Genomic DNA, 50,636 nt, shown 5'->3' on the forward strand with positions numbered 1-50,636 from the left:
TGGATTGCATTACTTGGACCAGCATATTTCATTGGACAATGTATGTATATATATGCTCGGTACGTAAGTGGTGATATTGATACAGTTGAACAGTTTCTCATTCAGCTAGGTATTCATGCTGTAGCAAGTTGTTTTATGACTTTAATAGCCATCCATCTTATTAAAAGTGTACAAATATATGAAAAAGGTGTAGTAGACGGATTAAACTTTTATTCATATGAAGAATTGAAAGGCTATAAAACATCAACATGGGAAAATCCAAAAGAAAATATATTTTTATATCGCGGGCGAGAAAAAATGAATGACAATGTGAATTTACTTATTAGACAGGAAGATATGAATGAATTAGAAAGCATTCTTCAAAGATATATTCCGAAATTAATGATGAAATAAAAAAACTCCGGTTTTAACAACCGGAGTTTTTTTATTAAAATGCACGATTCACAACATCTTTAACCTCTTCAAGATATTGTTTACGCACATTATCATCCACAGAAGGGACACTTGTATAGAATGTATGCTCAATTGTTTCAATTCCTGTAAATTCAAAAATACCAACATCAGCTGTTTTCTTCATTGCGTCAAACATACCGCCTGCTGTGTATGCTTCTTTTGTATTTCCCATTGTAGATAATAATAAGCCTTTTTTATCGCTTAATAACTTCTCGATACCATTTTCACCGTAAGCATAAGCGAAGCCGTGGCTAAATACACGGTCAACGTATCCTTTTAAAATAGCAGGAAGTCCCGCCCACCAAACTGGGTAAATGAATGTAATGCTATCAGCCCAAGAGATATGCTCTTGCTCTTCTTTAATATCTTCTGGTGTGTTTCCTTGAGAAAATGAAATGAAATCGGAAGCGCCTAATACTGGATTGAAGTTTAATTCGTATAGATCGCGAACGCGTACTTCATGACCTTTTTCTTCTAATTCACTTTTTACTGTTTCTAAAATTGCATGGTTGAAGCTTTCTGTATTTGGGTGTGCATAAACGATTACATGTTTCATTGTTCTTCCTCCTATTTGTGGATATGTGAATAGTTTTTTTGTTTATGTAACTATTATGGTTACTTCTTTTGTGGAAGTCAAATAATACATATGTATGTATAAAAAGACGGCTAAAATCGTCTTTCTATACCCCGCTCATACAAAGAACAAAGAAAACAAATAAAATAATAACAATACCAATACCAAAGTTAAATACGAGAGTACTATCCATATATGTAACCTCCTTATTTGAATGTAAAAAGCACTCTAATCAAGAGTGCTTTTTATTTTGAATCTACTTCACAACTTTTAGAAAGGGGTTCATGTGTGTAAAGAGTTACATTATTTTATGTGTTTATATTTTGAAATGAGTAAGTCCTTGTGAGATATAAAAAAAAGACACTCTTTTGAGTGTCTTTCATGATGACAAAATGTGCCAATTGCTTGAGTTTGATAAGGCGCTAATATCCGTTTTAACGCCTTTTCTTTGATCAAGAAGTGTAGCAACAGCGATTCAATTAAATTGTACCATTTGTTTCATAGGCGCGCGTATGTAATTATGCATAATTCGATTGAAGGGAAATGAGGCACGAAAAATGAATGAGTATATATAGAATACTTGATTAGGAGAGAGAAGGATGGATATACATAAGTTAACGGTAGAAGAAGCAAATGAGATAAATACATGGACGTATGAAGAACCTTATAAATTGTATAGTTTTTCAGGTGAGGAAGAAGTAATAGAAGAATTATTAGATGGGACGTATTACGGCTGTTGTGACGATAAGGGAGAGTTTATCGGCTATTTTTGTTTTGGGGAAAATGCACAAGTGCCGGGGGGAAGAGATGCTCATTTATATGGTGGAGAAGATGTAATTGATATCGGACTTGGCATGAAGCCAGCGTTAACAGGGAAAGGGCTTGGAAAAATGTTTTTTCAAGCTGGGATAGCGTTTGCTGTTAAAGAATGTAAGCCGAAAACATTTCGACTTAGTGTAGCGACATTTAATACAAGGGCGATTACGCTATATAAAAAAATAGGTTTTCAACAAGGTCCTATTTTTTTGAGCCGCGGAAGAGAATTTATGCTCATGGAATACAAAAGACCGTCAGTATGAAACTGACGGTCTTTCATATTTCATTCCGAATGCTCAGCTCTATGCGCTAAACGGCTTGAAGCAGCGGCAGCAATTCCGCCAACGATATCATCAAGGAATGTATGCACCTTTCCAGATGATTTATCATTTAAGAATTCTAAAATACCAGGTTTTAATTTATCGATATATCCAAAGTTCGTGAAACCGATAGAGCCGTACACATTAACGATAGAAAGTGCGATCACTTCATCAATTCCGTATAAGCCTTCATCACGTTTTACGATATCTTGTAACGGCTCACTTAACATTCCTTTTTCAGCAAGAACATCGAGTTCGATACCAGTAATCAGTGCGTTTTGTACTTCACGTTTTGATAATACACGCTCAACGTTATAACGGCATTCTGACATCTCTAAATTTGGATGATATTTTTTTTGGAGAAAATGAACAAGCTCAGCAATATCGTCAATTGTTACACCGCGCTCTTGTAATAGTTGTAATGCTCTTTCTTGTAGTTGATTTGATTCTTTCATGTTTATCACCTTTTTTTCTTTTTAGTATTTGTATACGTTTCGTTGCTTTATCATGTGCATAGGAATGAAAGGCGAGCACAAGCTCATATATATAAAGAAAAACCATAGGTGGCGACTGCGATGATTCATCATATTTATGAGCATTATCATATGCATGTTAAAGAATTAATCCCCCTTGGCCCCTATAAAAGCTTTTGGATTCGCAACAAGATTTATGTACTTATTCCAATTGGAGAAATGGCGGAAGAAGTACTTGTAGAGATGAAAAAGCTCAGTGATTACATGAACCAGCAAGGGGATCTAACTGTAGCGACTTTCGTTCCGACTATACACGGCTACTATGTAAGTGAGATAGAAGAACAAAATTACTGCTTATTAAAAGGTATGCGTGCGTTAGAACGACATGCTACATCATTAGGAAGTGAGCTTTCTATATTCCATAAACGAGGTGCATTCTTTCCAGAAGAAATCGAGCAATTAAGCCGCATTGGTGAATGGAAAGCATTATGGGAAAAAAGGCTCGATCAATTAGAAAAGTTTTGGCAATCACAAGTGATGAACCACCCTACAGACGTATTCGATCAATTGTTTATTGAATCCTTCCCGTATTACTTAGGAGTTGCAGAAAATGCAATTCAGTATGTTGTCGATACAGAGATGGATGATACGCCGCAAATGACTGATGCAGCAACAATTTGCCAAGAACGATTTACACCCTTATTATGGCATCAAACGAAGCGTCTCAAACTTCCTTTTGATTGGGTGTATGATCACCCAACTCGAGATATGGCAGAATTAATCCGTTATATGATGATAGAAAAAAAGAAAGACTGGGAGAAAACAATCGTTCAATTTGTTACAGATTACGAACGAAATTATTCGCTATCCTCATTTGGTTGGCGCCTATTATTTGCAAGGCTCCTGTTCCCGCTTCACTATTTTGAAACAGTCGAACGATATTATCAAACTGGAAACGAAGAACAAAAAAGCATATATAGAGATCGCTTAGAAGCCATTTTACACGATGTGAACCGTTCTGAGCAATTTATGAAGCATTTTTATGGCTCACTTCGTTTACCGGTCGATAAGTTAGGAATTAGGAAATTAGATTGGCTGTCTTAAAATAAAAAAAGAGACCGATTGAGGTCTCTTTTTTTATACTACAATTGTATGTAATACATTATGCCCCTACCTGTTGATCTGCACATATATTTAAAACGAATTGATGCTTTTCGAGTTTTTCATTTACTTTACTCAATAATTCTTGCTGGATTTCTTTAAATAAAAATTGATAGCTCACATTCCATGTCGGTATAACGGATGAAAGGTCTAATAAATACTCTTTTTTCTTTTCTAGTTCTTGAATTGTTAAAAAAGTGTTCCCCATTTTTGGCATGTGTCGTCCCCCTATGTTTTTTACTTTATATGTGTGAACGATTCACTATATAGTATCAATTATCGCATTTTTTGAGAAGGATTTCCAATTTTGTTTTATGATGTTAACGCATAAGTGATACTTGAATAAAAAAAGAGACCCAAATGGGTCTCTTTCTAGCAAGCGATTCTGAACGAGCCGCTTCTGCTTTTAGATTAAAATACTTGTTCTACTTCGATAACGCCTGGTACTTCTTCAAGTAACGCGCGTTCGATACCAGCTTTTAGTGTGATTGTAGAACTTGGGCAGCTTCCGCATGCACCCATAAGGCGTAATTTTACGATACCTTCTTCAATGTCTACTAATTCAACGTCTCCGCCATCGCGAAGTAAGAATGGACGTAATTTATCTAATACTTCTAGTACTTGTTCTTGCATATGTGGGTTTTCCATTTTTATCGACTCCTTTCATCAGTTTTATTATAATCAAGATAGAGGGGAAAATCTATTTTTTCTCTTCTTGTTTTATTGTCGAAATATTTTTTCGTGTTTTTTCAGTATAGGGGTATGGAATAAGTTTGTAAAATGATGTGCTTATGTAATAAGACATCTGAATATGCTGTTGAAACAAGAAGTGGGGGAGAAGAAATGGTTAATGTGCAAGTGTATGGGACGAAAGTAATTTGTGCGAGCTGCGTTGGAATGCCATCTTCAACAGAAACGTTTGAGTGGATACAAGCGGCGATTGGTCGTAAATATGAAGGACAAGAAAATAAATTTAATTTCGAGTATATTGATTTTCAAGAAGAACAAGAAGATGAAGATAAAAAAGCATTTGCAGAACGTGTAGTGGAGGAAGATTTATTTTATCCGGTCGTTCTTGTAAATGGAGAAATTGTTGGAGAAGGAAATCCTCGTTTGAAGGATGTTTACGAAGAAATCGAGAAATATTTATAAAGTAGGAAGTCTTTGCGAATTTGCAAAGGCTTTTTTCATTGGAGGGATAGATGTGGAGAATGTAGTAAAGCATGTGTTACCAAAAGAAGTAGAGCAGTTGATGGAGCAGTACATAGTAGGGTTAAAAGAAATTTTCTTAGACGAAAAAATAGTCGGCGTATATATTTACGGATCTATCGCGCTCGGTGCATTTCATGTGGAAACGAGCGATGTTGATTTTGTTACGGTAATAAGTGATTCCGTGAATGAGGCTGAAAAACAACAACTTGTAGAACTACATAAGAAACTTAGTAGTAGTACGTTAGGTAAAAGAATGGATGGTATGTATATTCCGCTTGCTGATTTAGGGAAATACAATGATGAAATGAATGAGTACGTGTATTGTGCAGATGGCAAGGCGGATATAGGACATTGGGACATTAATGCGGTCACATGGTGGACATTGAAAAATCAAGGCATTACAGTTACCGGGAAAGAAGCGGGAGACCTTTCGTTTCAAATAGGGTGGGATGATGTAGTCAATACGATGAAATACAACGTAGAGCAGTACTGGAGTGGAAAGGCCAAGCAGCCATATTTATTCTTTATAGAAGAATGGGTAGAATCAGCGGTCGTTACGATGGGGCGTATTTTATATACACTAGATCATAAAACAATTGTTTCAAAAGATAGAGGGTTACAATACTTATTAGAACATTCAGCGGAAGAATGGGAGCTTTTATTAAAAGAAGTAGCGAGAATACGGAAAAACCCAAAAGAAAAGCGAATGCTCTCAAGGTGGAGAAGGGCAGATATGACGAAGAGGTATTTGCTGCACTTAATTGAGACGTGTAGAGAGAAATGGTAGATGAATGTAAAAGCATCCTTTATGCAAAGGGTGCTTTATTATTTTGAAATAATGAAAAATCACTTTACAAGAAATGAGAAATCGAAAGATAATAGACAAAATATGTGCATGGAGGAAGATGATGAGTAAATATAAATTACATATAAATAAAGAACAATTATGGAAAGGATGCATTTTAAAGTCGATTGCAGGCGCAATTTTTGCAGCGCATGCTCCTGATTTCTCACATGAAAGTTCATGGGATGGATGTAACTATAGTATGCAAGATACTCAAGGCGGACAAGGGACAATTACGTTTTATCCGAATTACACGATTGTATGTCTTCAAGACGTGAATAGTGAGCGAATTGATGAGTGGATTGATGCAGCAAATTATTTTGAAGGAGCACCTTCTGAAGTGATAGAAATTGCGAAAGAAGAAGCACTTCAATACGTATTAGAAGAAGTAGAAGGCGAAACAGTTCCTTTCATTACAACAGCTTTTTGGATTGAGGATAGCGGTGCGTATTCAATCGATTCATTTGAAGAAATGGAAGAGAACGGTGGATTTTTATTAGAAATTCCATTACTGGATAGGGGATCTGCAATAGAAAGATTGGAAGAAGCGTATGAGCTAACAGAGGAACAAATAGAGCTTTTACAACTCGTGTATGAGAGAAAAATCAAAAATCCAAATGAGGAAATTAAGTTATCTAAAGAAGAAGTAGCGATGATTGGAACGGATGATAGTGAAGGGTTAGAAGTTAGTAAAGCGTCGTTTGAAGAGATGAATATTATTTGGGAGTTGTAGGGGAGGATAAAATGTTTCCGATTGGTGATCAGCCGAAGATTACGAAAGACTTAGCAAGTATAGCTGGTGATTTAGAAGAAGTAGCGATTGAGGGGAAAACAAAAAATATAGAACGACTAGCATCTTTGCAAGTTAAAAAGTTATGGGTGTTCGCAGTAAATCAAAAGCAGTTTGATCATATTCTTACGTATGTTTGTCCCGATATATTATATGTTTACGAAATGAGGGTCGAGGATTTAAGTAGCCTTCAGAAATTGTCTAATTTACAACAGTTACATATGTGCTGGAATACAAAAGCGAAGACGTTATGGGATATTGATTATAATAAAAAACTCAAATCCTTACTAATTGATGATTTTTCTAAGTTAGAAGATTTAAGTGCTTTAAGTAAGTGCACACAACTCAATACCTTCTATATGGGTGGTGGGATAAATGCAGCGATGAAAGTACAAACTTTAAAACCACTCGCTGAATTACAGCAGTTGCAAAAGCTTACTTTGATGAATTTAAAGGTTAAAGATGATTCATTAGAACCGTTAATGCAATTGGAAACTTTAAAAGAGTTAAGCATATCTAATCAATTTAAGGTAGAAGAGTATGCAAAAATATCTGTAGCATTGCCATATACGGAATGTGAGTTTTTTAAACCTTATGTACATATGAACGATGCAATAGAGGGGAAAAATATAATGGTGACTGGGAGAAGAAGACCACTCCTTAATTCGAAGACGGATATCGTAAAGATGCAAAAATATGAAGAACAATTTAAAAAATTACAAGAGGAATATAAAGCACTAGTAGAAAGCACAATGTGAAATTACATTGCGCTTTCTACTAGTTTTTTCATATACATATCCACTTCATGAAAGAATACGGGCTCTTTTTCCTCGGTATTTATTTTTGTTAAATTTTCATAAGATGCCCACGTTTGAAACCAGTCGAAAATAGTAGAAAGGTAATTCGGAATGTCGATAGTTTCATGTGAAACATTATGCAATAACTGGTTCTGTTTCATATGTATAAGCTCTATTCTCGTTCGCAGAATGCAATCGAATATTGAAATGTTTTCTTTTATTTGTAATTGGTCCGTTATAAGCTGCGGGAGACCAATTGGATGAACTCCTATATGTATATAGAAGTTATCTCCAAACTGGCTTTTTTGTATATTGATAAGCTTATAAAATCCATTATCAGCTTTGAAAAAATGTATGTCTTTTTTTCTTAAATCCAAGCGGTTTTAAAGTAGCGTGTAAATTAATAATGAAATCTTGCACTATTGCGTACTCCTTTAGAGAGAATTACTCTTCGTCATAATCGTACGTAGTTAAGTTTTGTAAGAAGCTTTCAAAGTTAGGTGCTAATTCAATTATTTGCTCCACCTCATTATCGATAAATATAACTGGAGGATTTTCAGCTACATTTCAATAGTCTAATGCAATCCATGTATGCCCGTCCCCCGATAAAAGTACGAGATTCTCAGGCATTTCCCATTCTTGAATTAAATAACGGCTCTCTAAAATACTAGATTCATTTTCATCAAAAGAAATGCCATATAGGCCAGACACATTAACGTGATCGTCTGCCCAAGAATTTGGCTCTGAAGTAGGGTGAGCATCAAGGCGAAGTGTTCCTCCATTTTGTTCTTTTAGAAGGTTTATGTATGATTCCGGAAGCTTTACGTTTAGTACTTCTTCGGCTTTTTTTATTAGTTCTTCGTTTATGGGTGCTAGTTTTAAATAATCATTTTCTGCCCAAATGGTAGTCTTCATATTGGATCACCTCAAATAATAGTTTTAAGAATCTTATGTCATATATTATAGTTAGTTTGAATAACGAGCAATAGAAAGAGGGATAAAATATGGATGTATTCGAATACCTTGATCATGTGAATTCTAAAGAAGATTTGTTGGAGTTTCTTATATATCTCCAAAAGGATTTTAAAATGAATAAAGATGAATGGGAGCCTGAATGCATAGCGGAACGTATAGAGGATGTTATTGAAAAAGTTAAAGGTAGTTTAAAATAGTGGAAAATTAAGAGGATGTTTCAAAATGATTTTGGAACATCTTTTTTTATGCCTATGTAAAATGCTTAACTTAGTGTATTAAACGTATCATTCATAAGTATTTTAATATATTAAAAAGAAAAATGGAATAAGAAACGGGGAATTGTCGGAATATATTCGATTTCTGTTCATTTTTATGAAATATATGTCCTTTTTGTTAGATTCCTTCTTTTTCTTTCTATAAAATACATGTATGTAGAAAGAAGAAAAGGATGATGTACGTGAATGACACTGTTTTACAAGAAACAATTTCTCCGCAAGAATTACATAAAGTTGTTCAAAAGAATACAGCTTATTATGACTTTAAGTGGGGCAAAGTAGAAAATCCAGCGCAAGGGAATACGTGGAATTGGGTAGCCTTTTTCTTCCCAACGTTTTGGTTAGCTTATCGTAAAATGTATAAGTTGTTTATTATACTTACGTTATTGGCGATACCTAGTATCGTTGTAACTCCTTTTATAGATATTCCAGATGGGGTTTATTTAACATGTAGTTTAGTTCTTCAGTTAGGAACGATGATATTTACTGGATGGCAAGGAAACCGTTTATATTATAAGCATGCTGTTCGTGTTTTACATAAGGGAGAAAATATGCCAGATCATGAGAAGGCGTATTACCTACAATCAAAGGGGAGCGCTAGTTTTGCTGGTATGGTTGGTGTCCAGGTTATAGTTGGAATCGTGTTTGGTGGAGCTATGTTCGGACTCTCCCTTTTACAAACTGAGCCGAATATTAAAAATGTTGTTCGTTCAAGTAGTGAAGGTGTTACTTTAGAGATTATGACGGATAATCCAACTTGGAAGTTTGTGAAGAAAGAACAAGATTATGATGTAGTAGAATTTACTGGTTATGATTATACAGAGAAGAAAAACGTGAAAATTAAATTTGCTGTTTATTTTAGTGAAGACTATTTTGAATGGCAAGAAGTATATGAGAATAATAAGAAGTTAAGTGAAGATGAGCTAGAAGAGTATCAATTTTATATTGAGGAAAATGGATGGGGGCTCTAGTGAGAATTCGTTCATTTTGAAAATGAGAATCTTGTGAAGGTTCTTCTTTTTTATTGGAAACACCATACGAATTGAAATTTTGTAAAATACAATAAAAAATGAGAATTCCAGGTAGGCTTGTCAATAACGTGAGACTATGGCACTATAAAGAAATGCTATACAAATTTTATTTATCGAGATGTAAACATCAATTTTGATTTTTACGTATAAATAATGAACGGAGGAAATGAATTTATGGCTACTTTACCAAATTGTCCAAAATGTAATTCAGAATATACGTATGAGGATGGCGTTCTTTTCGTATGTCCAGAATGTGCTCATGAGTGGGGCCAAGAAGCAGAAGCTGAAAATAATGATGGTGCAAAAGTTGTAAAAGATGCGAACGGAAATGTTCTTCAAGACGGCGATGCTGTTACTGTCATTAAAGATTTAAAAGTAAAAGGAACTTCTTCAGTTGTGAAGATCGGTACGAAAGTAAAGAGTATCCGTCTAGTTGATGGCGATCACGATATTGATTGCAAAATCGACGGTTTCGGAGCGATGAAGTTAAAATCACAATTCGTTAAGAAGGCGTAAGTAAAAAGAGGAGGCGGGTAGCCTCCTCTTTTTTATTGTCATTTTTTTTTCGGTATAATTTCATTCAGCGCGAACAGTGCACCATTTACCGAGCAAGTAGTACGACTCACCGCGCACCATAGTCAACTTCTTTCAACTGACACCGCTTATTAAAGAAGGTCTTATATCCAAGCTGTAAGAAGATAATAACAGCGAAAGCGGTACTTCCTGAAATACCGAGTATGATGGCGATTTGATATTGAATGGCTGTAAATGGTGAAACACCAGCTAATATTTGACCGGTCATCATGCCCGGTAAGCTTATAATCCCCATTCCGACCATAGAATTGATTGTTGGCAAAATAGCAGAGTCAAAAGCGTCGCGTATGAGTGGAGCAGTTGCTTCTTTCGATGTTGCACCGAGCATAAGTGCTCCTTCAATTTGACCTCTTTGCGATTTCATGTTGTTTAAGAATGTATTTGCACCGAGAGAAACACCTGTCATTGCATTCCCAACTAACATTCCTGTAATCGGAACGATATATTGCGGCGCATACCAAGGATCATGTCCGATAATAACAAAGATAAATAGTAGTAATGGTCCAATTGATCCAGCAACCATAGAAAGGGCGGCTACTCGTTTTAATTCTTTAGACATTGGAATGTTAACTCGTTTATAAATATTAAAAATTGCAAAGGTAGTAATAGAAGTAATAAGAGCAATTGTATAAAATGGATTACTATTTTCAAATACGTATGTAAGGACATAGGCAACAAGTACGAGCTGAATCGTCATACGGAATGTTGCGAGCGCAATTTGTTTTTCACGCGGAATACCTTTTAATTTTACAAGTCCAATTAAAATAAGAATGAAAATATATGCAGCGGCAAGTTGCCAAATTTGGAGTTCAATAACGCCCTTCAACTGAGAGCACTTCCTTTCTAGTTGCACCGTTTGCTTTACTAATTTCAATAATGTCGTCTGCAATTTCTTCTGGAAGTTGTTGCGAGTGTGTGATGAAGATAACTGTTTTTTTCTTTTCTCTTGCCAGTATAGTGAATTGTTTCATAACGCGGCGTTCTGTATCACTATCTAGCGCCGAGGTTGGTTCATCTAATAAATAGACAGGTGGATCCATAAGTACGATACGTGCAAAAGCAAGTCGTTGTTTTTCCCCGCCTGATAATGAATCAGCGTTGTCTTCTAAATTTTTTTCTAAGCTAACAGTCGCTAATGCGCTTCGCAGGGCATCATCATTTGGAAATGGTTTTTCAGAAAGACGAAGTCCCATTAATAGATTGTCTTTAATGGTTCCATCGAAAATAGGTGGCGTTTGCCCAAGCATAACTACGTCACGTCGTAATTGAATAGGGGGATAATCAGAAATTAGTTTTCCGTTATATTCAATTGTGCCAGATGTTGGAGATTGTAGATCATTTAACATGCGGAGCAAGGTGCTTTTTCCACTCCCGCTCTCACCGATAATACATGTGATTTTTTCTTTTTGAATCTGTAAATAAGGAATGTGTAGTATATCTTTATAGGTAACGTCTTTTAATATAAACATAAATTGCTCCTTTCAGATTCTAGTTATCCCGCTATTTGCGGGCAGTAAGCCCCCACCTCAAAATTCAGCGAAAGCAAAGAAGTTAGGTGGGGGGCGGGCTGCCCGTAAAAGCCCGATTGGTGAGGGCTGATTAAAGTTTCACTTTATATCGTATCAAAAAAGAGAAGATAACGGTTATAAAGAGCAACGTTTTTTCTTCGTCTTGAGTTTTATTAATAAGTTAAGTAAACGATCTAATTCTTGGCTGAAAGAAATTACTTTATCATGAGTGAATCCGTACTTTTCAACGAGATAGATCAATTCTTTCTTCTTCGCTTCTATTCGATCGTTTAGTTTCGTTAAGTTCATAAGTGAAATGAAATGCCTCCTGTAAAAGTATTTACAACATAAAAAATAAGACCGAATGACTTCGGTCTTAAAGGAAATAATAAACAACTTATAAATAGCATACACTGTTTATCACTAGTTTTTAATATAAAAATGAAAAATAAATCATTATCCATGTTGAGAAAGATGTGTCTGATAATTATATTGTAACTAATAAAAGAGGCTGTCTACATAGTAGACAGCCTGTAAAGTATTAACCCTTATGATATTTGTACATCCAAAGAAGACCTGATTTTAACAATCTCGGTACACGCCCCATTAATGGTTGGTTTGCTAGTAAACCGAAGCCGTGCTTCTTACCAAGAGAACCGAGAACACCTTTTAATTTTATAACAGGTAGTTCATCAGGAAGTGGCTCATTATTCCAACGTTTTAATAATATTTGGACAATTTGTTCTCCTTGACCTTCAGCAAGTTGAGCAGATGGTGCATGTGGAAGTGCTGCACAATCTCCTACAACGTAAACGCGCTCGTTATTTGGAATATTGTGATATTTTGTTAAAACAACCCGTCCGCTACCATCTTGTTCAACTGGAAGGTTTCGAACAACTTCATTTGCTTGAATACCAGCTGTCCAGACGATTGCATCACATTCAAGTGGCTCATCGTGGTTGTACACAATATTTGGTTCTACTTTTGTAATGTTAGAGTTTCGTATAATGTTAACTTTATGCTTTACAAACCATTCTTCTACATATCTACTTAATTTCTCTGGATATGGGAATAAAATTCTATCTTTTCGATCAAATAAATAGATTTTTAAATCAGAACGGCTTTCGCGAAGTTCACTTGCTACTTCAACGCCACTTAAGCCCGCACCAACAACAGCAACTGTTGCATTCGGTTCTAGACTATTTAATTGTTCATATGTCTTACGTGTTTGTTCAATCGATTGTAGACTGTGCGTATATTCCTTTGCTCCAGGAACGTTATGATATTTATCTTCACAGCCAAGTCCGATAATTAAATCATCATATTGGATTGCTTCGCCGCCATCAAGATGAACAGCTTTTTCTTCGAGATCAATATTTGTTATTGTGCCGTATTGAATATTAAGGCGTGGGTGCTCAGGAAACGGTATGCGAATATGCGTTTCTGAAATTGTACCCGCTACTAATGCATAATATTCAGTTTTGAAACAATGGTATGGTACTTTGTCGATTAATGTCACTTGTACATCATCCGGAAGTTGGTTGTTTGGAAGTAGCCGTTGCAGAATTCTCATTCCACCGTAGCCGCCACCTAGTATTACGAGGTGTTTCATGATGGATTACCCCTTTTCTGTTGAAATATCCCCTAATCACACAATTTTATATTAATAAAATATTTCGACTTTACTCAATCAAATTATATCGAATTTGTGAACAAATAACAATGCATGAATGAATACTCTGTTGTACAATAAGAAGAAAAGTAAAGTAAACTGTTTTCATTTTTTAGTTACTATTTCATTATGAATAGCATGTTATATAAAATAAAACCATCTACTTTGAAGTGAAATAGTGAAGTAACTAAATAGTTTAGAATGTATAACGAAAACAACAAGAGAAAACTTAGTTTTATTCTTATAGATAAGGTCAGAAAGTAATTTGTTTTGTAGTACAGGGGGGAGAATTTTGATTAAACCGTTAATTGAATTTTGTGTGGGTAACCTTGCGAGTGGCTCACAAGCAGCTTTAGAGAAATTAGAAAAAGATCCGAATTTAGATGTAATGGAGTATGGTTGTTTAGGATATTGTGGTATTTGTTTTGAAGGACCATTTGCACTTGTAAATGGTGAAGTAGTACAAGGTTCTACAGTAGAAGAACTTGTCAATAATGTATATGAGTATTTGGATGAAAATCCAATGTTTTAAGGTGTTGCAATCGGCAGCACCTTTTTCTTTTTCTATTAGATAAAATCCTATTTCGCAGGGGAGGATAATATTGTATATAAATAAAAAAGGCCCTTTTAGAAGGGCTTTTTTCTTACACAATTTGCGCAAGAATGGCTCATCGCCAAATGTTGTCAAATATGAGAAACGGGGGACATTCATATTGTGTTCTAAAAGCATGCATTTTATACTTAAAATAACAAATTATTTTTGGAGTGAATACAAATGAGCCAATTTTCTTTTACAAAAATGCATGGTCTTGGCAATAGTTATATATATGTAAATATGTTTGAAGAACAAATTCCCGAAGAAGATTTAGCTCTTGTGGCGGAAAAGGTTTCAAATATTAATACTGGTATTGGAGCAGATGGAATGATTTTAATTTGTCCATCTGACGTAGCTCCGGTGAAAATGCGCATGTTTAATAATGATGGTTCAGAAGGAAAGAGCTGTGGTAACGGTTTACGCTGCGTAGCGAAATATGCGTATGAGCATAAACTAGTAGAAGATACAGTTTTCGCAATTGAAACGTTAGCTGGCATTGTAACGGCGGAAGTAACGGTAGTAGAAGGGAAAGTTACATTAGCGAAAATCGATATGGGAGCGCCTCGTTTAACACGTGCAGAAATACCGATGCTTGGTGAAGGTGAAACGCCATTTATTCGTGAAAACTTCTTATACAATAATCATCGTTATGCATTTACAGCTGTTTCAATGGGGAATCCGCATGCAGTTATTTTTGTTGATGATGTAGAACAAGCACCTCTTACAACACTTGGACCAGTTCTTGAGACACATGAAATGTTCCCAGAGCGAGTAAATGTTGAATTCATCGAGATTTTGAATGAAGAAGAGATGAACTTCCGCGTTTGGGAACGTGGATCTGGCGTAACACAGGCTTGCGGAACAGGGGCGTGTGCTGCGGTTGTAGCCTCTATTTTAAATGGAAAGATGGAACGTGGTAAGGAAATTACAGTTCATTTAGCTGGTGGCGATTTAATGATTGCATGGACAGAAGAAGGCAATGTGTTAATGAAAGGACCAGCGGAAGTAATTTGCCGCGGAGTGTATGAGTACAAGATAGAAGCGTAAAGATGTATAATAGAATGAGAACAGAAAGGATGTGTATTTCATGATTGAAGTAACAGAACAAGCAGCTTTTCAAATTAAAGATATGTTAAAAGATGCTGAAGATGGAGAGAAGTACGTGCGCCTTGCTGTACATGGCGGCGGATGTACGGGCCTTTCTTACGGCTTAGGATTTGAAGTAGAACCAAAAGAAGACGACACAGTTCTTGAGTTTTTCGGTGTTGAATTTGTTATCGATACAGAAAGTGCTCCAATTGTTAAAGGAGTAAAAATTGATTATAAACAATCTATGCTTGGCGGTGGATTCACAATCGACAATCCAAACGCAATCGCATCATGTGGATGTGGATCATCTTTCCGTACAGCGACGAATGCTGGTAAGCCAGAAGAGTGCTAAGTTTTTAGCAGAAATAGAGAAAGACCTTTTTAGCGATGAAATAAAATCGTTAAGGAGGTCTTTTCTTTTGCCATAAAAGCCTAATTGGCGAGGGCTGATTAAAATTTCACTTTATCTTTGCATAGATGCAAGTATCAGTTAGTTGTTTGCCGTCAGCTGAAAGATCTTCATTACGTAATATCCCTTCAAGCTCAAAACCTAATTTTTCAGGAATCGCACGACTTTTCGTGTTATTACGTTCACATCGTATTTCAATCCTTCTAAATTTGAATAACTGAAATCCAAGGTTTATTAACGCATTTACTACTTCTGTCATATATCCATTGCCACTAAATTGCGTGTTAATCCAATATCCAATTTCACATTTAGAAACCTTCCAATCAATGCCGTGAAGGCTAGCGGTTCCAATAAAATCATTCGTCTCTTTATGATAGATAAGATAGCGAAAGCTTTCTCTTTTCAAAAAATCTATATGCGCATTTCTCAGGAGAATGTCCGTTTCTTCAACAGTAGGAATGGACTGGAATAAAGACAACCACTGCTTTAATTCACTGATTGAATCTTTAATAGCTTCATGTACTACATTCCCTTCACCTGCTTGAAGGGGGGCTCGAAGAATGAGTCTGTCTGTTTCTATTTGTAACGGAACATCTAATAAAATAGGATTCATATTATTTCTCCTCTCGAAACCTTTAAATTAGGACAGAGTGAAACTTATGTAAAAAACTTTCGCTCAAAAGCTAGAAAATAATAAATACATATTCAATTCATCATTTAGAAATCCCTTTTTACATATTGAAAATGAAACGGTTAGTTGAATAAGGAATGATTATTTTTTTGATTTTTTTCTTTTGCATAATTAGAAGTTGGTTTATGTGTATGAAGAAGTTTAATGAAGTGGTAGCAACTCATCTAAATTTAAAATCTGTACTCATTCCAATTGGTGACGGAATGATGGTTTCTAAAGTGAAGAAATAACTATTATCTTACAAAAGTGTAATGTTCATGTCATGTTTTTGAATTTCTTCTTTAAGCTCTGAGATTTAAGATAACAATATAAGAAAAAAACATGAGGTGAAGGAAATGAAAAGATATATTGCACTGTTTAGTATTTTAGTTGTATTCGCAAGTTTGTTAGTTGGTTGTGATATTAACCGTATGGGGAAAGATGAGTATTACGTTCAAATCACAGTAGATGGAAAAGAGTATAATGGTAAGTCTGATAATGGTGAGCCGTATAAAAATTACGAATATAAGTTAACTGGTTTTGATAAAGAGGGAAAAGAAAAAGAATTAGAATTCACAGCTCAAAAAAACTTACGTAAAGATGCATTCTTACGTGTATATCATTCAGATAAAAAAGGTGTATCGGCTTGGGAAGAAGTAAAGAAAGATGAGCTTCCTGCGAAAGTGAAAGAAAAGCTAGGTGCAAAATAAGAATAAAAAAGGAATTGACGAACAAGGTCAATTCCTTTTTATATTCTCAAAATCCTCTTCTGAAATGACTTTCAATCCATGTCTTTTGAATAAAGCAGCTGTTACTCCGTAACCAGTTTGTTTATTTCCGTTAAATTCTCCAGTGTAAATCGTAGAACTACCACAAGATGGACTGCGTTCTTTTAAAATAATATATTCTGGATGTAAATTCTTAATTTGTTCTAGAGCTTTATAAGCACCACTCACGAAAGATTCTGTGACATCTTCACCATCTTTTGTCATCACTTTCGCTTTTCCATCCAAAACATCATCGCCATTCCCGCCAATAATTTCAGCTGAGGGACGAGGCGTTGGCAATCCTCCTAGTACTTCAGGACAAATGAGGACTGTATCTTCTTGTTGCAGCAGCTCCTCTATTTTTGAAACGAGATTGTCATTTCCATCATACCGACAAGCGATACCACCTAAACAAGCACTTACTACGATCATATTGTCACCTCCAAAAAAATTTGAAATATCACGCCAATTTAGCTTCCTGACTCTTACCTATAAATGAGGTGATATAAATGGGAAGCTTATATAATTTAATGAAACCATATAGTGAATTTCGAAGTAAAGAAGAGTTTAATACATATCAAAAACAAGTTTTGAAGTGCTACCGATTCCAATTAAATAAAACGGATGCTATCATTATTCATTTTTTAGGAAAGTATGCGGTGAATGAGAAACAAAAAACAGTAGGAGTTGCTTGTCCGTTAATGGAGACGATTGCAACGAATGTTGGAAAAAGTATTCGTACAGTACGCCGCTCCATTGCAAAGTTAGAGGAACTAGGAATTATAAAGCGTGTTGCAACAAAAGAAAGACATAGACGCGGCGGGTATAGTGCGAACTTATATGTATTTCTTACATCTGCGATTGACCGCATGGATGACCGTATGAAAATGTCCGCTTGTAAAAGTGAGGATAATGCAGCTAGCTGTAGTAAAAATGAGCAAAAAAGCGCAGGGGAAACAATTCTTTTTAAAAACATTCCACAAATAAAAGAGAATAGAAAAGGAACGTATGAGCTTGATGAGACGTATTGTCGTCATGATATACCGAAGCCTTTTATATACGCACTTGTGCCGATGACGAGTAATCCGAAGAAGATTAATATATTTTGGAGTAAGGTGGAACTTGCGTATAAAAAGAGCGGATTACTAGAGCAAGGTGTGTTACTGGAGCAAATATTAGCTGATGAAGAAGTGTATGGAAATTTCATTTGGCGAGTGAAGAGTGTTGTGAGAGCGTATAAATACGGGGAAATCCGTAAAAATGTTAAGGCTCTTTTATACAGTACAGTGCGGGATCTATTTTTAGAGGTTGGATTAGAATGGGGAGCAGCTGTGAGAAGAAGTAAGGGAGTACCGTTATTTGATCCGTTTAAAAAAGAGCCATGCGTATAACACATGACTCTAATTAGCTAATCGAACTTTCTTACAACTGGAACACGAATCGCTACAAATAGTACGAAGACGATAACGGCGATTGCACCGCTTTTCATAACGGTTACGATTGGAATTCCTATTGCAAGCGCGATTGATGTGAATGCATAAGAAAGCGGGATAAAGCCCATTGATGATAGCATAAGTAAACTCATTACGCGTCCCATCATTTCTTCTTTTACTGTTGATTGAATCATCGCCATAAGCGGAACGATCGCCATTGCGATTGTAATACCGTAAAACATGCCGGCTAATAATGCTTGCCAAAGTACGGTGCTAAAGTTGATGGATAAGAAGAATACACCAGACAGTAGCATCATGATAATGCAAAATAGACCGCGTCTACGATTAATATTTTTTAAACCGACAATGACAGCGCCTATTGCCATTCCGCCGCCGACAGATGCTTCTAAGTAACTGAACTGGAGCGAGTCACCGTGCAGAACATTTTTAATGAAAAGCGGGAAGCCGACTTGCATCGGACCAATTAAAAATAGGTTTAAAAAGGCGCTACAAAGAAGGAAAGTCGAAAGGAATGGTGATTCCTTTACGTATAAAATTCCTTCTTTAATAGAAGTGAACATGCCTTTGTCTGTATTTTGCTGTTCTGGCATCGTAAATTGTATTTTTTGAACGAGTATGGCTGCGACGATTAGTAATAAAATCGTGATTGAAAAGATCGTTTCATAGTTCGTAAATTTGATAAGAATGCCGCCAAGTACAGGACCTAAGATAACCGATGCTTGGTTTGTCATTTGTGTAAGTGAGTTTGCTTGTGTTAAACGGCTTTTTTCTACAAGTTCAGGTAAGATAGATCCGTCAGCTGACCAGAAAAAAGCATCAGCAAGTCCGAAGAATAAAGCGAATAAAGCAAATGTATATAGTGTTACATCACCTACGATGAACCATGTAAGGATGGTTGCGACAAGAATAGCACGAATAATATTAGAATAAAACATAATGTTTTTTTTCGGGAATTTATCAGCTACAGCACCGCCGATAATCATAAAAATAAGCCTTGGAACACTAAGAGCTACGAAAACAACACCGAGTGAAGCTTCAAGGTTTAATGTTTTTGCTATGTACCACGTTTGTGAAAAAGTAAAAAAGGCTAAAGCAAAGCTTGAAAAGAGAGTAGCTGCCCAAAGAAAAAGGAAATTCGTATTTTTTAATAACGGTTTTCCGCGTCCCTCTAAAGCAGATTTATTTTGTTGTAGTTCCTCCATATTGCTTCCTTTCTATGTGACAAATTTAAACTAAAAAACCTGTTAACAATCGTTTTGTCCCGCGTTAACGGGCAGTAAAACTCCCACCTCAAAATTCGGCTCGAGCAAAGAAGTTAGGTGGGAGACCAACTGCCCGTTAACGTCCGATTGGTGAGGGCTAATACTCAGTGGGGGATGGACAAAACCCCCACTGAGTATAGTTTCACTTTATACAGTTTCTAATATTTCTATACTGCACTTTCTCATTGTAGACAATAATAATGAATTTGCACAGTGGCTATTTAACGACAAAAAAGAAGATACCAAATGGTATCTTCTTTTTTGTCGTTCAGACTAAAGCAATATAAATATCCAGTTGTACGTTGGTTGGATCTAACGCTCTTTCATCATAAAGCTCAAAGTCTGTTGTAAAAGCACGTTTGTTTTCTTTTGACCATTGCCAAATATATTCCCAAGCCTCACAAACGACTTCAGCGACGGGTCCCTTTCTCGTTGTAAATACCGCATACGTAGCGGCAGGTATTGTTAAAGTTGTCATATTTTCAGGTACGTCTTCTAATGAAGAAACGGGCATACCGATTGTAAATTGATATGTACCAGTTTCATCTGATTCGTAATTAGAGTAGAAAGCGAATGTTTCTTTCGTTTGTTGATTTGGGATGTGATGCATGATTTGTTCTTGGAAGTAGCGGTTCCAAAGTTGTGGGATTTTTCCTTCAGTAGATGCCTCTTTTTCATTTGTCGTCGTGATCGAAACGCCGATTGCTTGGAAAGCTTCTTTTTTTACGATCTTAGGTTCTTTCATTTTAAAATATCCCCCTTATCATATAGAACGTTTGTTCTTATTTATTGTAACATATTTTGGAAGGATACGGTAGCACAATAATAAAAGAACTCCTTCACGTAAAAGGAGTTCTTTTCATTTCTATATTAAAACATACTCGAGCTATGCATCGGTTGAAGTTTTGCGTTTGGATCGAAGTAAGCTTTTGCATTGTTTACTGCTGTCGGTGCTTCACCGAAGCCGCAAGCGATGAGTTTTACTTTTCCTTCATATGTACAAATGTCACCAGCAGCGTAAATGCCAGGAATATTTGTTTCCATTTTCGAATTCACGAGAATGCTGTTTTTTTGTATATCTAAGCCCCAGTTTTTAATTGGGCCAAGGGAAGAAACGAAGCCGTAGTTTACGATTACATCATCAACATCGATGATAATTTTTTCTTCCGTTTTTACATGCTGAAGAACGACTTGTTCAATGTTGTCATCACCAATGAGTTCTACTGGAACGTACGGTGTGCTTACTTCTGCACGAGAATTCATTAAGCTTTCTACGCTATGTTCATGCGCACGGAATTTATCACGGCGATGAACGATTGTAACTTTGTCAGCGATTGGCTCTAACATCATTGTCCAATCAACCGCTGAGTCGCCGCCGCCAAATACTACGACGCGCTTACCAGCAAATTTATTCATATCATCAACGAAATAATGTAAGTTTTTCTTTTCATACTTTGCTGTACCTTCTAATTCTAAACGGCGTGGTTGGAAAGCACCATTGCCGGCAGTAATAATAACTGATTTAGAATAGTGAGTTTGCTTGTTCGTAACAAGTTTAAATATACCGTCAGCTTGTTTCTCAAGCGTATCAACAGCTTCTTCTAAACAAACCGTTGGATCAAATTTCTTCATTTGCTCTTTTAAGTTATCAACTAATTCTTGTGCGCGCACTTTTGGAAATCCAGCTACATCATAAATGTATTTTTCAGGGTAGAGTGCGGATAATTGTCCTCCAAGCTGAGGTAAGCTTTCAATGATTTTTACACTTGCTTGTCTCATACCGCCATAAAATGCTGTGAATAGTCCTGTTGGACCACCACCAATAATTGTTATGTCGTAAACTTTTTGATTTTCTGCCACTTTCATTCCCCCTATAGATGGAATTTTGATATTGATTTCATATATTGTTCATATGTACACGAAAATCCTGCAAATGATGACACTTTCAAATAAATGATAGCATATTTGAGTTCATAATACTTCTGAAAACGACTGAATTGTGTGTAAGTTTTCGCATAGATGCTTTTTAAATTGTATAAAATATGGGGAAAGGAAAATACATGAAAAAAAGGCTGAAAAACCCTTGAAAACGCTATGTTATTTTAAAATATTGATAATTCTCCAGACGCTTGAATTCTGTAATAAAACCGACTAATATAGGGAAGTATTATGTTAAATTTCTATGACAAAATTCGTACGATTTTTTGACTGCGTTTTGTTATGATATAGAATGTGATAAATTCCACATTCTTGACAAATAGAGTTTTTAGTACTTGGTATTATTTTTCATTACTATTATATAAAGAAAAGGGTTGTGATTTGGTGAAGACTCCAAAAATCGTAGTTTTAGGTGCAGGTTATGGCGGGATGATTACGACTGTTCGTCTGCAAAAAGCATTATCTGTAAATGAAGCTGAAATTACGTTAGTAAACAACAACAGCTATCACTACCAAGCGACTTGGTTACACGAGAGCGCAGCTGGTACATTACAAGATGAAAAAATCTGTCTAGATATTCAAGACGTTATTGATACAAATAAAGTGAACTTTGTACAAGATACAGTAGTAGAAATTAAAGCTGCTGAAAAACGCATTATCTTAAAAGACGGCGAGTTAGAGTATGACTACTTAGTAATCGGTCTTGGTTTCGAATCAGAAACATTCGGAATTACAGGATTAAAAGAGCATGCATTCTCAATCGCTAACATTAATGCAACTCGTCAAATTCGTGAGCATATGGAAGCTAGTTTCGCTAAATATGCAACTGAACAACGCGATGAGTTAGTAACAATCGTTGTTGGTGGTGCTGGATTTACTGGTATCGAGTACGTAGGTGAGCTTGCGAACCGTGTTCCTGAACTTTGCAAACAGTACAATGTACCACGTGAAAAAGCACGTATCATCTGTGTAGAAGCTGCTCCAACAGCACTTCCAGGTTTCGATCCTGCATTAGTAGAATACGCTGTGAAACAACTTGAGAAAAAAGGCGTAGAATTCCGCATCGGTACAGCGATTAAAGAAGCAACTGAAGAAGGTATTATCGTTGCAAATGGCGATGATACTGAATTAATTAAGTCTGAAACAGTAGTTTGGGCTGCAGGTGTTCGTGGTAACGGTATTGTGGAAGAGTCTGGCTTTGAAGCAATGCGCGGACGTGTAAAAGTTGATGAGTACATGCACGCTCCAGGATACGAAGATGTATTCATGGTTGGTGACGCAGCGTTAATCATTAACGAAGAAATTAACCGTCCATACCCACCAACAGCACAAATCGCAATTCAACAAGGTTACAACATTGCACATAACTTAACTGTGTTAGTTCGTGGCAAAGGTGAAATGAAAACATTCGCATTCGACAATAAAGGGTCTGTATGTTCTTTAGGTCATGACGATGCAATGGGCGTTGTTATGGGCAAAAAGTTAACAGGTTGGAAAGCTTCCTTCATGAAGAAAGTTATCGATAACCGTTACCTATTCTTATTAGGTGGACCTTTATTAGTTCTTAAAAAAGGTAAATTAAAGTTCTTTTAATATATAGTAGAAGAAGCAGAAACGGCTAAGAGCTGTTTCTGCTTTTTTCATGTGAAAAATATAGTATAATATATAAAAAGAAAGAATATTCTGTTCGTTCTGGTAGAGGAGGGTATTACATCATGGAGAAGCGAGGGAAAGTGTGGTTAGCTGTCAGTGGCCTAGTAGCTACAAAAGATGGCAGGTGGCTGTTCGTTAAGAAAAAATACAGTGGATTAAAGGGGAAATGGTCTTTACCGGCTGGTTTTGTAAATGAAGGTGAGACGGTTGATGAAGCTGTGAAACGTGAAGTGTTAGAAGAGACAGGTATTGTCGCTCATGTGAAGGGGATCATTGGTGTTCGATCGGGCGTGATTCGCAATGAGATTAGTGATAACATGATTATTTTCCTTTTGGAGCCTGAAGGAGAAAACATTATTGTACAGGAGAAGGAATTGTCTGAAGTAGCATTTTTACATCCAGAGACGATTGCGGACGATCCTAATACGTCGCTGCTTATTAAATATTTGCTAGAAGGAAGATCAGAGCTGCATCTTGAGATGAATAAAACATTAGATCCAGGAGAGCAATTTGGTTATACAGCCTATCACGTATTTACGGCGCAGACAAAGGAGGGGGAGAAAGAGTGAGTATACCGGTACTACTTATTTCAATGATGTTATTTTTTATTTTGTTTTTTGGAATTGGATTTTTACTCAACATGATATTGCGAGCGACATGGGTAATGGTTATTGTGTATCCGATTGTTTGTATACTTATTATTAATAAGGCGAGTGTGTGGGATTATTTTTCAAAGCCGAAAGAAACATTCTCTTCATTTGGGACAAGTGTATCGCATTTAGGACAAGCAGATGTGTTTATTCTATCTACTGGATTAGTAGGCGCTGCTTTAGCCGGAATTGTAATTAAGAAGCTTCGGAAAAGCGGATATCAAATGTTTTAATCTCCAATTCATTTGGAGATTATTTTTTTGCATATTCCTTCATCGTATAGGGAATGATTAACGATGAAGGAGTGTGGAATATAAAAATGTTAAAACGATATTGTATTCGCATTATGATGACTTGTTTACTTGCAATCGCATTATGCGTAACATGGAAGGCTTTCACAGGAGTTTCTTTATTAGAGATTGTAAAGACATATGAGGGAACGAGTGCAAAAGAAGTACATGCAGCAGAAGTTAAGAGAAACTTTGCTCCGAGTAAAGAAGTGATAAATGCTTTAGAGCAGGCAAACGACTGGTCTAAATATCGTTCAATTGAAATGACTGCAACAGGTTATACGTCGGGAATTGAGTCAACTGGTAAGAGGCCAGGACATCCAGAGTATGGTATTACATATTCAGGTGTTAAAGTGAAAAGGGATTTATATTCCACAATCGCTGCGGATTTACGCGTATTCCCGATCGGAACGATTCTATTCGTGCCAGATTACGGGTACGGGGTTGTTGCTGATAAGGGTGGTGCTATAAAAGGAAACCGTCTTGATCTATATTATGATACGGTGAAAGATGTTTATAGCCAATGGGGTAAGAAAAAAGTAAATGTATACGTAGTGAAAATAGGAAATGGTAAGTTTACAGAAGAAGAGTTAACGATGTTAAATGAAGACGAAACGATGCAAGTGTTTCGTGGTCAATATTTAAAACAAAGATAGTCTAGTGGGAATTACGCTAGACTTTTTTATTTTATAATAGAAGAAATATGGATTATATAGGATGTAATAGAAGTTAGAATTGTCGCATTTTATCGAAAATAAAGTTATAATAAAGGTAGAGTAGAGAAATTTAGGGGGTCTGAACATGTTTCAAGTACAAAAAGAATTAGCAAGCCATGAAGCGGTGATTGTTGCCTTATTTGAAGAAGAGAAAACGAGTAGTTTTGTACAAGAACTGGACAAAGCTTTTGAAGGACAATTACAAGTTTTATTAGAAGAAAAAGAACTTTCTACTAAGAAGAAAGCTATTTCAAAAGTACATAGTTTAGGAAAAACAAATGTGAAACGTTATTATTTCGTTGGTTTAGGTAAGAAAGAATCTTATACGACGGAAACATTACGTGCGGCTCTTGGTAAGACGTTTAAAACGTTACAGGCAGCAAAAGTACAAGATGCAGCAATCTTACTTGATTCTTTCGTAACAGAGAAATTAGATGCGATTGATGTAGCTCACATTGCAGCAGAAGTACAAGGTCTTGGTACATATGAGTTACAAACGTATAAATCAGATAAAAAGGATCGTGTGGAGCTAGAGAAATTCACGGCTATTACAGCGGAAGATGCACAAGAAATTGAAGCTGCATTAACAGTTGGTTACGTACATGGACGTGCAACAAATTCAGCTCGTACACTTGTAAATATGCCGCCAAACGTATTAACAGCGACGAAGCTTGCTGAGTATGCTGTTGAATTAGCGGAAAAGTATGATATGGATTATAAAGTTCTTGAGAAAGAAGAGATGGAAGATCTTGGTATGGGTGCATTACTTGCAGTAAACCAAGGTTCTACTGAGCCACCGAAAATGATTGCTCTTATTTATAAAGGAAAAGAAGAGTGGACAGATGTAATTGGATTCGTTGGAAAAGGAATTACATACGATACAGGTGGTTATTCTTTAAAACCGCGTGAAGGCATGGTTGGTATGAAGGGTGATATGGGCGGCGCAGCTTCTGTTTTAGGCGCAATGGAAATTATCGGAGAACTTCGCCCAGAGCAAAATGTGATCGCTGTTATTCCGTCAACGGATAACGTTGTAAGTGGTACAGCATTTAAGCCGGACGATGTGATTACGTCTATGAGCGGAAAAACAATTGAAGTATTAAATACAGATGCAGAAGGTCGCTTAGCATTAGCTGACGGTATTACGTATGCGAAAAAATTAGGTGCAAACTATCTGATTGATGTTGCGACATTAACAGGTGGTGTAATTGTTGCACTTGGAAATCATACGACAGGCGCAATGACAAACAATGAAGAGTTGTTTGAGCAAGTGCTAGAGGCATCTATGGAAACAGATGAATCAATTTGGCAATTACCGATTTTTGATCGTGATAAGGAACGCGTGAGAAACAGTAAATTTGCTGATTTAAATAACTCACCAGGCCGCGAAGGACATGCGGTTATGGCAGGTACATTCTTAGGTGAATTTGCTGAAGATACACCTTGGGTACACTTAGACATCGCTGGAACATCTGAATCATCAGGAGCGCATGATTTAGGGCCAGCTGGAGCAACAGGTGCAATGGTACGTACACTTGCAACACTTGTTGAACGTTTCGGAGAAGAATAAAAGAAAAAAAGCAGTTCCGAAATGGAAGACATCCATTTCGGAACTGCTTTTTTATAACCAAGATTCCCATAATTTTTTCCACATAGGATCTGGAATAACTAATCGATTCTGGTCTTCAGGTGATATTCTTAGTGCAATATTCTGTTCTTCATCACGTTCGATTTTCTTCATCCACTCTGGTTCTATAAGAAGTTCTTTCCCAAGTGCAAGGAGTGGAATGTCCGATTGTAATGCTTTCAGTGCATCATCAGCTGTTTGAATAGCACCAACGCCAATTAATGGAATACGTTCTCCAACTTTTTTCATAATCCATTCCATACGGGTATGATGTTTTTCCACACCTCTTCTCGGAAGTGACCAAAAATCACCATTTGATATGTGGAGATAACTTAATTCTGTATTTGCAAGTTGGTCCATTAATTGTAACGAATCAGCCATTGTAAATCCTTGTTCACCAGCTTCTTCGGGAGAAATTCGATATCCGACAATAAAAGATTTATTTGCATATTGTCTTGCCGTTTCTAAAACAGTTTCTACGACAGCTAATGGGAATGTAGTACGATTTGTAAAAGAACCACCGAATTGATCTTTACGGTTATTTGTTTGCTGGGAGAAAAACTGGTGGATTAAAAATCCATTGGCACCATGAATTTCAACACCATCAAACCCTGCTTTAATCGCGCGGAGAGTTGCTTGGCTGAAAGCATAAATGAGCTGCATGATCTCATTTTCGGTTAATTTTTGAATGTAATCTGAATGTGAGCTAGCATGTAAGCTTTTATGACCAGCATGAAAAATTTGTAAAATAGCTTTTGCACCTTGCTTTTTTATTGCAGTAGCAAGCTGCGTTAAATCATGAATAGTTGCATCTGAATCTGCTGCAAATCCTCTTTCCCAGGCTTGTCCATCAGCTTTAATATGGGCACAACCCGTTATGACCATACCAATACCATTAGCGCGATGGGCATAATACGAGAGTTCTTCTGCAGATACTCTTCCATCTTCTGTTGCGGATATTGTTGTCATTGGAGCCATAGAAATTCTATTTTTAATTGTTGCTCCATTTTGGAAAGTAAATGGCTGGAAAAGTAGATCGTATTTTGCGTTCATAGTTGAAAAGCTCCTTTAACGTATATGTAATTAGATTTCTATATATCTATTATTTTAGATTAACTTATGGTTAATTTAATCAGTGAAGACTATCTCCACTGATTAAATAGTGACTTTAAAGTTCATTTTGGACATATTCAGTAAATTGGCGAATGGTTTCTTCATTTCGTTGATAATATGTCCACTGTCCTACTCTCTCGGATTGTAACAATCCAGCTTTTTGCATGTTCACCAAGTAACTAGAAATTACGGATTGTGCCATGCCAGCTTTTTTTTGAATTGAACCTACACAAACACCAGTTTTAAAATCGTCATTTTCAGGTAGATGACATTGTACTTCAAAATGTTTCTTAGGATCTTTTAACCATGACAAGATTTGCCGACGAGTTTCATTGGATAATGATTTATATATTAATAAAGGTTCCATGTTTGTTATTATATCTATTTTTACAGATATGTCAAAGAGGAAGGTTTTCATAAAGAAATCGTATATAACGTCCCATTTAAAGCGAATGAAGTGCGCCCCGTTTCTTCAGAGACAACTAATATAAGTGCATCGCTTTGTTCTGATAAGCCAATTGCAGCTCTGTGACGTGTTCCTAGCTCAGAATCAACTTCGGTACTTTTCGTTAATGGAAGAATATTAGCTGCTGAGACAATATGATTATTTTTAACGAGAACGGCTCCGTCATGAAGAGGGTTACCTGGATAAAAAATGGATTCGAGCAATGGTGCGGTTAAATGGGCATTTAAAGTTGTTCCGGTTTGAATGAAAGGATGGAGTGTCTCGTTTCGTTCCACAACAATAAGAGCACCATGTTTTCGGGCGCTTAAATGCTGGATAGCTGTTGTGATGAACTGCGAGCTTTCCGTATAAGGTGATAAATACGCTTGAATATAGTATGTAGCTGCCAATGTTTGTACATTTGCTAACATATGATGAATATCTTCCATTTTGCACAAAATACATTCATCTTCTTTATCGATTGCTTGCCTCATAATTGATAATTCTTTTTCAGCAATTTCAATCATTTGCTTTGTTTGTATTTTGAGCTCTTCTGACAAGCCCCATTCTTGCATAATCCTCATTCCCTTTAGTGGAGTATTTAACCATAGTGTATACAAATATTCCTAGTAAAATCCTGTTAGATTGTAAAAAATATTGAGATACAGGTTGTTTTTTTCATATAATAAAGATATGACAAGCGAGAGGAGATAAAAGTATGAACTGGAAACAAGAATTTAGTCGCTGGCTTTCATATGCAGAGTTAGACGCAGAACTAAAAGAACAGCTAGAAAACATGAAGCAAGATGAGAAGAAAATCGAGGACAGTTTTTATAAAAATCTAGAGTTTGGCACAGGTGGTATGCGTGGTGAACTTGGTGCTGGTACGAACCGTTTAAATGTATATACAGTTCGTAAAGCAACACAAGGATTAGCAAAGTTTATTGAAAAATTAGGTGAAGAAGCGAAGAAGCGCGGTGTTGTTGTTGCGTACGATTCTCGTCATAAATCACCTGAATTTGCTATGGAAGTAGCTGCTACACTTGGTGCGCACGGCATTACAACATATGTGTTTGAAAGCTTACGTCCAACGCCAGTACTTTCTTTCGCAGTTCGTCATTTACATACAGTAAGTGGAATCGTTCTTACGGCAAGCCATAATCCGCCTGAATATAACGGTTATAAAGTATACGGTGAAGATGGTGGGCAGTTGCCTCCAAAAGAAGCTGATGAGTTAATTAGCTACGTAAACGCAGTAGAAGATGAATTAACAGTTGAGGTTGCTGATGTGGAGCAATTAAAAGCTGACGGTTTATTACATATTATTGGACAAGAAGTAGATGATGCATATGCTGCAGAATTGAACAATGTTATCATTAATAAAGAAATGGTACAAAAGGTTGGGAAAGATTTAAAAATCGTCTTTACACCACTACACGGAACATCAAATATTTCTGTACGCCGTGGTTTAGAGGAAGTTGGATTTACAGATGTAACAGTTGTAAAAGAGCAAGAGTTACCAGATCCAAACTTCTCTACAGTGAAATCACCGAACCCAGAAGAGCATGCAGCGTTTGAGTATGCAATTCGTGACGGTGAGAAGGTAGGCGCAGATGTGTTAATCGCAACAGATCCTGACGCGGACCGCCTAGGTGTAGCAGTTCGTAATCATGAGGGTGAGTTCCAAGTATTAACTGGTAACCAAACAGGTGCACTAATGCTTGATTACTTATTATCTCAAAAGAAAGAAAACGGAACGCTTCCAGAGAATGGTGTTGTATTAAAAACAATCGTAACGTCTGAAATTGGCCGTACAATCGCGAAAGCATACGGTTTAGATACAGTTGATACGTTAACTGGATTTAAATTTATTGGTGAGAAAATTAAACAGTATGAAGAAAGCGGACAATACGAATTCCAATTCGGTTATGAGGAAAGCTATGGTTATTTAATCCGTCCATTCTGCCGCGATAAAGATGCAGTACAATCTGTTCTATTTGCATGTGAAGTAGCTGCATACTACAAATCACAAGGTAAAACGTTATACGACGGTCTATTAGAAGTATTTGAGAAGTACGGGTTCTTCCGTGAAGATCTTGTATCGTTAACGCTAAAAGGAAAAGATGGAGCGGAACAAATCCAAGAGATGATGGCAACATTCCGTGAGAATCCTCCGAAAGAAGTAGCGGGCTTAACAGTTGTAGCAGTTGAAGACTATAAAGCGAGCATCGTTACATCTTTACAAGATGGACATAAAGAAGAGATTCACTTACCGAAATCAAATGTGTTAAAATATCAATTAGAAGATGGTTCTTGGTTCTGCCTACGTCCATCTGGAACTGAACCGAAGATCAAGTTCTACTTCGGTGTTCAAGATAATTCTTTACAAAATAGTGAACAAAAGTTACTTACTATTAAAGAAGATATTATGAATCGTTTATAATATAAAGTAATTTTAAGTAGTAGGGAACAAAAGGGAGCGAAACCTCCCTTTTGTTCTATGTAAGGAAATAATCGTTATTGATTCTGACAGAAGAGAGGGTATTTTGTGATGAAAAAAGTAAGAAAAGCCATAATCCCAGCAGCTGGATTAGGAACACGTTTTTTACCAGCAACAAAAGCAATGCCAAAAGAAATGTTACCGATAGTAGATAAACCAACTATCCAATACATTGTAGAAGAAGCAATAAAATCAGGAATCGAAGATATTATTATCGTTACTGGTAAAACAAAGCGCTCTATTGAAGATCATTTTGATAATGCATTTGAGTTAGAGCAAAACTTATTAGAAAAGAAAAAGTATGAGTTACTTGAAAAAGTACAGGCTTCTTCAAAAATGGTAGATATTCACTATATCCGTCAAAAAGAACCAAAAGGATTAGGGCATGCAGTTTGGTGTGCACGTAAATTCATCGGTGATGAGCCATTTGCTGTTTTATTAGGTGATGATATCGTTCAAGCTGAAAAACCATGTTTACGTCAATTAATTGAAGAATATGATAAAACGCTTTCTTCTGTTATTGGTGTACAAACGGTTCCAGAAGATGAAACACACCGCTACGGAATTATTGATCCGTTAGAGCAAGAAGGACGCCGTTACCAAGTTCGTAATTTCGTTGAGAAACCAGCAGCAGGTACAGCACCTTCAAACTTAGCAATTATGGGACGTTACGTCTTAACACCTGAAATCTTCATGTTCTTAGAACAGCAACATGTTGGTGCTGGTGGTGAAATTCAGTTAACAGATGCAATCCAAAACTTAAATGAAATTCAACGTGTATTCGCTTACGATTTCGAAGGAAAGCGCTACGACGTAGGTGAAAAGTTAGGATTCGTTCAAACGACAATCGAAATGGCCCTGCAACACCCAGAATTACGTGATGACATGGTTCCGATGATGCAGAGAATTTTAGAAGAATACACGAATCAAGATTCTTAATATAGTGATATAATCCCCTGTTGGATGAGCGATAAAGAAACGTATGTATTGCTTAATCTAAAGGGGTTTTTTTTGGGAAAAAAAGACACTCAGGAGAGAGTGTCTTTAATTTTGATCAGTAGGCTTTAGCTCATCAGCTTTGGATTTAATTTCATCAGTAATAGCGATATTAATATTTCCAGCTGCTTTTTTGTATTCCTGAATTAATGAATTAACGTTTTGGTTAAATGAAATTAAGCTGCCACTTGGAGATTGGGCTTGTTCGTTAAGAGCAGTAATAATCCCGTATATTTTTTTATATTCTTCATAGGTTTCTTTATATTTATTAGGCTGTTCTTTTGCAGCTTCAGAGACTAACTTTAAATCATTTCCCATATTGCTATAAAACGTATCAACGGTTGTAATCATTCCGTCAATTTCTGTTCTCTTAGAACTTAGTGCATGATTGAAGTCATGTCTTTTATCTATTGCATTTGACCATGTAGTTGAATACTCGGATAATACGTAAGATGCTGCATATTTAAAGGTGTTTATATTATTATAAAAAGATGCTGCGGCAATTAAGTAATTATCTTCTTTTTTCTTTTGTGCTTGAAGAGCTTGATACTCCTCTTCTATATTTGTTACTTTTGTTATCGTAAAGAGAAGAACGATGACGGATATAACTGATGTAAGAAATAGTATTATAGATGTTATTAAAGATTTTTTGGCTGGTAATTTTCGTACTTTCTTAATTAATCCAATAACAATAAAGATTAAAGCTGCGCATAAACTAACTATAGTAAGAATTAAAAAGAAAAATGCTAGGCCGTTTCCGATGGTATATGGCATTCCTAACTCGCTATTTCCATATAATTTGTAACTGATGCTCATGCCTAGTATGAAAAATAAAGATAGTACTCCGACACTTACTTTAATAAGTGTATTTTTTGATAGATTCACTGATTTTCCTCCAAAACATTGTTCTAATTAGATGTGCAAAATATAAGATTTGCTGAATTAGCATAACAAAAATCATTTTCAATATGTGTCGTATATTGTCGAAAAATAAAAAAAGAGTTATCTTAACATAGTAAGATAACTCTTTTTATTATGAAATCGTCGAATGAGAATGCTGATAAGCGGAACGACGTACAGCATAGTATATACGAGGTGCGATAATAGCACCGATAATTGTAAATACAATATCTTTTACTGCGAACCACATCATAATCATCCAAGCAGCTTTATAGCTCATATTACCACCCATGAAGAGATTGACTGCCCCGTACATATAAGTAGTACCGATAATATAAGTTAAAATAATTCCTGTGAAAGAGGCAATTGTAAAAGTAATAAATGTTGGTTTTTCCTTTTGTTCTACGAGTTTTCCTGATACGTAAGCAACGATAATAAATGCGATAATAAAACCACCAGTAGGATCTAAAAGTGCTCCAAATCCAGCTTTGAAGTTAGCGAAGATTGGCGCACCTGCTACTCCAACAAGCATATATACAGTCATTGATAATGCACCAAGTCTACTTCCAAGAAGAAGCCCTGCTAAAATTGCGAAAAATGGTTGCATAGATAATGGGATGCCCGCCACTTGTAGGAATGGGGCCCAAGATACAATATTTGCACCAATAGCCATAAGAGCAACGAACATGGCAGCTAATGCTAAATCTAAAACATGAAATCTTCTCATAATGTTAACCTCCTGTTGTTATTAGGTTAACATTATCGTAGCGAAAATGTTTACTTGTTGTCAATCAAAATATTTTGATAAGAAGGCTTCAAATAGTCTCTTAGCAACGTATACGGAATGCGAAATTGCGGAATTCCACTTGAATAAGGAGCAATCTCATATAAAGAGAAATAAATGACAAGATTGTCCGGTTCTAAAAAGAAGTGGAACTTTTTCGTGCTCATGACCTTTTCAGTTGCATCAGGAAAATAAATGCTTTCATTTTGTTTAATTTGTCTTACAATCTCAGCACGGATTACTTCTTTATATGTATCTTCTTTTTGAAATAAATCGTCTAAGTGTAGTAACTTTTTTTCGTTTAAATCAAATGTGTTTGCCTTCCACGTATAAAGACCATGTGCCCCGCCTGTATATTGATAGTAATTCACATATAGGCTAAGAAAAGGTGGTTTATTTAAGGAGACTTTATAATCAACATTCGCCACGTACGGGTGAAATGGTGTACTAGATCCTTCTGTTTCTGTATAATATTTTTTTGCGTCTTTTTCTAATTTGGTTTTAAATTTGTCAGTAGATTTTTTGTAATAGAAATTGAGCTTATTTTGAAATTTAGAATCGGAAAAATTGTGAAACGAAGGTCTGCTAATTTGATATTCTATATAAGGTTTCTTACCTTTTTGCGTTACAGTCTTCACATCGATTGTCAGGTTAGATGTTTTGGCTGCTAGTGCACAATTTGGTACAATAGTCAGCAAGGAGAACATAAGCAGTAATATACAAAATTTCTGTTTCATTTAGGTGAAACCTCCTTATATAAGTGTTATAGGTAGTTTGAAATTAAATAGGTAAAATTATACATTTTAATTAAAGTTAGAGAAGGGGGAAGCGATATGGCAAAAACTTTAATGGATTCACTTGGAATTGAGTTGTTAGAGATGACAGAAGATAAGGTGGTTGCTACGATGCCTGTTGATGGGCGTACGCATCAGCCATTTGGATTTTTACACGGTGGTGCTTCTGTTGCGTTAGCAGAAACAGTAGCAAGTGTCGGTTCATACAATTTAATTGATCAAGAGAAATGCATCTGTTTCGGTCTAGAAATTAATGCAAATCATATTCGCTCAAAGAAAGATGGAATTGTAACAGCAATCGGGACACCGATACATAGAGGACATTCAACGATGGTTTGGGATATTCGCATCATTGATGAGAATGATGAATTACTATGCATATCAAGATGTACAGTAGCAATTAAAGAAAAACGTGAAAAATAGAAAAGAGGTTGCTCTAAGGAGCAACCTCTTTTTCTTATAATTAGAACTGGATTTTCTTCTCTAAGAAACCTTTTAGTTCGCTGATTGGCATACGAACTTGTTCCATTGTGTCACGGTCACGTACTGTAACAGCTTTGTCTTCAACAGAGTCAAAGTCATAAGTGATACAGAATGGTGTACCGATTTCGTCTTGACGACGGTAACGTTTACCGATAGAACCAGTTTCGTCAAAGTCTACCATGAAGTCTTGAGCTAGTTCTGCGAATACTTCAGTAGCACCTTCAGATAGCTTTTTAGATAATGGTAAGATAGCTGCTTTGTATGGTGCTAAAGCAGGGTGGAAACGAAGAACTGTACGAGAATCGTTTTCTAATTGCTCTTCTTCATATGCATCACATAAGAATGCTAATGTTACGCGGTCAGCACCTAAAGATGGCTCGATGCAGTACGGTACGTAACGCTCATTCGTTTGTGGATCGATATAGTTAAAGTCTTCATTAGAGTGTTCCATGTGACGTTTTAAATCGAAGTCTGTACGAGATGCTACGCCCCATAGTTCGCCCCAACCGAATGGGAATCGGAATTCAATATCAGTTGTTGCGTTACTGTAGTGAGATAATTCCTCTTCACCGTGGTCACGAAGACGCATGCTTTCTTCAGTCATACCAAGTGAAAGTAACCAGTTCTTACAAGTTTCACGCCAGAATGCGAACCACTCTAAATCTTCACCAGGCTTACAGAAGAATTCAAGTTCCATTTGTTCGAATTCACGTGTACGGAATGTGAAGTTACCAGGCGTGATTTCGTTACGGAAGCTCTTACCGATTTGGCCAATACCAAATGGAAGTTTTTTACGCATAGAGCGTTGTACGTTTTTGAAGTTTACGAAAATACCTTGTGCTGTTTCAGGACGAAGGAAGATTTCGTTCGTGCTAGACTCTGTAACACCTTGGAATGTTTTGAACATTAAGTTGAACTGACGGATTTCAGTGAACTCTTCACTACCACAATCAGGACATTTTACTTCATGCTCTTTCATTAAGTCAGCCATTTGGTCGAAAGTAAGACCATCAACAACCATTTCGATGCCTTTTGCATCTAATGCATCTTCAATTAATTTGTCAGCACGGTGACGCGCTTTACATTTTTTACAGTCGATCATTGGATCGTTGAAGTTACCAACGTGACCAGAAGCGATCCAAGTTTTTGGGTTCATTAAAATAGCTGCGTCTAAACCAACGTTGTATGGAGATTCTTGAATGAATTTTTTCCACCAAGCTTTTTTAACGTTATTTTTTAATTCGATTCCAAGTGGACCGTAATCCCAAGTGTTTGCAAGACCACCGTAAATTTCAGAACCAGGGAAAACAAAACCGCGATGTTTTGCTAAGTTTACAACTTGTTCCATTGAATACATAATAAAATCCTCCTTTTGAAAGTTAACGTATTGGCGATGACGTGCTCAGATACTAGTGAAACGAGCGGTATATGCTTTGAAAACATAAAAAAACGCTCATCCCAAGGCTTAATTGCCTAGGGACGAGCGTTTGCCCGCGGTTCCACCCTAGTTGATACACAACAGGTGCATCCACTTTATCACGTATTGCTCGAGACTGCCGTTTCCTTGCGGTTTCAGGCTTTCACTATCCCTGAATCGCTTTTTGTGCAAGTACTTATAAGTCCGTCATCGCTACTTATATTAATAATAATGAACATATTCTAACACGTTCTTTTTTAAATCTCAATAGAGGAACACGTCTATCTATGATAGAGTCTCGCCTATTTTTTCGTTATTTATTCCGTAATTGTGTTTAATGTGTTTAATTGCTTCACGTTTACTAAGCGAGGCAAGTTCGTTATTTTGTACGTATTCCCAAACGACATCGGGCTTTGTTTTTGCATATTCGCGAAGGACCCAGCCAATCGCTTTTTGAATGAAAAATTCTTTTGAAGAATGTAGTTGTCCAATAATCCAGAAAAGAAGTTCTTCATCCATCTTTTGTTTATATTTTAGCTGGAATAAAATAGCGGCGCGTTGTAACCATATGTTATCTGATGCAATCCATTTTGGAATATAGGCAGAAATTAATTCTGGATGTTTTAAAAAGATACCACCTAAAAATGTAGGGACGATGCTATCAACAGAATCCCACCAAGATTTTGTTACAATCAGTTCTTCTAAAAACGGGATATGCGTTTCGTTTATATACTTTTTATATTTTTGCATAATATCGAGTGCGGCCGCTTGAAATTCACGTTCTGGTAAATCCCAAAGTTCACGTACGATAACTTGGAAATCCTTTTGATCTGGGAGAGTATGTATTTGAATAACGTCTTTTAATAACTGTCTTCTTTCAGGTGTTTGAATACCGAGAAATGGAAAATGATTTTTCATATAACGTGCCATCGGTTCTGCTTTTTCAAGGTTTTTATGAGCTATGAAATGCTCTTGTAACGCTTTTACAAATGGATGCATAAATCCGTTCTCCTCTCTAACTAACTTACTCCTATTATTATACAGAGAGTTTGGTTAAATTTTAAAACATAACTTGCAGAGTAATGAAATATGTTGAGAGTAGAGAGGAGAGGATAAGATGGAAGATCAAGGCGTACTAGCAGGTTTCTTTGCTCTTAGTTTTGCGTTTATTCTTGTTATATTGATTTGGGCAATTATTTCGTATTTGTTAACGGCTTTTGCACTGTATACGATGGCGAAAAATGATGGTGCAACGGATGGTGTTCTTGCTTTTATTCCTTTTATAAATAGTAAGACATGGGGGGATTTAGCAAAAGACAAATTGCCAGATTTCTTGAAAGAAGAAGCAGGATGGAAAGTATTCGGCATATATGTCGCGTGTTTCATCTTTAACTTCGTACCAATAATAAGTTTACTAGCAACAGCTGTATCGATTGTGCTGTCTATTTATCTTATCTACGCTATTTTAGACAGGTACGGAACGAACTCTATATTATTTACGATTATTCATACCATCACATTTTCGGTTTTCTTACCGATTCACTTGTTCATTATTCGGAATGAGCCGGTAAGGTATAACGAGTAGATATATGCGGGGAGCTGTTTCGAAGATATTTTGGAACAGCTTTTTGTCGGTAAATTGATATTTCGTGTAGAATCGTTGATATAAATTCGTTGACCAAGAAAAAAGGGCTGCCACATAGGACAGCCCTTTTCTACTACATAAGGTAGCGTAAATAAATATAAATATGAGAAATGATTAATGAAACGATCATAATTGGGAAACCGACTTTTAAGAAGTCCATGTAGCTAAACTTATGTCCTTCGCGGCTTGCAATACCTGCAACAATTACGTTAGCTGAAGCTCCGATTAATGTTCCGTTTCCGCCTAGACAAGCACCTAATGCTAATGCCCACCATAATACGTCGATTTGTGCGTCAGAAGGTGATAAACCTAGCCCAACTGCCATATCGTTAATAAGTGGAATCATTGTTGCAACGAATGGAATGTTATCAATTGTTGCAGAGGCGATACCAGATACCCATAGAATAAGGATAGATGCTTGAGAAATATCTCCGCCTGTTATTCCAATTACTTTTTGAGCTAACGTTTTGATAAGCCCGATATCAATAAGTCCTCCAACGAGTACGAATAGTCCTGCGAAGAAGAAGATTGTTACCCACTCTACACTTGCGAATACCTCTTCAATTTCATGTTCTTTCACACCAATTAGCATAAGTACAGTTGCACCAGTTAAGGCAATGATAGCTGCATCAACATGGAAGATGGAGTGAGTCATGAAACCTACGATTGTAAGTCCAAGTACTGTTAAAGATTTTTTCATTAATACAGGGTCTTTAATGTATTGCTTTTCATCTAAACTCATTAATTTCTTAACTTGTACAGGATCAGCAATTAATTGTTTGCGGTACATGAAGTAAAGTATTACTGCTGTAACACCAATAATAATAATTACGATTGGCGCTAAGTTTAGCAAGAATGCATTGAAGTCTAAATGCTTATTTGCAGAACCAATCATAATATTTGGCGGATCACCAATTAATGTAGCTGTTCCTCCGATGTTTGAAAAAATAATTTCAGAAAGTAAATAAGGAACAGGATTTACTTGCAGTATGCGCGTAATAGATAAAGTAACTGGAACAACAAGAAGTACAGTTGTAACGTTATCTAAAAATGCGGAACCAAGCGCAGTAAGTAAGGAAAGCGAAATTAAAATTTTAATTGGATTTCCTTGCGCCCCTTTTGCTGCTTTAATGGCAACGTATTGGAAGACACCCGATTTACTCGTAATGTTCACCAAAATCATCATACCGATGAGTAGCGTAATCGTCCCCCATTCAATATGTTTCGTAAAGGCGTTGTGTAAATCAACGACTCCCATAATTACCATGAGTGCTGCACCAAGAAGTGCGATGACAGCGCGATTAATTTTTTCTGAAATAATAATGGCATATGTAATTAAAAAGACTGCGATAGCAAAATAATACTGCCAGTTTGCGAGCTCTTGCGTTGTTTCGTGCAAAAATCTCATCTCCTTTCATTCACTTTTCTTAGTGTGTCAAAAAATTAACTGGATGAAACACACATAACGTCATTATAAAGTAGAAAAAAGGGGGATGTAAATGAAAGGACTTATTTTGTCATATTTTCTGCATCGGTCATTTTTTCTTATTTTTAAAAATATTTGTGGGCATTTGACATATATATAAGATACATCCAATCTGAATATTTAAAATGGAATTAGCATTCGAGCTTGTTCGTGTAGGAGTGTCAAATAGAAAGGAATGACAAAGATGATAAGGAAGGGATCGTATGGATGAACAACAATTTTTATTTTTGGATTTTGAGTTTACGATGCCCCAACACAGAAAAAAACCAAAAGGATTTTTCCCGGAAATTATTGAGGTAGGACTCGTTTCGGTTGTTGGCTGTAAGGTAGAAGACACGTATTCTGCTCATGTTAGGCCGAAAACTTTTCCTTCTTTAACGGATCGATGTAAGAAATTTTTAGGAATTAAACAAGAAGTCGTAGATAAAGGAATTTCGTTTCCAGAACTCGTTGAAAAGCTTGCAGAATATGAAAAGAGATGTAAACCGACCATTGTTACGTGGGGAAATATGGATATGAAAGTGTTGAAGCATAATTGTGAAATGGCGGGAGTAGACTTTCCATTCTTAGGACAGTGTCGTGACTTATCACTTGAGTATAAGAAGTTTTTTGGGGAGAGAAATCAAACAGGATTGTGGAAAGCAATTGAGGCGTATGGAAAAGCAGGAACAGGAAAGCATCATTGTGCGCTAGATGATGCGATGACGACGTATAATATTTTTAAATTAGTAGAAAAAGATAAAGAGTATTTAGTGAAACCAGCACCTCCAACATTAGGGGAACTCGTTGATTTTTCAAAAGTGTTAAAGAAAGTGAGTACACAGTAACGACCAAATTGCACAGTATGTAATTTGGTCGTTTTGTTTTTTTAAAGTTTGTAGTCTTTTTTTAACTGCTCTAATGTTTCTAGACTACGAACCGCAAAAGGTGAATCATCTTCAGAAAATGAATTCATTTGAGTTTCTAATGCTAATTTGAGTGACTCTGTATAATCTGGAATTTCTCCTTCATATTTCTTCACCATTTGCTCTGGAATATTCGTCTGTTCCCGGAAAGCTAAAGCACGTCTTTCATGGAAAAATGGTACGTCAGCTTGTTTTACGTTATGTAAGTCACCTTGTACCGGATGTTTTAAAACAGCTAATACTTTTACGACGTAACTGCCAGGACGGCTATTTGTAACTTCGCCGATATATTTGCCAGTTTTATAAATACCAGTAACGATTTCACCAATTTCAAATGTTTCTCTCATATTTTTCACCTCAAGTTTATAGTAAGGAAAGTGCGCGAAGGAGTCAAAGAAATCATTCGCTTTCGGAATGCCCCCTTGAGAATATGGCTAGGTTCCACTATAATTTCATATTATATAACAGAAAATTCTGATGTTTTATAAATCCTCTAATAAGGAGTGTTCTATTTATATGATGCCTTTATATTTTCCGGAAGATAAAACAGAATATATTATTCCAGGGATTGTTTGCGTTCTATTTATTATTGGTGCCGTTGCTACGTGGCGTATGTTCATTCGTGTATCCAAACGAGAAGCGGAGCGGTTACAGAAAGTTGAAGAAAAACTTTTAGCGGAAAAGAAACAGTAACTCATTTTTGTATGTTTCCCTCCATGCTCGGACAATCTAAGGGCAGAATATATTTTGGAGGGAATAGAATGAAAAAACGGCTTTTTTTCAGTTGTTGTTTATTATTTCTGATGGCAGGTTGTGACCAAGGAAAGCCGAAAGAAATTGACGTGAAATTACATAATGCTTCAGGCGATGAAGTGGGGACTGCGAAAGTAGTGCAGCAAACAAGCGGAGTGAAAATCACGATTAAAGGGGAAGGGTTCGCACCTGGCCCGCACGGCATACATGTACACGAAATTGGTGAGTGTAAAGCACCACGTTTTGAATCATCTGGTAATCATTTTAATCCTGATGATAAAAAGCATGGACTTCTTAATCCGAAGGGTGCAGAAAACGGTGATTTACCGAACGTAATTGCAGACGGTTCTGGAAAGATTAAAGCGGAAATCAATGCACCACATATAACGCTGGGAGAAGGAAAAACGACGATTCATAGAAAAGATGGAGCGTCTATTATTATTACAGAAAATGCTGATGATGGCATGACACAACCGACAGGTAAATCCGGCGATCGAATTGCTTGTGGTGTCATGGTAAAAAAAGCGTCGGATATGAAGAAAAAGTAAAAGCTACCGTGCATGGTAGCTTTTTTTGTGAAACGTAATTGAAAATATATCAGCGGTTATTGGGATATATCAATTTACCAACAAGAATTGAGAAAGGAGGCTGTCCGCGATGCAGCCTCCTTTCTTATCATGAAAACGTATGGCGCAGTCTGTTTAAAATTTCTTCTAAAACAGATCTTGGACAGCCGATGTTAATTCGAATATGATCTTCGCCGCCTAATCCGTATTTTTCACCGGGCTCAACGATGATTTTCCCTTTTTCCTCAAGTAATGTGGTGCGCTCATTTTGAGAAAGCTGTAGGTGAGAGCAATCAATCCATAATAAAAAACTACCTTCTGGCTTCGTTACGGAAAGAGTAGGTATGTGATCTTTAATATATTTACAAGCGAATTGAGCGTTATCTTCTATATATAATCGAATTTCATTTAGCCAATCGTTACATTCTGTATAGGCACTTTGCATCGCTGTATAGGCGAATATATTTAATCCGTGGAAGCCTTGTCTATATTGGATAGCTGTAAAGGCTTGACGGAGTTTTTCATTTGGAATGATAATAATCGATGCTTGTAATCCAGCGATATTAAATGTTTTACTCGGAGCCATGCAAGTAATTGTGCGCTCTGCTAATTCATCTGATAAGGAAGCGAACGGTGTATGTGTATGATCTGCATAAATAATATCGGAATGAATTTCATCTGCGACAACGATTACATTATATGTTGTACATAGCGCGCCAAGTTGTGTGAGTTCCTCTTTTGACCAAACACGTCCGATTGGATTGTGCGGACTACAAAGAAGCATGAGTTTGACACCTTGTTGAAATTGCTTTTCTAAATGCTCAAAGTCTATCGCATATGTATCATTTTGTTTCTGTAATGGACTTACGCATAATTGTCTATTGTTGGTTGTGACCATTTCGAAAAATGGGGGATAAATAGGTGGTTGTACGAGAACGGATTCGTTTTCTTTTGTGAAGGCCTGTATGCTCGTACTAAGAGCTGGAACGATCCCCGGGCTAAAGACAATCCATTCTTTTTGCATATCCCAGTTGTACTGTTTTTTTGTCCAGTTACAAATAATATCACCAATATTTTCGGGAGGAAGTGTATAGCCAAAAATAGGATGCTCGATACGTTTCTTTAAAGCAGTTTGAATTGGTTGTGGTACTTCAAAATCCATATCAGCAATCCAGGCATGGAGAAGCTCTTCGTTTTTATATGTATCCCATTTTGTACTATGAGTTCCACGTCGATTGACTGTTTTATGAAATAGTTGCATAAGTTTGCCCCCTTCTTCTGTAAAACCGTTAAGTTATGAAAGTTCTCTCTCTTCTTATAGAATAGCTGATGTGATAGGATAAAGAAAAGTATTAAAAAGTGAAAAGGCGGGAAGCGAATGGGTACATATGAAAAGATGATAGAGGTTGTGAAGAATTGGGATCCGTTTCAAATGGGACCGGAATTTTATGAAACAGAAGCGAGCGATGTTGTGAACGTCGTAAGTGTGTTTGATGATTCAAAATACATCGCAAAGAAGATTCAACATATATACTTTATGTCTTTTGAGGAAGTACCTGCGCTTGAAAAATGTGAGAAGTTGGCTGTGGAATTACTTGTAATAAAAGAAGGCGGAAGTTGTTCATTATAGGCTGTCGGAATGTCCGACAGCCTTTTTTTATATATTATTGCGCAGAAAAAGCGATAATTTCTTCATAAACATGTTCAGGCTTTTCTTCAGGTAGTAAATGTCCTGTGTTTTCGTAAGAAATAAACTTCGAATTCGGTAAATCTTTGTGTAGACGGTGACCTACATGTACAGGGACGACGCGATCTTTTTCGCCCCAAATGAGTAGCGTAGGTGTTTCGATTTTTTGTAATTCAGTTGAAGGCAAGTCACCTTCACGGTCTCGTATCATCCGAGTTAAAGCGGGGAATATACGGTTGTCATAAAAAGGAGCGGAGTAACCTTCCTTCATTTCATCGTCAATTAATGAGTGATCATGAACGACATTCATTAAGTTATGAACAATGCCGCGCCGGATAATCCAGTTCTTTACGTATAAATGAAAGAACGGTAAATAAGAAGAGTACAGTAAAGGCAAAGTTGCACGTGCTAAATAGCTAGAGCTGCATAGTAAAATCGTCTTTGAGATTAATTCAGGGCGTATACGGTTTACATAGAGAGAAATTTGTCCACCCATAGAATGCCCAACTAACACAATATTTGAGAGAGATAAATGTTCAATTAAATCGATAATAACCGTTGCTAAATTGTGATAAGAATACTTAAAAAGATGAGACTTATCACTTTTTCCGAAGGGCGGTAAATCAAGAGCAATTACTGTACCTGCTTTCGATAGTAAAGGAATGAGGCGGCGGTAACTGAATGAGGAAGATAAAAAGCCGTGAACGAGTACGAAAGTAGGACGTTCCGTTTTGTTGTCATGTTCATACAATTCATAATGAATAGTAGTGCCGCGAGTGGAAAAAGTGAAATAAGGACAAGTATATTCGTGATTCATTTTTTGTCACTCCATTGATTTTTGTTCATATCATTTCCAGGTAAGAAAAAAATATGTTAACAAAAAAAGGCAAGATGACGATGTCATCTTGCCTTTCGCTTATTAATCATTACCCGCGAACAATATTAGGCGGTGTTTTTCCTTGTAACCCTGCAACTAAATTTTCAGCAGCTGTCATAGCCATTTGCTGCCTAGTTTTTAATGTTGCAGATCCGATGTGTGGTAAAGTCACGACATTTTGTAGTGATAAGAGCGGATTATCCTTTTGAACCGGCTCTTGTGTAAACGTATCGATGCCTGCTGCAAAGATTTTCTTTTCGGTTAACGCATGGATTAACGCTTCTTCATCTACTGTTTTCCCGCGAGAAGCATTAATAAAGATTGCTGTTTCTTTCATTAATGAAAATTCCTTTTTTCCGATAAGATGATACGTTTCATCTGTTAATGGAGTAAGAAGAACAATAAAGTCAGACTGTTTGAGTAGCGTCTGTAAATCACAATATGTAGCATCGAATTTTTGTTCAGCTTCTTCTTTACGGCGACGGTTATAATACAGAACATTCATATCAAATCCGAATTTCGCTCGTTTTGCGACAGCTTCACCAATTCGTCCCATTCCGATAATACCGATTGTACTATGGTGTACATCCAGTCCGAAGTGCTCTTTTCCAATTTCGGCATTCCATTCACCATTTTTTACGTAGGAGTCGAGTTCGCAAACACGGCGACCAGCAGATAGCATAAGAGCGAAAACAAGGTCAGCTACTGTATCATCTAGTACGTATGGTGTATTCGTTCCGATTACATTTCGCTTTTCCATCACTTGTAAATCAAAATTATCGTAACCGACAGAAATGTTGCTCACTATTTTTAAGTTAGGAGCCGCCTTCAATAATTCTTCATTAATAGCAGATCCAAAATTTAATAAACCATCTTTATCTTGTATTTTTTCCAATAGAACATCACGAGGTACCTTCTCATTTTGCTCCCATTTTTCATAATCACAGTGTTCTGATAAATAGTTTTCTACAAATGTTGGAACTGGTTCAGCAATATAAACTTTTGGTTTCACGGTTCCATCCCCTTTCGCTTTATCACGCATTTTTCCACTGATTAAAGTTTCACTTTACCCCGCTTTAACGGACAGTAAGCCTCCCAGCTCAAAAAGCAGCTTAGGTGGGAAAGCAACTGTCCGTAAAAGCCCGATTGGTGCGGGCTAATAATCAGCGGGGTGAAGCATTCCGCTGATTAAAGTTTCACTTTATTTTGACATAATTCACTAAAAAAATCTTCTTTTCAAACTGGAAAGGGTATTTGTATAATTTAGACACAAACGAAAAGGAAGGATGATTTATATGGTGACAGAAAAAGAATTAGAATTATTAGCTTGTCTTGAAAAAAGTAGTCGATTATCTGTAGATACATTAGCGAAGCTGTTAAATATAGAAGTAGAAGAAGTAAAGAAAATGGTTGGAAAATTAGAAGCGGAAAAGATTATTGTGGATTATGTAACACATATCGATTGGACGAAGGTGAAAGAACATACAGGTTTAACGGCGATGATCGATGTGAAAGTTACGCCAAAGCACGGCGTTGGATTCGATGCGGTTGCTGAGCAAATTTATCGTTATTCAGAAGTGAAATCTGTGTATTTAATGTCAGGGACATATGATCTTTCTATTACATTAGAAGGAAAGACGATGGGCGAAGTAGCGATGTTTGTTTCAGAGAAATTAGCAACAATTGAATCTGTCGTTTCTACAACAACGCATTTCATTTTGAAGAAGTATAAACATGAGGGAATTATTTATGAAAAAAACGATGATGATAAGCGAATTGTGGTGACACCATGAAGCAATTTGAACTATCTAGAGCGGCAGAATCTTTACAACCATCTGGTATTCGAAAGTTTTTCGATTTAGCAGCGAATATGAAAGGTGTTATTTCTCTTGGAGTAGGAGAGCCTGACTTTGTTACACCTTGGAATGTAAGGCAAGCATGTATCCGTTCTTTAGAACAAGGATATACGTCATATACAGCAAATGCAGGATTATTGGAGCTCCGTCAAGAAATAGCAAAGTATCTAAAAAAACAATTTGCAGTATCTTATGATCCAAATGAAGAAATCATTGTTACAGTTGGAGCGAGTCAGGCGTTAGATGTAGCGATGCGCGCCATTATAAATCCTGATGATGAAGTACTCATTATTGAACCAAGTTTCGTTTCGTATGCACCACTTGTGACATTGGCTGGAGGAGTTCCAGTTCCTGTGGCAACTACTTTAGAAAACGAGTTTAAAGTACAATCAGAACAAATTGAAGCAGCTATTACAGCAAAAACAAAGGCAATTTTGCTTTGTTCACCAAATAACCCAACAGGTGCAATGTTAAATAAATCCGAACTTGAAGAGATAGCAGTGATTGTTGAGAAGTACAATTTAATTGTATTATCTGATGAAATTTACGCAGAGCTTGTATACGACGAAATATATACAAGTTTCGCGAGTATTAAAAATATGCGCGAGCATACGATTTTAATTTCAGGATTTTCAAAAGGATTTGCGATGACAGGATGGCGCCTCGGTATGATTGCAGCTCCTGTTCATTTTTCAGAATTAATGCTCAAAATCCATCAATATTCCATGATGTGTGCACCGACGATGTCTCAGTTCGCAGCACTTGAAGCGTTACGCGCGGGGAATGATGAAGTAATTCGGATGAGAGATAGCTATAAGAAACGCCGTAATTTTATGGCGACATCTTTCAATGAAATAGGATTAACATGTCATGTTCCGGGCGGAGCATTTTATGTCTTTCCTTCTATTTCTTCAACTGGACTATCTTCGGTAGAATTTGCAGAACAGTTATTGTTAGAAGAAAAAGTGGCTGTTGTACCTGGAAGTGTATTTGGCGAAAGTGGTGAAGGATTTATTCGTTGCTCGTATGCAACATCGCTTGAACAACTGATGGAAGCAATGAAGAGAATGGAACGGTTCGTAGAAAATAAAAAAAGGACAAAACACAATACGTTTTGTCCATAAAAGGGGGGGAATACTAGAAAGCCATGTGTTAGTATTCTATCCCAATATTGGAGAATTATACATACTACAGGAAATTTTTCGTTAATTTTGAATGAGTTCTGTCATAGTGGTATAATTTACTAATATAAGGTATGCGTATCCTGAGTAGCTTTACTTAGGATACGTACTAACCAATCGGATATTTAACAATAAATCATCTGCTTTGCTATCTACAATTGTAGAGAAAATGGTAAACGTATGGGAGTGTTTCATATGTCAGAACAATATACAACAGGAGTGGTTGTAACAGGGAAAGTGACTGGGATTCAAGATTACGGTGCATTTGTAGCGTTAGATGCAGAAACACAAGGACTTGTGCATATATCTGAAATTACAAATGGATATGTAAAGGATATTCATGACTTTTTAAAAGTCGGCGATACAGTAGAAGTAAAGGTACTTTCAATTGATGAAGAACACAGAAAAATGAGTTTATCGTTAAAAGCGGCGAAAAGAAAACAAGGACGGATTCTTATACCGAATCCATCTGAGAACGGATTTAATACGCTGCGAGAAAAGCTAACAGAATGGATTGAAGAGTCCGAGTTAACAAAGTAAAAGAGGAGCGCATATGAGCGTTCCTCTTTTACTTTATCTTATGATATATATTTGCAAATATGATTGCATGCAATCATATTCGTATGTCGGAGGTGAAGTAAAGACATACTGACTAGCGAATTTCGTTCGTTTCTGGGTGAGTGCCAAGATTTTCTGATGGTTTAAAGAGTAAACCGAGATTGATAAGCCCAGAAATACCAACGATGCCGTAAATAATGCGTGCAAGAGCTGAGTTTTGTCCACCGAAAATGGCTGCCACTAAGTCAAACTGGAAGAACCCGATTAGTCCCCAGTTCACAGCGCCAATTACAGTAAAGACTAATGCGATACGTTGCAGAGTACTCATGAAAAAGCCCCCCTTAATTGTGAAGCGTAAGCAAGCGATGAGTTAATTAACTCTTTTATAGAATGGTGCAGTTATGTTGTTTTTATACATAAAAAATGTTTGAAAGGAGATGTATATACATCTATACCGAAAAATGCGAATTTTTATGCAAAAAATGAACTTTTTCTAAAAAATATATTTTGGTTACGTTTACAATGGTTGAATCGCTTGATTTACAACTTCAGTTTCGCTAAAGTGAATACAGAAATACATATCCATAATTGGAGGGAAAAAGATGAGTACACATGTAACGTTCGACTATTCCAAAGCGTTATCCTTCATCAGTGAACATGAAATCACTTATTTACGTGATGCAGTGAAAGTAACACATCACGCAATCCACGAAAAAACTGGAGCTGGGAACGATTTCCTTGGGTGGGTAGACCTTCCGCTTCAATATGACAAAGAAGAATTTACTCGCATTCAAAAATGCGCAGAAAAAATTAAAAATGACTCTGACATTTTACTTGTTGTAGGTATCGGTGGTTCTTATCTAGGAGCACGTGCAGCAATCGAAATGTTAAACCATTCTTTCTACAACACGCTTTCTAAAGAACAACGTAAAACTCCACAAGTGCTATTTGTTGGACAAAACATTAGCTCCACTTACATGAAAGATTTAATGGACGTATTAGAAGGTAAAGACTTCTCTATTAACGTTATTTCCAAATCAGGTACAACAACAGAGCCGGCACTAGCATTCCGTATTTTCCGTAAGTTATTAGAAGAAAAGTATGGAAAAGAAGAAGCTCGCAAACGTATTTATGCAACTACAGATAAAGCGCGTGGTGCATTAAAAACATTAGCTGATAACGAAGGTTACGAAACATTCGTTATTCCGGATGATGTTGGAGGACGTTTCTCTGTATTAACGCCAGTTGGTTTATTACCAATCGCAGTAAGCGGCTTAAATATTGAAGAGATGATGAAAGGTGCAGCTGCTGGTCATGATGACTTCGGAACATCAGAGCTAGAAGAAAACCCAGCTTACCAATATGCAGTAGTTCGTAACGCTTTATACAATAAAGGAAAAACAATTGAAATGCTTGTTAACTATGAGCCAGCACTTCAATACTTCGCTGAGTGGTGGAAACAGTTATTTGGTGAAAGTGAAGGAAAAGATCAAAAAGGTATTTTCCCATCTTCAGCAAACTTCTCAACTGACTTACACTCATTAGGTCAATACGTTCAAGAAGGTCGTCGTGACTTATTTGAAACAGTTCTAAAAGTAGGTAAATCTACACATGAACTAAAAATCGAATTAGAAGACAACGATTTAGATGGATTAAACTACCTTGCTGGTGAAACTGTAGACTTCGTAAACACAAAAGCATACGAAGGTACATTACTTGCACATAGCGATGGTGGAGTACCAAACTTAATCGTAAATATCCCTGAATTAAATGAGTACACATTCGGTTACCTTGTATACTTCTTCGAAAAAGCATGTGCGATGAGCGGCTACTTATTAGGCGTAAATCCATTTGACCAACCAGGAGTAGAAGCATACAAGAAAAACATGTTTGCTTTACTTGGTAAACCAGGATTTGAAGAGTTAAAAGCAGAATTAGAAGAGCGTTTAAAATAATAAAAAGCGACCGGAATCCGGTCGCTTTTTATTATTTCAACGAAAAATCCATCAGTATATTCAAACTAGAGTGGGTATGCTAAAGAAAAAGTCTAGGAGGGATGGGCTTGATTCCGATTCAATCAAATTTAGAAGGACGTACCTATGCGTTATATAAGTTAGAAGAGATAATGAAGCCACTTGGATATAGTATTGGTGGCAATTGGGATTATGATAAAGGATGCTTTGATTACAAAATCGATGAAGAAGATGGCTATCAATTTTTACGAGTGCCATTTACAGCGGTGAATGGAGAACTAGATGTGTCGGGCGTAATAGTCCGTCTTGAAACGCCTTATATTCTTTCGCACGTATATCAAAACGAACTAGATGATCATGTGAATACTTTAACTGCTGGAACAAGTGGTATGGATCAATTTGCTGAACCGAAAGATCCAGATGGAGATGTGAAAAGAAAATATATCAATATTGGAAAAGTGCTCATACAGGAACTAGAAAAACATTTTCTTAATGGTGAATAACAATGAGTATGTCGCTTTCAATGAGAAGAAAGGAATGGACTGGATTAATTATATATTGTTCGTCACGCTTTATACCTAGTAAGAGGATGTTTTGCTTTAAAAGAGTATAGCTGCAATTTGCAAAAGTTTGTCCGGTGCAGGACGGAAAAAGCTCCATCAGTTGTAATTTGTTATCAGAGATTTCATCGTAAAGTGAAAATAGTACGCCTGAAATGGAAGGGAATAAAAGAGAAGCGGTAAATACATAGCTCGTTAATTTATTTCCTTCTATAATTTCTGATACACCAGCTCTCGTTGCATTTTGTATTTGTTCAGAAGTAAGAAGTTCAGCGATACAGTGAATGTTTGGATTGAGCCCTTTTGCAGTTAAAATATTTAAAATGGATTGTGTATCTGCTAAGCTTTCATTTTTTTCTTTATCAGCTGTTATTAATATAGTGTGAGCCGTTGTAATGTTAGCTTTTAATAAAGTTTGATCATGATGGGGGCAACCCTTTATAAATTCTAAATGATGAAATGGTTTTGGAAGTAAAGAAAGTGTTTCATCAATTAAAACGATATCAAGGTTCGGTTGTAAAACGTGCATTTGTTTTACAACA

62 protein-coding genes and 2 pseudogenes (2 of these 64 cut by a window edge) are annotated in these 50,636 nt (G+C 36.5%); 34 read left to right on the plus strand and 30 right to left on the minus strand.

Annotation, left to right across the window (positions count from 1 at the left end):
• Positions 1 to 393 carry the 3' portion of a hypothetical protein gene (locus ACUN28_RS04160; RefSeq protein ID WP_016085710.1) on the plus strand. It extends 138 nt beyond the left edge of the window, so the window shows 393 of its 531 coding nt (coding positions 139–531); the start codon falls outside the window, past its left edge; its stop codon occupies positions 391 to 393.
• Positions 394 to 427: 34 nt separating this feature from the next.
• Here ACUN28_RS04160 and ACUN28_RS04165 read toward each other — a convergent pair whose 3' ends face one another.
• On the minus strand, positions 428 to 1,009 hold the full coding sequence (locus tag ACUN28_RS04165; protein ID WP_000683428.1) for an NAD(P)H-dependent oxidoreductase: 582 nt from the start codon (positions 1,007 to 1,009) through the stop codon (positions 428 to 430).
• A gap of 617 nt (positions 1,010 to 1,626) precedes the next feature.
• On the opposite strand from ACUN28_RS04165, the gene ACUN28_RS04170 reads away from it, so the two are divergent.
• The gene (locus ACUN28_RS04170) at positions 1,627 to 2,106 is read left to right on the plus strand and encodes a GNAT family N-acetyltransferase (RefSeq protein ID WP_016085711.1); all 480 of its coding nucleotides are present in this window, start codon (positions 1,627 to 1,629) and stop codon (positions 2,104 to 2,106) included.
• A 20-nt stretch (positions 2,107 to 2,126) separates the two neighbouring features.
• On the opposite strand, the gene ACUN28_RS04175 is transcribed toward ACUN28_RS04170, so the two are convergent.
• Positions 2,127 to 2,618, minus strand: coding sequence for a phosphatidylglycerophosphatase A family protein (locus tag ACUN28_RS04175; RefSeq protein WP_000665100.1), 492 nt, complete (start codon positions 2,616 to 2,618; stop codon positions 2,127 to 2,129).
• 120 nt (positions 2,619 to 2,738) lie between these two features.
• Between ACUN28_RS04175 and yutH the strand changes: the two genes are divergently transcribed.
• The gene (yutH, locus tag ACUN28_RS04180) at positions 2,739 to 3,740 is read left to right on the plus strand and encodes a spore coat putative kinase YutH (RefSeq protein ID WP_016085712.1); all 1,002 of its coding nucleotides are present in this window, start codon (positions 2,739 to 2,741) and stop codon (positions 3,738 to 3,740) included.
• A gap of 58 nt (positions 3,741 to 3,798) precedes the next feature.
• On the opposite strand, the gene ACUN28_RS04185 is transcribed toward yutH, so the two are convergent.
• Entirely contained in the window at positions 3,799 to 4,014 is a 216-nt protein-coding gene (locus ACUN28_RS04185) for a hypothetical protein (protein WP_016085713.1), read from the minus strand.
• A 194-nt stretch (positions 4,015 to 4,208) separates the two neighbouring features.
• Entirely contained in the window at positions 4,209 to 4,445 is a 237-nt protein-coding gene (locus ACUN28_RS04190; protein WP_000431159.1) for a NifU family protein, read from the minus strand.
• A gap of 195 nt (positions 4,446 to 4,640) precedes the next feature.
• On the opposite strand from ACUN28_RS04190, the gene ACUN28_RS04195 reads away from it, so the two are divergent.
• From ACUN28_RS04195 to ACUN28_RS04210, 4 genes are all read left to right on the plus strand, one after another.
• Positions 4,641 to 4,949, plus strand: a complete 309-nt coding sequence (locus tag ACUN28_RS04195) for a YuzD family protein (RefSeq protein ID WP_016085714.1) — start codon at positions 4,641 to 4,643, stop codon at positions 4,947 to 4,949.
• Positions 4,950 to 5,001: 52 nt separating this feature from the next.
• Complete coding sequence (locus ACUN28_RS04200) at positions 5,002 to 5,796, plus strand: nucleotidyltransferase domain-containing protein (RefSeq protein ID WP_016085715.1); 795 nt, start codon at positions 5,002 to 5,004, stop codon at positions 5,794 to 5,796.
• 121 nt (positions 5,797 to 5,917) lie between these two features.
• Complete coding sequence (locus ACUN28_RS04205; protein ID WP_016085716.1) at positions 5,918 to 6,586, plus strand: hypothetical protein; 669 nt, start codon at positions 5,918 to 5,920, stop codon at positions 6,584 to 6,586.
• An 11-nt stretch (positions 6,587 to 6,597) separates the two neighbouring features.
• Positions 6,598 to 7,401, plus strand: coding sequence for a hypothetical protein (locus ACUN28_RS04210; RefSeq protein WP_016085717.1), 804 nt, complete (start codon positions 6,598 to 6,600; stop codon positions 7,399 to 7,401).
• Positions 7,402 to 7,403: 2 nt separating this feature from the next.
• Here the strand turns inward: ACUN28_RS04210 and ACUN28_RS04215 are convergent.
• Positions 7,404 to 7,860: pseudogene (locus tag ACUN28_RS04215) on the minus strand (DUF4304 domain-containing protein).
• Between the two features lie 24 nt (positions 7,861 to 7,884).
• Positions 7,885 to 8,355: pseudogene (locus ACUN28_RS04220) on the minus strand (SMI1/KNR4 family protein).
• An 89-nt stretch (positions 8,356 to 8,444) separates the two neighbouring features.
• On the opposite strand from ACUN28_RS04220, the gene ACUN28_RS04225 reads away from it, so the two are divergent.
• The 3 genes from ACUN28_RS04225 (at position 8,445) to phnA (ending at position 10,237) form a co-directional block, all read left to right on the plus strand.
• A complete protein-coding gene (locus ACUN28_RS04225; protein ID WP_016085720.1) occupies positions 8,445 to 8,612 on the plus strand; it encodes a hypothetical protein in 168 nt (55 codons plus the stop codon).
• A gap of 254 nt (positions 8,613 to 8,866) precedes the next feature.
• A complete protein-coding gene (locus ACUN28_RS04230; protein ID WP_048894609.1) occupies positions 8,867 to 9,661 on the plus strand; it encodes a DUF2628 domain-containing protein in 795 nt (264 codons plus the stop codon).
• A 234-nt stretch (positions 9,662 to 9,895) separates the two neighbouring features.
• Entirely contained in the window at positions 9,896 to 10,237 is a 342-nt protein-coding gene (gene phnA / locus ACUN28_RS04235) for an alkylphosphonate utilization operon protein PhnA (protein ID WP_000212737.1), read from the plus strand.
• 106 nt (positions 10,238 to 10,343) lie between these two features.
• Here the strand turns inward: phnA and ACUN28_RS04240 are convergent, their stop codons facing one another.
• From ACUN28_RS04240 to ACUN28_RS04255, 4 genes are all read right to left on the minus strand, one after another.
• Entirely contained in the window at positions 10,344 to 11,141 is a 798-nt protein-coding gene (locus ACUN28_RS04240) for an ABC transporter permease (RefSeq protein ID WP_016085722.1), read from the minus strand.
• Complete coding sequence (locus ACUN28_RS04245) at positions 11,125 to 11,784, minus strand: ABC transporter ATP-binding protein (protein WP_016085723.1); 660 nt, start codon at positions 11,782 to 11,784, stop codon at positions 11,125 to 11,127. Before ACUN28_RS04245 ends, ACUN28_RS04240 begins: the two co-directional genes overlap by 17 nt.
• A gap of 174 nt (positions 11,785 to 11,958) precedes the next feature.
• Positions 11,959 to 12,132: an aspartyl-phosphate phosphatase Spo0E family protein gene (locus tag ACUN28_RS04250; protein WP_001054621.1), complete on the minus strand. Its 174-nt coding sequence runs from the start codon at positions 12,130 to 12,132 to the stop codon at positions 11,959 to 11,961.
• 232 nt (positions 12,133 to 12,364) lie between these two features.
• Positions 12,365 to 13,435: an NAD(P)/FAD-dependent oxidoreductase gene (locus ACUN28_RS04255; RefSeq protein ID WP_016085724.1), complete on the minus strand. Its 1,071-nt coding sequence runs from the start codon at positions 13,433 to 13,435 to the stop codon at positions 12,365 to 12,367.
• A 352-nt stretch (positions 13,436 to 13,787) separates the two neighbouring features.
• On the opposite strand from ACUN28_RS04255, the gene ACUN28_RS04260 reads away from it, so the two are divergent.
• The 3 genes from ACUN28_RS04260 (at position 13,788) to ACUN28_RS04270 (ending at position 15,531) form a co-directional block, all read left to right on the plus strand.
• Positions 13,788 to 14,027: a YuzB family protein gene (locus ACUN28_RS04260; RefSeq protein WP_000595027.1), complete on the plus strand. Its 240-nt coding sequence runs from the start codon at positions 13,788 to 13,790 to the stop codon at positions 14,025 to 14,027.
• 243 nt (positions 14,028 to 14,270) lie between these two features.
• Positions 14,271 to 15,137: a diaminopimelate epimerase gene (gene dapF / locus ACUN28_RS04265; protein ID WP_016085725.1), complete on the plus strand. Its 867-nt coding sequence runs from the start codon at positions 14,271 to 14,273 to the stop codon at positions 15,135 to 15,137.
• Between the two features lie 40 nt (positions 15,138 to 15,177).
• Entirely contained in the window at positions 15,178 to 15,531 is a 354-nt protein-coding gene (locus ACUN28_RS04270) for a HesB/IscA family protein (protein WP_000573830.1), read from the plus strand.
• 106 nt (positions 15,532 to 15,637) lie between these two features.
• Here the strand turns inward: ACUN28_RS04270 and ACUN28_RS04275 are convergent, their stop codons facing one another.
• A complete protein-coding gene (locus tag ACUN28_RS04275; RefSeq protein ID WP_016085726.1) occupies positions 15,638 to 16,201 on the minus strand; it encodes a GNAT family N-acetyltransferase in 564 nt (187 codons plus the stop codon).
• Between the two features lie 167 nt (positions 16,202 to 16,368).
• On the opposite strand from ACUN28_RS04275, the gene ACUN28_RS04280 reads away from it, so the two are divergent.
• Positions 16,369 to 16,509, plus strand: a complete 141-nt coding sequence (locus ACUN28_RS04280; RefSeq protein ID WP_088084560.1) for a methyltransferase — start codon at positions 16,369 to 16,371, stop codon at positions 16,507 to 16,509.
• Positions 16,510 to 16,614: 105 nt separating this feature from the next.
• Positions 16,615 to 16,968, plus strand: a complete 354-nt coding sequence (locus ACUN28_RS04285) for a YxeA family protein (protein ID WP_016085727.1) — start codon at positions 16,615 to 16,617, stop codon at positions 16,966 to 16,968.
• 27 nt (positions 16,969 to 16,995) lie between these two features.
• Here ACUN28_RS04285 and ACUN28_RS04290 read toward each other — a convergent pair whose 3' ends face one another.
• On the minus strand, positions 16,996 to 17,457 hold the full coding sequence (locus tag ACUN28_RS04290) for a DUF523 domain-containing protein (protein WP_016085728.1): 462 nt from the start codon (positions 17,455 to 17,457) through the stop codon (positions 16,996 to 16,998).
• Between the two features lie 77 nt (positions 17,458 to 17,534).
• Here ACUN28_RS04290 and ACUN28_RS04295 point away from each other — a divergent pair, with 77 nt between their 5' ends.
• On the plus strand, positions 17,535 to 18,416 hold the full coding sequence (locus ACUN28_RS04295) for a helix-turn-helix domain-containing protein (RefSeq protein ID WP_098405048.1): 882 nt from the start codon (positions 17,535 to 17,537) through the stop codon (positions 18,414 to 18,416).
• Positions 18,417 to 18,433: 17 nt separating this feature from the next.
• On the opposite strand, the gene ACUN28_RS04300 is transcribed toward ACUN28_RS04295, so the two are convergent.
• From ACUN28_RS04300 to ACUN28_RS04310, 3 genes are all read right to left on the minus strand, one after another.
• The gene (locus tag ACUN28_RS04300) at positions 18,434 to 19,681 is read right to left on the minus strand and encodes an MFS transporter (protein WP_016085730.1); all 1,248 of its coding nucleotides are present in this window, start codon (positions 19,679 to 19,681) and stop codon (positions 18,434 to 18,436) included.
• 328 nt (positions 19,682 to 20,009) lie between these two features.
• Positions 20,010 to 20,486: a GyrI-like domain-containing protein gene (locus ACUN28_RS04305; protein ID WP_016085731.1), complete on the minus strand. Its 477-nt coding sequence runs from the start codon at positions 20,484 to 20,486 to the stop codon at positions 20,010 to 20,012.
• A gap of 125 nt (positions 20,487 to 20,611) precedes the next feature.
• Positions 20,612 to 21,601, minus strand: a complete 990-nt coding sequence (locus ACUN28_RS04310; protein WP_000829782.1) for an NAD(P)/FAD-dependent oxidoreductase — start codon at positions 21,599 to 21,601, stop codon at positions 20,612 to 20,614.
• 462 nt (positions 21,602 to 22,063) lie between these two features.
• Between ACUN28_RS04310 and ACUN28_RS04315 the strand changes: the two genes are divergently transcribed.
• The 5 genes from ACUN28_RS04315 (at position 22,064) to pepA (ending at position 26,558) form a co-directional block, all read left to right on the plus strand.
• Positions 22,064 to 23,272, plus strand: coding sequence for an NAD(P)/FAD-dependent oxidoreductase (locus tag ACUN28_RS04315; protein ID WP_016085732.1), 1,209 nt, complete (start codon positions 22,064 to 22,066; stop codon positions 23,270 to 23,272).
• A gap of 122 nt (positions 23,273 to 23,394) precedes the next feature.
• Positions 23,395 to 23,901 carry an NUDIX hydrolase gene (locus ACUN28_RS04320; protein WP_016085733.1) on the plus strand — a complete coding sequence of 169 codons (507 nt, stop codon included), beginning with the start codon at positions 23,395 to 23,397 and terminating at the stop codon, positions 23,899 to 23,901.
• Positions 23,898 to 24,215, plus strand: coding sequence for a YuiB family protein (locus tag ACUN28_RS04325; RefSeq protein ID WP_000027007.1), 318 nt, complete (start codon positions 23,898 to 23,900; stop codon positions 24,213 to 24,215). Before ACUN28_RS04320 ends, ACUN28_RS04325 begins: the two co-directional genes overlap by 4 nt.
• A gap of 86 nt (positions 24,216 to 24,301) precedes the next feature.
• Complete coding sequence (locus tag ACUN28_RS04330; protein ID WP_016085734.1) at positions 24,302 to 24,928, plus strand: 3D domain-containing protein; 627 nt, start codon at positions 24,302 to 24,304, stop codon at positions 24,926 to 24,928.
• A gap of 145 nt (positions 24,929 to 25,073) precedes the next feature.
• Positions 25,074 to 26,558 carry a cytosol aminopeptidase gene (gene pepA, locus ACUN28_RS04335; RefSeq protein WP_016085735.1) on the plus strand — a complete coding sequence of 495 codons (1,485 nt, stop codon included), beginning with the start codon at positions 25,074 to 25,076 and terminating at the stop codon, positions 26,556 to 26,558.
• Positions 26,559 to 26,609: 51 nt separating this feature from the next.
• Here pepA and ACUN28_RS04340 read toward each other — a convergent pair whose 3' ends face one another.
• The 3 genes from ACUN28_RS04340 to cdaS form a co-directional block, all read right to left on the minus strand.
• Positions 26,610 to 27,668 (minus strand): NADH-dependent flavin oxidoreductase, encoded by a 1,059-nt coding sequence (locus ACUN28_RS04340; RefSeq protein ID WP_016085736.1) that lies wholly within the window; start codon positions 27,666 to 27,668, stop codon positions 26,610 to 26,612.
• Between the two features lie 115 nt (positions 27,669 to 27,783).
• Positions 27,784 to 28,095, minus strand: coding sequence for an ArsR/SmtB family transcription factor (locus ACUN28_RS04345; protein WP_033659982.1), 312 nt, complete (start codon positions 28,093 to 28,095; stop codon positions 27,784 to 27,786).
• A 47-nt stretch (positions 28,096 to 28,142) separates the two neighbouring features.
• Positions 28,143 to 28,748 carry a sporulation-specific diadenylate cyclase CdaS gene (gene cdaS / locus ACUN28_RS04350; protein WP_048894611.1) on the minus strand — a complete coding sequence of 202 codons (606 nt, stop codon included), beginning with the start codon at positions 28,746 to 28,748 and terminating at the stop codon, positions 28,143 to 28,145.
• A gap of 143 nt (positions 28,749 to 28,891) precedes the next feature.
• Between cdaS and ACUN28_RS04355 the strand changes: the two genes are divergently transcribed.
• Both ACUN28_RS04355 and galU read left to right on the plus strand, forming a co-directional pair.
• Positions 28,892 to 30,616, plus strand: a complete 1,725-nt coding sequence (locus ACUN28_RS04355) for a phospho-sugar mutase (protein ID WP_016085739.1) — start codon at positions 28,892 to 28,894, stop codon at positions 30,614 to 30,616.
• Between the two features lie 108 nt (positions 30,617 to 30,724).
• The gene (gene galU, locus ACUN28_RS04360) at positions 30,725 to 31,612 is read left to right on the plus strand and encodes a UTP--glucose-1-phosphate uridylyltransferase GalU (protein ID WP_016085740.1); all 888 of its coding nucleotides are present in this window, start codon (positions 30,725 to 30,727) and stop codon (positions 31,610 to 31,612) included.
• A gap of 105 nt (positions 31,613 to 31,717) precedes the next feature.
• Here the strand turns inward: galU and ACUN28_RS04365 are convergent, their stop codons facing one another.
• The 3 genes from ACUN28_RS04365 to ACUN28_RS04375 all read right to left on the minus strand — a co-directional run bounded on the left by ACUN28_RS04365 (position 31,718) and on the right by ACUN28_RS04375 (position 34,090).
• Positions 31,718 to 32,554 carry a hypothetical protein gene (locus ACUN28_RS04365; RefSeq protein WP_016085741.1) on the minus strand — a complete coding sequence of 279 codons (837 nt, stop codon included), beginning with the start codon at positions 32,552 to 32,554 and terminating at the stop codon, positions 31,718 to 31,720.
• A 148-nt stretch (positions 32,555 to 32,702) separates the two neighbouring features.
• Positions 32,703 to 33,296 (minus strand): biotin transporter BioY, encoded by a 594-nt coding sequence (locus ACUN28_RS04370; RefSeq protein WP_016135919.1) that lies wholly within the window; start codon positions 33,294 to 33,296, stop codon positions 32,703 to 32,705.
• A 50-nt stretch (positions 33,297 to 33,346) separates the two neighbouring features.
• Positions 33,347 to 34,090, minus strand: a complete 744-nt coding sequence (locus tag ACUN28_RS04375; protein ID WP_016085743.1) for a DUF3298 and DUF4163 domain-containing protein — start codon at positions 34,088 to 34,090, stop codon at positions 33,347 to 33,349.
• Between the two features lie 96 nt (positions 34,091 to 34,186).
• On the opposite strand from ACUN28_RS04375, the gene ACUN28_RS04380 reads away from it, so the two are divergent.
• Positions 34,187 to 34,570, plus strand: coding sequence for a hotdog fold thioesterase (locus tag ACUN28_RS04380; RefSeq protein ID WP_016085744.1), 384 nt, complete (start codon positions 34,187 to 34,189; stop codon positions 34,568 to 34,570).
• Between the two features lie 40 nt (positions 34,571 to 34,610).
• Here ACUN28_RS04380 and ACUN28_RS04385 read toward each other — a convergent pair whose 3' ends face one another.
• Together ACUN28_RS04385 and ACUN28_RS04390 are read right to left on the minus strand one after the other, a co-directional pair.
• A complete protein-coding gene (locus tag ACUN28_RS04385) occupies positions 34,611 to 35,987 on the minus strand; it encodes a glycine--tRNA ligase (protein WP_016085745.1) in 1,377 nt (458 codons plus the stop codon).
• 345 nt (positions 35,988 to 36,332) lie between these two features.
• The gene (locus ACUN28_RS04390) at positions 36,333 to 37,046 is read right to left on the minus strand and encodes a DNA alkylation repair protein (RefSeq protein ID WP_016085746.1); all 714 of its coding nucleotides are present in this window, start codon (positions 37,044 to 37,046) and stop codon (positions 36,333 to 36,335) included.
• Between the two features lie 118 nt (positions 37,047 to 37,164).
• Here ACUN28_RS04390 and ACUN28_RS04395 point away from each other — a divergent pair, with 118 nt between their 5' ends.
• Positions 37,165 to 37,632, plus strand: coding sequence for a hypothetical protein (locus tag ACUN28_RS04395; RefSeq protein WP_016085747.1), 468 nt, complete (start codon positions 37,165 to 37,167; stop codon positions 37,630 to 37,632).
• Positions 37,633 to 37,765: 133 nt separating this feature from the next.
• Here the strand turns inward: ACUN28_RS04395 and ACUN28_RS04400 are convergent, their stop codons facing one another.
• Positions 37,766 to 39,091 (minus strand): ArsB/NhaD family transporter, encoded by a 1,326-nt coding sequence (locus ACUN28_RS04400; RefSeq protein ID WP_016085748.1) that lies wholly within the window; start codon positions 39,089 to 39,091, stop codon positions 37,766 to 37,768.
• A gap of 290 nt (positions 39,092 to 39,381) precedes the next feature.
• On the opposite strand from ACUN28_RS04400, the gene kapD reads away from it, so the two are divergent.
• Positions 39,382 to 40,005, plus strand: coding sequence for a 3'-5' exonuclease KapD (gene kapD / locus ACUN28_RS04405; protein WP_016085749.1), 624 nt, complete (start codon positions 39,382 to 39,384; stop codon positions 40,003 to 40,005).
• A 41-nt stretch (positions 40,006 to 40,046) separates the two neighbouring features.
• On the opposite strand, the gene ACUN28_RS04410 is transcribed toward kapD, so the two are convergent.
• Positions 40,047 to 40,430: a kinase-associated lipoprotein B gene (locus ACUN28_RS04410; protein WP_016085750.1), complete on the minus strand. Its 384-nt coding sequence runs from the start codon at positions 40,428 to 40,430 to the stop codon at positions 40,047 to 40,049.
• Between the two features lie 169 nt (positions 40,431 to 40,599).
• On the opposite strand from ACUN28_RS04410, the gene ACUN28_RS04415 reads away from it, so the two are divergent.
• Positions 40,600 to 40,776 (plus strand): hypothetical protein, encoded by a 177-nt coding sequence (locus ACUN28_RS04415; protein WP_000982763.1) that lies wholly within the window; start codon positions 40,600 to 40,602, stop codon positions 40,774 to 40,776.
• Between the two features lie 68 nt (positions 40,777 to 40,844).
• Positions 40,845 to 41,384, plus strand: coding sequence for a superoxide dismutase [Cu-Zn] (sodC, locus tag ACUN28_RS04420; protein WP_016085751.1), 540 nt, complete (start codon positions 40,845 to 40,847; stop codon positions 41,382 to 41,384).
• A 127-nt stretch (positions 41,385 to 41,511) separates the two neighbouring features.
• On the opposite strand, the gene ACUN28_RS04425 is transcribed toward sodC, so the two are convergent.
• Positions 41,512 to 42,663, minus strand: a complete 1,152-nt coding sequence (locus tag ACUN28_RS04425) for a MalY/PatB family protein (RefSeq protein WP_016085752.1) — start codon at positions 42,661 to 42,663, stop codon at positions 41,512 to 41,514.
• Positions 42,664 to 42,780: 117 nt separating this feature from the next.
• On the opposite strand from ACUN28_RS04425, the gene ACUN28_RS04430 reads away from it, so the two are divergent.
• Positions 42,781 to 43,032 (plus strand): YugE family protein, encoded by a 252-nt coding sequence (locus ACUN28_RS04430; protein WP_000537644.1) that lies wholly within the window; start codon positions 42,781 to 42,783, stop codon positions 43,030 to 43,032.
• Positions 43,033 to 43,066: 34 nt separating this feature from the next.
• On the opposite strand, the gene ACUN28_RS04435 is transcribed toward ACUN28_RS04430, so the two are convergent.
• On the minus strand, positions 43,067 to 43,906 hold the full coding sequence (locus ACUN28_RS04435) for an alpha/beta fold hydrolase (protein ID WP_016085753.1): 840 nt from the start codon (positions 43,904 to 43,906) through the stop codon (positions 43,067 to 43,069).
• A 109-nt stretch (positions 43,907 to 44,015) separates the two neighbouring features.
• Positions 44,016 to 45,008, minus strand: coding sequence for a 2-hydroxyacid dehydrogenase (locus ACUN28_RS04440; RefSeq protein WP_016085754.1), 993 nt, complete (start codon positions 45,006 to 45,008; stop codon positions 44,016 to 44,018).
• A 253-nt stretch (positions 45,009 to 45,261) separates the two neighbouring features.
• Here ACUN28_RS04440 and ACUN28_RS04445 point away from each other — a divergent pair, with 253 nt between their 5' ends.
• The 3 genes from ACUN28_RS04445 to yugI all read left to right on the plus strand — a co-directional run bounded on the left by ACUN28_RS04445 (position 45,262) and on the right by yugI (position 47,543).
• Positions 45,262 to 45,759, plus strand: a complete 498-nt coding sequence (locus ACUN28_RS04445) for an Lrp/AsnC family transcriptional regulator (RefSeq protein WP_000255702.1) — start codon at positions 45,262 to 45,264, stop codon at positions 45,757 to 45,759.
• On the plus strand, positions 45,756 to 46,946 hold the full coding sequence (locus ACUN28_RS04450) for an aminotransferase (protein ID WP_016085755.1): 1,191 nt from the start codon (positions 45,756 to 45,758) through the stop codon (positions 46,944 to 46,946). The genes ACUN28_RS04445 and ACUN28_RS04450 overlap by 4 nt, the downstream gene beginning before the upstream one ends.
• Positions 46,947 to 47,198: 252 nt before the next feature.
• Positions 47,199 to 47,543: a S1 domain-containing post-transcriptional regulator GSP13 gene (gene yugI, locus ACUN28_RS04455; RefSeq protein WP_000003765.1), complete on the plus strand. Its 345-nt coding sequence runs from the start codon at positions 47,199 to 47,201 to the stop codon at positions 47,541 to 47,543.
• A gap of 112 nt (positions 47,544 to 47,655) precedes the next feature.
• Here yugI and ACUN28_RS04460 read toward each other — a convergent pair whose 3' ends face one another.
• Complete coding sequence (locus ACUN28_RS04460; RefSeq protein WP_000105788.1) at positions 47,656 to 47,889, minus strand: DUF378 domain-containing protein; 234 nt, start codon at positions 47,887 to 47,889, stop codon at positions 47,656 to 47,658.
• Between the two features lie 274 nt (positions 47,890 to 48,163).
• Here ACUN28_RS04460 and ACUN28_RS04465 point away from each other — a divergent pair, with 274 nt between their 5' ends.
• Together ACUN28_RS04465 and ACUN28_RS04470 are read left to right on the plus strand one after the other, a co-directional pair.
• On the plus strand, positions 48,164 to 49,516 hold the full coding sequence (locus ACUN28_RS04465) for a glucose-6-phosphate isomerase (RefSeq protein ID WP_016085756.1): 1,353 nt from the start codon (positions 48,164 to 48,166) through the stop codon (positions 49,514 to 49,516).
• Between the two features lie 107 nt (positions 49,517 to 49,623).
• Positions 49,624 to 50,037, plus strand: a complete 414-nt coding sequence (locus ACUN28_RS04470) for a YugN-like family protein (RefSeq protein ID WP_016085757.1) — start codon at positions 49,624 to 49,626, stop codon at positions 50,035 to 50,037.
• Here ACUN28_RS04470 and ACUN28_RS04475 read toward each other — a convergent pair.
• A protein-coding gene (locus ACUN28_RS04475) for a potassium channel family protein (RefSeq protein ID WP_016085758.1) crosses the window boundary here: on the minus strand, positions 50,024 to 50,636 show its 3' portion. 383 nt of this gene lie beyond the right edge of the window; the window shows 613 of its 996 coding nt (coding positions 384–996); its start codon lies off the right edge, out of view; the stop codon is at positions 50,024 to 50,026. The genes ACUN28_RS04470 and ACUN28_RS04475 overlap by 14 nt on opposite strands.

Source organism: Bacillus sp. WC2507 (assembly GCF_052656125.1).

Coding starts and splice junctions, on each gene's coding strand:
- ACUN28_RS04165 (WP_000683428.1), bottom strand. CDS start 1,009: ATGAAACATGTAATCGTTTATGCACACCCAAATACAGAAAGCTTCAAC.
- ACUN28_RS04170 (WP_016085711.1), top strand. CDS start 1,627: ATGGATATACATAAGTTAACGGTAGAAGAAGCAAATGAGATAAATACA.
- ACUN28_RS04175 (WP_000665100.1), bottom strand. CDS start 2,618: ATGAAAGAATCAAATCAACTACAAGAAAGAGCATTACAACTATTACAA.
- yutH (WP_016085712.1), top strand. CDS start 2,739: ATGATTCATCATATTTATGAGCATTATCATATGCATGTTAAAGAATTA.
- ACUN28_RS04185 (WP_016085713.1), bottom strand. CDS start 4,014: ATGCCAAAAATGGGGAACACTTTTTTAACAATTCAAGAACTAGAAAAG.
- ACUN28_RS04190 (WP_000431159.1), bottom strand. CDS start 4,445: ATGGAAAACCCACATATGCAAGAACAAGTACTAGAAGTATTAGATAAA.
- ACUN28_RS04195 (WP_016085714.1), top strand. CDS start 4,641: ATGGTTAATGTGCAAGTGTATGGGACGAAAGTAATTTGTGCGAGCTGC.
- ACUN28_RS04205 (WP_016085716.1), top strand. CDS start 5,918: ATGAGTAAATATAAATTACATATAAATAAAGAACAATTATGGAAAGGA.
- ACUN28_RS04210 (WP_016085717.1), top strand. CDS start 6,598: ATGTTTCCGATTGGTGATCAGCCGAAGATTACGAAAGACTTAGCAAGT.
- ACUN28_RS04225 (WP_016085720.1), top strand. CDS start 8,445: ATGGATGTATTCGAATACCTTGATCATGTGAATTCTAAAGAAGATTTG.
- ACUN28_RS04230 (WP_048894609.1), top strand. CDS start 8,867: ATGTACGTGAATGACACTGTTTTACAAGAAACAATTTCTCCGCAAGAA.
- phnA (WP_000212737.1), top strand. CDS start 9,896: ATGGCTACTTTACCAAATTGTCCAAAATGTAATTCAGAATATACGTAT.
- ACUN28_RS04245 (WP_016085723.1), bottom strand. CDS start 11,784: ATGTTTATATTAAAAGACGTTACCTATAAAGATATACTACACATTCCT.
- ACUN28_RS04250 (WP_001054621.1), bottom strand. CDS start 12,132: ATGAACTTAACGAAACTAAACGATCGAATAGAAGCGAAGAAGAAAGAA.
- ACUN28_RS04255 (WP_016085724.1), bottom strand. CDS start 13,435: ATGAAACACCTCGTAATACTAGGTGGCGGCTACGGTGGAATGAGAATT.
- dapF (WP_016085725.1), top strand. CDS start 14,271: ATGAGCCAATTTTCTTTTACAAAAATGCATGGTCTTGGCAATAGTTAT.
- ACUN28_RS04270 (WP_000573830.1), top strand. CDS start 15,178: ATGATTGAAGTAACAGAACAAGCAGCTTTTCAAATTAAAGATATGTTA.
- ACUN28_RS04275 (WP_016085726.1), bottom strand. CDS start 16,201: ATGAATCCTATTTTATTAGATGTTCCGTTACAAATAGAAACAGACAGA.
- ACUN28_RS04285 (WP_016085727.1), top strand. CDS start 16,615: ATGAAAAGATATATTGCACTGTTTAGTATTTTAGTTGTATTCGCAAGT.
- ACUN28_RS04290 (WP_016085728.1), bottom strand. CDS start 17,457: ATGATCGTAGTAAGTGCTTGTTTAGGTGGTATCGCTTGTCGGTATGAT.
- ACUN28_RS04295 (WP_098405048.1), top strand. CDS start 17,535: ATGGGAAGCTTATATAATTTAATGAAACCATATAGTGAATTTCGAAGT.
- ACUN28_RS04300 (WP_016085730.1), bottom strand. CDS start 19,681: ATGGAGGAACTACAACAAAATAAATCTGCTTTAGAGGGACGCGGAAAA.
- ACUN28_RS04305 (WP_016085731.1), bottom strand. CDS start 20,486: ATGAAAGAACCTAAGATCGTAAAAAAAGAAGCTTTCCAAGCAATCGGC.
- ACUN28_RS04320 (WP_016085733.1), top strand. CDS start 23,395: ATGGAGAAGCGAGGGAAAGTGTGGTTAGCTGTCAGTGGCCTAGTAGCT.
- ACUN28_RS04330 (WP_016085734.1), top strand. CDS start 24,302: ATGTTAAAACGATATTGTATTCGCATTATGATGACTTGTTTACTTGCA.
- pepA (WP_016085735.1), top strand. CDS start 25,074: ATGTTTCAAGTACAAAAAGAATTAGCAAGCCATGAAGCGGTGATTGTT.
- ACUN28_RS04340 (WP_016085736.1), bottom strand. CDS start 27,668: ATGAACGCAAAATACGATCTACTTTTCCAGCCATTTACTTTCCAAAAT.
- ACUN28_RS04345 (WP_033659982.1), bottom strand. CDS start 28,095: ATGGAACCTTTATTAATATATAAATCATTATCCAATGAAACTCGTCGG.
- cdaS (WP_048894611.1), bottom strand. CDS start 28,748: ATGCAAGAATGGGGCTTGTCAGAAGAGCTCAAAATACAAACAAAGCAA.
- ACUN28_RS04355 (WP_016085739.1), top strand. CDS start 28,892: ATGAACTGGAAACAAGAATTTAGTCGCTGGCTTTCATATGCAGAGTTA.
- galU (WP_016085740.1), top strand. CDS start 30,725: ATGAAAAAAGTAAGAAAAGCCATAATCCCAGCAGCTGGATTAGGAACA.
- ACUN28_RS04370 (WP_016135919.1), bottom strand. CDS start 33,296: ATGAGAAGATTTCATGTTTTAGATTTAGCATTAGCTGCCATGTTCGTT.
- ACUN28_RS04375 (WP_016085743.1), bottom strand. CDS start 34,090: ATGAAACAGAAATTTTGTATATTACTGCTTATGTTCTCCTTGCTGACT.
- ACUN28_RS04380 (WP_016085744.1), top strand. CDS start 34,187: ATGGCAAAAACTTTAATGGATTCACTTGGAATTGAGTTGTTAGAGATG.
- ACUN28_RS04385 (WP_016085745.1), bottom strand. CDS start 35,987: ATGTATTCAATGGAACAAGTTGTAAACTTAGCAAAACATCGCGGTTTT.
- ACUN28_RS04390 (WP_016085746.1), bottom strand. CDS start 37,046: ATGCATCCATTTGTAAAAGCGTTACAAGAGCATTTCATAGCTCATAAA.
- ACUN28_RS04395 (WP_016085747.1), top strand. CDS start 37,165: ATGGAAGATCAAGGCGTACTAGCAGGTTTCTTTGCTCTTAGTTTTGCG.
- kapD (WP_016085749.1), top strand. CDS start 39,382: ATGGATGAACAACAATTTTTATTTTTGGATTTTGAGTTTACGATGCCC.
- ACUN28_RS04410 (WP_016085750.1), bottom strand. CDS start 40,430: ATGAGAGAAACATTTGAAATTGGTGAAATCGTTACTGGTATTTATAAA.
- ACUN28_RS04415 (WP_000982763.1), top strand. CDS start 40,600: ATGATGCCTTTATATTTTCCGGAAGATAAAACAGAATATATTATTCCA.
- sodC (WP_016085751.1), top strand. CDS start 40,845: ATGAAAAAACGGCTTTTTTTCAGTTGTTGTTTATTATTTCTGATGGCA.
- ACUN28_RS04425 (WP_016085752.1), bottom strand. CDS start 42,663: ATGCAACTATTTCATAAAACAGTCAATCGACGTGGAACTCATAGTACA.
- ACUN28_RS04430 (WP_000537644.1), top strand. CDS start 42,781: ATGGGTACATATGAAAAGATGATAGAGGTTGTGAAGAATTGGGATCCG.
- ACUN28_RS04435 (WP_016085753.1), bottom strand. CDS start 43,906: ATGAATCACGAATATACTTGTCCTTATTTCACTTTTTCCACTCGCGGC.
- ACUN28_RS04440 (WP_016085754.1), bottom strand. CDS start 45,008: ATGCGTGATAAAGCGAAAGGGGATGGAACCGTGAAACCAAAAGTTTAT.
- ACUN28_RS04445 (WP_000255702.1), top strand. CDS start 45,262: ATGGTGACAGAAAAAGAATTAGAATTATTAGCTTGTCTTGAAAAAAGT.
- ACUN28_RS04450 (WP_016085755.1), top strand. CDS start 45,756: ATGAAGCAATTTGAACTATCTAGAGCGGCAGAATCTTTACAACCATCT.
- yugI (WP_000003765.1), top strand. CDS start 47,199: ATGTCAGAACAATATACAACAGGAGTGGTTGTAACAGGGAAAGTGACT.
- ACUN28_RS04460 (WP_000105788.1), bottom strand. CDS start 47,889: ATGAGTACTCTGCAACGTATCGCATTAGTCTTTACTGTAATTGGCGCT.
- ACUN28_RS04465 (WP_016085756.1), top strand. CDS start 48,164: ATGAGTACACATGTAACGTTCGACTATTCCAAAGCGTTATCCTTCATC.